Source organism: Methyloterricola oryzae (assembly GCF_000934725.1).
GTDB classification, from domain to species: Bacteria; Pseudomonadota; Gammaproteobacteria; order Methylococcales; family Methylococcaceae; genus Methyloterricola; species Methyloterricola oryzae.
In genome coordinates this window covers 113,849-171,519 of record NZ_JYNS01000002.1, presented here as the reverse complement: position 1 = coordinate 171,519, position 57,671 = coordinate 113,849, and the positions used below count along the sequence as shown (strand labels likewise).

General features: G+C 63.0%; 47 protein-coding genes (2 of these 47 running past the window's edge). 25 read left to right on the top strand and 22 right to left on the bottom strand.

The features are described from left to right. The 13 genes from EK23_RS04625 to EK23_RS04565 all read right to left on the bottom strand — a co-directional run. A protein-coding gene (locus tag EK23_RS04625) for a MotA/TolQ/ExbB proton channel family protein (protein WP_045224139.1) crosses the window boundary here: on the bottom strand, positions 1-586 show its 5' portion. 95 nt of this gene lie to the left of the window's left edge; only the first 586 of its 681 coding nucleotides appear in the window; it begins with the start codon at positions 584-586; its stop codon lies beyond the left edge, outside the window. 53 nt (positions 587-639) lie between these two features. Continuing rightward, complete coding sequence (locus EK23_RS04620; RefSeq protein WP_158002440.1) at positions 640-1,389, bottom strand: energy transducer TonB; 750 nt, start codon at positions 1,387-1,389, stop codon at positions 640-642. Then, entirely contained in the window at positions 1,386-1,694 is a 309-nt protein-coding gene (locus EK23_RS04615) for a hypothetical protein (RefSeq protein WP_045224137.1), read from the bottom strand. Before EK23_RS04615 ends, EK23_RS04620 begins: the two co-directional genes overlap by 4 nt. 81 nt (positions 1,695-1,775) lie before the next feature. Then, positions 1,776-3,023 carry a PepSY-associated TM helix domain-containing protein gene (locus tag EK23_RS04610; protein WP_045224136.1) on the bottom strand — a complete coding sequence of 416 codons (1,248 nt, stop codon included), beginning with the start codon at positions 3,021-3,023 and terminating at the stop codon, positions 1,776-1,778. Positions 3,024-3,025: 2 nt separating this feature from the next. After that, the gene (locus EK23_RS04605) at positions 3,026-5,452 is read right to left on the bottom strand and encodes a TonB-dependent siderophore receptor (RefSeq protein ID WP_082053937.1); all 2,427 of its coding nucleotides are present in this window, start codon (positions 5,450-5,452) and stop codon (positions 3,026-3,028) included. Between the two features lie 170 nt (positions 5,453-5,622). After that, complete coding sequence (locus tag EK23_RS04600) at positions 5,623-6,597, bottom strand: FecR family protein (RefSeq protein WP_045224135.1); 975 nt, start codon at positions 6,595-6,597, stop codon at positions 5,623-5,625. A gap of 11 nt (positions 6,598-6,608) precedes the next feature. After that, positions 6,609-7,118 carry an RNA polymerase sigma factor gene (locus EK23_RS04595; protein WP_045224134.1) on the bottom strand — a complete coding sequence of 170 codons (510 nt, stop codon included), beginning with the start codon at positions 7,116-7,118 and terminating at the stop codon, positions 6,609-6,611. Between the two features lie 224 nt (positions 7,119-7,342). Continuing rightward, entirely contained in the window at positions 7,343-8,629 is a 1,287-nt protein-coding gene (locus EK23_RS04590; RefSeq protein ID WP_045224133.1) for a PepSY-associated TM helix domain-containing protein, read from the bottom strand. 606 nt (positions 8,630-9,235) lie between these two features. Then, positions 9,236-10,207: a FecR family protein gene (locus tag EK23_RS04585; RefSeq protein ID WP_158002439.1), complete on the bottom strand. Its 972-nt coding sequence runs from the start codon at positions 10,205-10,207 to the stop codon at positions 9,236-9,238. Between the two features lie 94 nt (positions 10,208-10,301). Continuing rightward, a complete protein-coding gene (locus EK23_RS04580) occupies positions 10,302-10,817 on the bottom strand; it encodes an RNA polymerase sigma factor (RefSeq protein WP_045224417.1) in 516 nt (171 codons plus the stop codon). A gap of 224 nt (positions 10,818-11,041) precedes the next feature. Next, on the bottom strand, positions 11,042-13,516 hold the full coding sequence (locus EK23_RS04575) for a TonB-dependent siderophore receptor (protein WP_045224131.1): 2,475 nt from the start codon (positions 13,514-13,516) through the stop codon (positions 11,042-11,044). Positions 13,517-13,685: 169 nt separating this feature from the next. Beyond that, the gene (locus EK23_RS04570; RefSeq protein WP_045224130.1) at positions 13,686-14,642 is read right to left on the bottom strand and encodes a FecR family protein; all 957 of its coding nucleotides are present in this window, start codon (positions 14,640-14,642) and stop codon (positions 13,686-13,688) included. 71 nt (positions 14,643-14,713) lie between these two features. Then, complete coding sequence (locus EK23_RS04565) at positions 14,714-15,223, bottom strand: RNA polymerase sigma factor (RefSeq protein ID WP_082053934.1); 510 nt, start codon at positions 15,221-15,223, stop codon at positions 14,714-14,716. A gap of 1,085 nt (positions 15,224-16,308) precedes the next feature. Between EK23_RS04565 and EK23_RS04560 the strand changes: the two genes are divergently transcribed. After that, positions 16,309-17,055 (top strand): energy transducer TonB, encoded by a 747-nt coding sequence (locus tag EK23_RS04560; RefSeq protein WP_052807924.1) that lies wholly within the window; start codon positions 16,309-16,311, stop codon positions 17,053-17,055. A 55-nt stretch (positions 17,056-17,110) separates the two neighbouring features. Here the strand turns inward: EK23_RS04560 and EK23_RS04555 are convergent, their stop codons facing one another. Then, positions 17,111-18,061 carry a sterol desaturase family protein gene (locus tag EK23_RS04555; protein WP_052807923.1) on the bottom strand — a complete coding sequence of 317 codons (951 nt, stop codon included), beginning with the start codon at positions 18,059-18,061 and terminating at the stop codon, positions 17,111-17,113. Between the two features lie 262 nt (positions 18,062-18,323). Here EK23_RS04555 and msrQ point away from each other — a divergent pair, with 262 nt between their 5' ends. Further along, the gene (gene msrQ, locus EK23_RS04550; RefSeq protein ID WP_045224129.1) at positions 18,324-18,959 is read left to right on the top strand and encodes a protein-methionine-sulfoxide reductase heme-binding subunit MsrQ; all 636 of its coding nucleotides are present in this window, start codon (positions 18,324-18,326) and stop codon (positions 18,957-18,959) included. A gap of 39 nt (positions 18,960-18,998) precedes the next feature. On the opposite strand, the gene EK23_RS04545 is transcribed toward msrQ, so the two are convergent. Beyond that, positions 18,999-19,364: a DnaJ family domain-containing protein gene (locus EK23_RS04545; RefSeq protein WP_045224128.1), complete on the bottom strand. Its 366-nt coding sequence runs from the start codon at positions 19,362-19,364 to the stop codon at positions 18,999-19,001. A 15-nt stretch (positions 19,365-19,379) separates the two neighbouring features. Beyond that, positions 19,380-20,393, bottom strand: a complete 1,014-nt coding sequence (locus tag EK23_RS04540) for a tryptophan--tRNA ligase (RefSeq protein WP_045224127.1) — start codon at positions 20,391-20,393, stop codon at positions 19,380-19,382. Between the two features lie 196 nt (positions 20,394-20,589). Here EK23_RS04540 and EK23_RS04535 point away from each other — a divergent pair, with 196 nt between their 5' ends. The 4 genes from EK23_RS04535 to EK23_RS04520 all read left to right on the top strand — a co-directional run bounded on the left by EK23_RS04535 (position 20,590) and on the right by EK23_RS04520 (position 25,498). Next, positions 20,590-21,315: a dienelactone hydrolase family protein gene (locus EK23_RS04535; RefSeq protein ID WP_045224126.1), complete on the top strand. Its 726-nt coding sequence runs from the start codon at positions 20,590-20,592 to the stop codon at positions 21,313-21,315. Positions 21,316-21,346: 31 nt separating this feature from the next. Then, positions 21,347-22,312, top strand: coding sequence for an acetyl-CoA carboxylase carboxyl transferase subunit alpha (gene accA / locus EK23_RS04530; RefSeq protein WP_045224125.1), 966 nt, complete (start codon positions 21,347-21,349; stop codon positions 22,310-22,312). A gap of 32 nt (positions 22,313-22,344) precedes the next feature. Continuing rightward, positions 22,345-23,682 (top strand): tRNA lysidine(34) synthetase TilS, encoded by a 1,338-nt coding sequence (tilS, locus tag EK23_RS04525; protein ID WP_045224124.1) that lies wholly within the window; start codon positions 22,345-22,347, stop codon positions 23,680-23,682. A gap of 121 nt (positions 23,683-23,803) precedes the next feature. Further along, positions 23,804-25,498: a hypothetical protein gene (locus tag EK23_RS04520; RefSeq protein ID WP_045224123.1), complete on the top strand. Its 1,695-nt coding sequence runs from the start codon at positions 23,804-23,806 to the stop codon at positions 25,496-25,498. Between the two features lie 26 nt (positions 25,499-25,524). Here EK23_RS04520 and epmB read toward each other — a convergent pair whose 3' ends face one another. Then, positions 25,525-26,508: an EF-P beta-lysylation protein EpmB gene (epmB, locus tag EK23_RS04515; RefSeq protein WP_045224122.1), complete on the bottom strand. Its 984-nt coding sequence runs from the start codon at positions 26,506-26,508 to the stop codon at positions 25,525-25,527. An 87-nt stretch (positions 26,509-26,595) separates the two neighbouring features. Here epmB and efp point away from each other — a divergent pair, with 87 nt between their 5' ends. Together efp and epmA are read left to right on the top strand one after the other, a co-directional pair. Continuing rightward, entirely contained in the window at positions 26,596-27,165 is a 570-nt protein-coding gene (efp, locus tag EK23_RS04510) for an elongation factor P (protein WP_045224121.1), read from the top strand. After that, entirely contained in the window at positions 27,152-28,159 is a 1,008-nt protein-coding gene (gene epmA, locus EK23_RS04505) for an EF-P lysine aminoacylase EpmA (protein WP_045224120.1), read from the top strand. The genes efp and epmA overlap by 14 nt, the downstream gene beginning before the upstream one ends. Before the next feature lie 56 nt (positions 28,160-28,215). On the opposite strand, the gene EK23_RS04500 is transcribed toward epmA, so the two are convergent. Beyond that, the gene (locus tag EK23_RS04500; protein ID WP_052807922.1) at positions 28,216-28,401 is read right to left on the bottom strand and encodes a hypothetical protein; all 186 of its coding nucleotides are present in this window, start codon (positions 28,399-28,401) and stop codon (positions 28,216-28,218) included. A 134-nt stretch (positions 28,402-28,535) separates the two neighbouring features. After that, complete coding sequence (locus tag EK23_RS04495; protein WP_268748164.1) at positions 28,536-29,237, bottom strand: TorF family putative porin; 702 nt, start codon at positions 29,235-29,237, stop codon at positions 28,536-28,538. Positions 29,238-29,569: 332 nt separating this feature from the next. Here EK23_RS04495 and metH point away from each other — a divergent pair, with 332 nt between their 5' ends. The 3 genes from metH (at position 29,570) to EK23_RS04480 (ending at position 34,984) form a co-directional block, all read left to right on the top strand. Continuing rightward, positions 29,570-33,271, top strand: a complete 3,702-nt coding sequence (gene metH / locus EK23_RS04490; RefSeq protein WP_045224117.1) for a methionine synthase — start codon at positions 29,570-29,572, stop codon at positions 33,269-33,271. After that, positions 33,268-33,510, top strand: coding sequence for a glutaredoxin family protein (locus EK23_RS04485; RefSeq protein ID WP_200892090.1), 243 nt, complete (start codon positions 33,268-33,270; stop codon positions 33,508-33,510). The genes metH and EK23_RS04485 overlap by 4 nt, the downstream gene beginning before the upstream one ends. 85 nt (positions 33,511-33,595) lie before the next feature. Further along, positions 33,596-34,984: a class II fumarate hydratase gene (locus EK23_RS04480; protein ID WP_045224413.1), complete on the top strand. Its 1,389-nt coding sequence runs from the start codon at positions 33,596-33,598 to the stop codon at positions 34,982-34,984. 112 nt (positions 34,985-35,096) lie between these two features. Here EK23_RS04480 and EK23_RS04475 read toward each other — a convergent pair whose 3' ends face one another. Beyond that, the gene (locus EK23_RS04475; RefSeq protein ID WP_045224115.1) at positions 35,097-35,429 is read right to left on the bottom strand and encodes a DMT family transporter; all 333 of its coding nucleotides are present in this window, start codon (positions 35,427-35,429) and stop codon (positions 35,097-35,099) included. A gap of 1 nt (position 35,430) precedes the next feature. Further along, on the bottom strand, positions 35,431-37,182 hold the full coding sequence (locus tag EK23_RS04470; protein ID WP_052807921.1) for an ArnT family glycosyltransferase: 1,752 nt from the start codon (positions 37,180-37,182) through the stop codon (positions 35,431-35,433). 281 nt (positions 37,183-37,463) lie between these two features. Here EK23_RS04470 and EK23_RS04465 point away from each other — a divergent pair, with 281 nt between their 5' ends. The 6 genes from EK23_RS04465 to EK23_RS04440 all read left to right on the top strand — a co-directional run bounded on the left by EK23_RS04465 (position 37,464) and on the right by EK23_RS04440 (position 43,997). Beyond that, the gene (locus EK23_RS04465) at positions 37,464-38,909 is read left to right on the top strand and encodes a TolC family protein (RefSeq protein WP_052807920.1); all 1,446 of its coding nucleotides are present in this window, start codon (positions 37,464-37,466) and stop codon (positions 38,907-38,909) included. A gap of 5 nt (positions 38,910-38,914) precedes the next feature. Then, a complete protein-coding gene (locus EK23_RS04460) occupies positions 38,915-40,060 on the top strand; it encodes an efflux RND transporter periplasmic adaptor subunit (protein ID WP_045224410.1) in 1,146 nt (381 codons plus the stop codon). Beyond that, on the top strand, positions 40,060-40,773 hold the full coding sequence (locus EK23_RS04455) for an ABC transporter ATP-binding protein (protein ID WP_045224114.1): 714 nt from the start codon (positions 40,060-40,062) through the stop codon (positions 40,771-40,773). Before EK23_RS04460 ends, EK23_RS04455 begins: the two co-directional genes overlap by 1 nt. Continuing rightward, on the top strand, positions 40,770-41,993 hold the full coding sequence (locus tag EK23_RS04450) for an ABC transporter permease (protein ID WP_200892089.1): 1,224 nt from the start codon (positions 40,770-40,772) through the stop codon (positions 41,991-41,993). Before EK23_RS04455 ends, EK23_RS04450 begins: the two co-directional genes overlap by 4 nt. 33 nt (positions 41,994-42,026) lie before the next feature. Then, the gene (locus tag EK23_RS04445; RefSeq protein ID WP_045224113.1) at positions 42,027-43,625 is read left to right on the top strand and encodes an FAD-binding oxidoreductase; all 1,599 of its coding nucleotides are present in this window, start codon (positions 42,027-42,029) and stop codon (positions 43,623-43,625) included. 153 nt (positions 43,626-43,778) lie between these two features. Then, complete coding sequence (locus EK23_RS04440; protein WP_145998551.1) at positions 43,779-43,997, top strand: hypothetical protein; 219 nt, start codon at positions 43,779-43,781, stop codon at positions 43,995-43,997. A gap of 18 nt (positions 43,998-44,015) precedes the next feature. Here EK23_RS04440 and EK23_RS04435 read toward each other — a convergent pair whose 3' ends face one another. Further along, positions 44,016-45,080, bottom strand: a complete 1,065-nt coding sequence (locus EK23_RS04435) for a Fe(II)-2OG oxygenase family protein (RefSeq protein WP_145998550.1) — start codon at positions 45,078-45,080, stop codon at positions 44,016-44,018. 765 nt (positions 45,081-45,845) lie between these two features. Here EK23_RS04435 and EK23_RS04430 point away from each other — a divergent pair. The 8 genes from EK23_RS04430 to EK23_RS04395 all read left to right on the top strand — a co-directional run. Further along, on the top strand, positions 45,846-47,138 hold the full coding sequence (locus tag EK23_RS04430; protein ID WP_200892088.1) for a CmpA/NrtA family ABC transporter substrate-binding protein: 1,293 nt from the start codon (positions 45,846-45,848) through the stop codon (positions 47,136-47,138). 75 nt (positions 47,139-47,213) lie between these two features. Then, entirely contained in the window at positions 47,214-48,494 is a 1,281-nt protein-coding gene (locus EK23_RS04425) for an MFS transporter (protein WP_045224109.1), read from the top strand. Positions 48,495-48,591: 97 nt separating this feature from the next. Further along, on the top strand, positions 48,592-50,367 hold the full coding sequence (locus EK23_RS04420; RefSeq protein WP_045224108.1) for a bifunctional protein-serine/threonine kinase/phosphatase: 1,776 nt from the start codon (positions 48,592-48,594) through the stop codon (positions 50,365-50,367). After that, on the top strand, positions 50,364-52,796 hold the full coding sequence (gene nirB, locus EK23_RS04415) for a nitrite reductase large subunit NirB (protein WP_045224107.1): 2,433 nt from the start codon (positions 50,364-50,366) through the stop codon (positions 52,794-52,796). Before EK23_RS04420 ends, nirB begins: the two co-directional genes overlap by 4 nt. 78 nt (positions 52,797-52,874) lie before the next feature. Next, positions 52,875-53,213: a nitrite reductase small subunit NirD gene (nirD, locus tag EK23_RS04410; RefSeq protein ID WP_045224106.1), complete on the top strand. Its 339-nt coding sequence runs from the start codon at positions 52,875-52,877 to the stop codon at positions 53,211-53,213. A gap of 28 nt (positions 53,214-53,241) precedes the next feature. After that, positions 53,242-55,923: a nitrate reductase gene (locus EK23_RS04405; protein WP_235281907.1), complete on the top strand. Its 2,682-nt coding sequence runs from the start codon at positions 53,242-53,244 to the stop codon at positions 55,921-55,923. After that, positions 55,920-56,498, top strand: a complete 579-nt coding sequence (locus tag EK23_RS04400; protein WP_045224104.1) for an ANTAR domain-containing response regulator — start codon at positions 55,920-55,922, stop codon at positions 56,496-56,498. The genes EK23_RS04405 and EK23_RS04400 overlap by 4 nt, the downstream gene beginning before the upstream one ends. Before the next feature lie 75 nt (positions 56,499-56,573). Continuing rightward, positions 56,574-57,671: the 5' portion of an alginate export family protein gene (locus EK23_RS04395; RefSeq protein WP_052807919.1), read on the top strand. The gene runs 510 nt beyond the window's last position; only the first 1,098 of its 1,608 coding nucleotides appear in the window; the start codon lies at positions 56,574-56,576; the stop codon falls past the right edge of the window.

Sequence of the window (57,671 nt, the reverse complement as noted above, 5' to 3'; positions counted from 1 at the left end):
GGCTGGACGCGATCTTGCGGCTCTGGCGCAGGAAGAAGTTGTAGGCGATCACCGCCGGGATGGCCACGGCGATACCCAAGGCCGTAGCGATCAGCGCCTCGCCGATGGGACCGGCCACCACCTCCAGGCTGGCAGAGCCCTTCAGGCTGATGTCCTTCAGGGCGTGCATGATGCCCCAGACCGTGCCGAACAGCCCGACGAAAGGCGCTGTGCTGCCGATGCTGGCCAGCCAGCCGAGGCCCGATTCCATGTGCGCCCGCTCCTTCAGCACCTGCTGCCGCAGTGTGCGCTCCAGCAGGTCGTGCCAGCAATCGTGCTTATCCTGGCTGAACAGGCTCACATGGGCCCGCGCCAGGGTTCTCCGGCCTGCCTCGTAAACCCGCGCGGCCTGCGATTTGATCGCAGCCTCCTCAGGCAGGCCCTGCAGATGGCCGTCCGGCGCGACATTGCGGATGAACAGGTGATTGCGCAGCCGGTTGAGTACCAGCTCCCCGGCTTTGATGAGAATCACGCTCCAGGTGAGCAGGGAGAAGCCTCCCAGAACCCAGAGAGTGCCATTGACGATGGTGGTTTCCGATAGGTCCACGAGGGGCCTCCTTCTATCTTGATGATGTTATGCAGGATCCGGAACGGGTTGCATCATTCCAGGTTGAATTCGATGGGCACCGTCACCCAACTTGCGACCGGCGTGCTGCCTCGCATGGCGGATACGAAGCGCCACTCCCTCACGGCGTCCATGGCCGACTCATCCAGTACCTCGTGGCCGCTGCTGCGGGCCACCGCCAACTGCCCGCAATGCCCTTCCGGCGTCACATAGACCTTCAGCAGCACCAGACCTTCCCAGTGGCGTTGACGGGCGATGCCCGGGTAGACCGGACGCGGGTTGTGCAAGTAGTTGGCGTCGGAACTGGCCGGCGTGTACGGTTCGTTACGCGGCGCCGCCGGTTTGTCCTGCTTGGGCAGCGGCGGCGCGGGCGGGGCCGGCGGGGCTGCTTCCTGAACCTCTTCCTTGGGCTCGGCCGGCTTGACCACCTTCTGCTTGACCTCGGATTTAGGTTTAAGCTTGGGCTTCCTCTCAGGCTTGACCTCGGGCTTTTTCATCTCCTTCGGCGGAATAGGCGGTGGCGGCACATCGGGCTGGGTCACCGGCGGGGCCGGGGGCGCCGCCAAGGTGATATCGATCATGGGCAGCGGCGCGGCCTGCGTAAATGGGAGCGGCGCCGGCCGGTTGATGAACCACCATAGCAGCGCAGCGTGCAACACGACTGCCAGCACCGCCGCCAGCGCCACCCCAGCGGAACGGTTCCAGGTCAGCTGGAACTGCGCCACCGGTAGCGGCCCCGGCGTGCCGTCCGGCTGCGGCCAAGGTGGCAGGAAACAAAAGCTCAAAAGCCCTCCCATTGTTCATCTTCCAGGTTGCGGCCCTGGGCGCGCAAACGACGTTCGGCTTCCAGGGACAAGCCGGGACGCGGTGACCGCTTGGCGGCACGGTGCGTCGCGTCAAATTCGTCGCTCGCCTCGTTCACCGCAGCCACCTGGCGCTTCAAGCCCTCCAGGCAATCGCGGGTTTCGATCAGCAGGCTCTCCAGATACTCGAAATGCACCTGAAAATAACGCGTCGATGGGAAGTGATCGCCCATGCGCACGAGGGTGTTTTCCAGTTCCGATCGTCCCTTGGCCTGCTTCATCTTCATCACGGTCTTCCTCTCTCGTGTGGCATTCAATAGCTAAGACGTTTGAGTGAGTGAAATCCCTCACCCCGACGCGAAACTTTTTCACGGCATCGCGCCGGCGGCCTGCCGCGTTTGCCGGCGTTCGATTCCAGCCCGCGCCGCCCGCTTTTTCTGCCGCCAGCGGATGATCCCCGTGACAAACAGCACCGGACATGCCAGGCCGGAGGCGAACACCAGAAGCCGGCCCGTCATGCCAAAGGCCTGTCCTGAGTGCAGCGGCCACTGCCACTGGATGAACACATCGCCGCCGCTGCCGTGGGCGGGGTCCGTCACCTGGAGCACAGCGCCGGTGTACTGGTCGATGGACACGCAACGGGTATCCAGGACATAGCGCGCCAGTTCGTCGCCCCCCTGCCCGCAGATCTGGTAGACGCCTTCCGGCGATGAAGGCAAATTGAGAAAACGCAGCCGTCCCAAGGGATAGCTCGCACGGGCGTTCTCCACGGCGCGGCCAAGCCCGATGGGTGTGGAACCTGTTAGAACCGTGGAATGGAACTCGTCTAACGGGTTCACCTTGGAAACGCGCTCCACCAGCCAGACGACCTGCTCGGGCAAGTTCATGTAGACACCCGAAACCAGCACTGCCAGCAGCACCAGGGTTGAGTAGAACCCGAAGGTCTTGTGCAGATCGAAGTTGAAGCGCTCGGCGCTGGCGCGGCGCTTGATGGTCAGCGCATTCAGCCACTGGCCGGTTAAGGGCCACCACAGGATCAGCCCGCTCAGCACCGACACCACCAGCAGCACGCCGATGCCGCCCACCAGAACGACGCCACCCTCCTTCCACAACAGGGCGTAGTGCAGTTTGAAGATGAAGCCCATCAGGCAATTGTCGAAATAGCTGGTCCCACTGTAGAAGACCCGAGTGCCCGTCACCCTTGCCGTATAAGGGTTGACGGACACATTGAGGGTATCCGACTCACCCACGGTTGCGCCCGGCTTGTCGAAGAAGAAAGTGAAGACGTCCTCGGGGCCTTCCGGGTAATAGACGAAGCCAGGTTCAGCGCCAGGGGGAGCGCCAGTCCGGGCCGCCGCCACGATCTCGTCGAGCGGGCGATAGGATGCCGATTCGGCGGGCGCGCTCACCCGGAACTGCCCTGGACTCAGCCAGGCATCCAACTCCTGCCAGAACACCAGCACGCTGCCGGTCAGCCCGATCAGGGCCAGCACCGCTCCCGCCGTCAGTCCGAGCCACAAGTGCACCTGCAGCCACACCCGGCGGCGGGCCTTGAGGCGCGCAAGCCTTGCGGCGCCAAAGTCTTCCGGGGAATGGCGATGAGCGATGCTAACCACGCCTAATACTCCACCCGGACCGAACCCAGGAAGGTCAATGGCGCTCCTGCGTTGATGCCCAAACGGTAGCTGGAGCGGTCGTAGTAGGTTTGATCGAGCAGGTTGTAGGCATTCAACTGCGTCGTGATCTTGGCGCCCGCATGAACGAAGCTGTATCCAATGCTGGCGTCCCAGCGCACATAGCCAGGCAGTTGGAATGAATTCTCGGGATCGCCCTGGCGCTGCCCCCGCGCATAGACGCCGGTACCGAAACTCAGCCCTTTCAGGTCGCCTTCGCTGAACTCGTACTTGGTCCAGACGTTGCCTGAATTTTTCGCCACGCCCATCAGTCCGTTGCCCTCGAAATCGCCCTTGACGTAGTCCGCGTCGGTATAGGCGTAGCTCGCCGTCACGCCCCAGTTTTCGGTAATCCGGCCGCTCACGTCCAGTTCGAAACCACGACTCCTGGCCTGACCGCTTGCCCTGGAATATTGAGGATTCTGCGGGTCCACTGCCAACAGATTGTCCTTGTAGATCTGGTAAAAGGCCAAGGTCGCCGTCACACGCTTGTCCGGTGATTCCAGCTTGGCGCCCATCTCCGCCTGCTTGCCGGTCTGCGGGCTGAAGGGCTGGCCTGAAATGGAGAACCCGGAGTTTGCCGAGCCGTAAGACTGCACGTAGTTGCCGTAGAGGGAGAGCCAGGGCGTCGCCTGGTACAACAGCCCGAAGCGGGGATTGAAGGCATTGCTTGAAAGGGACTCCAGGTTGATGGCCGCAAACGATCCGTTGTCCGATCCGCCCGTGCTTTGCGAAGCCCAGTCCTGTCGCCCACCGAGCAGCACATGCAACTTCTCCCACAGGGTGATCTGGTCCTGGAAGTAAACCCCGTACCAGTTCTCGTAGTTTTCGTAGGCAAAGTCCAGCGCGGGCGGCAGCAGGCGGGTCAGATCGGTGCCGCTGTATTGCGGATCGTAGATATTGATCTCGTTGATCCCGCCATAGATGCCGTTGGTGTAACCGGGGCCGTCGTGCTCGTCCAGACGGTAGAAGTCGAAGCCCACCAGGGTCTCGTGTCGCATGAAGTCGCCGGTGAAGAACTTGCCGACCAGATCCAGATTGGCGGCATAGGAGTTGCGACGCAGCGCCGTGTCCCAGACACCCCGCTTCAATACGCCGGTGGCTTCGTTCAGTTCTCCGAACCACAGGGACGTCTGATGGTAGCTGGTGGAGGTGTACTGGAAGCGGTTGGTGATGCGCCAGTCTTCGTTGAAGCGATAGGTCCAATCGAGGGCGGTCAGCACCTTGTCCTGGGTATTGGGGTGCAGTTTGCTGGTGTAGTTTCCGTCCTGCAGGAAGCGGTTGATGGGAATGTCCGCCGGCCGATTGCCGACCGCCACCAGACCACCCTCGTCGTCGGTGAACTGGTAATGTTGGTATTCCACATCCAGGTTCACCTCGAACTGGTCCGTGGGCCGCCAGGTCACAGTCGGCGCAACGAAAACATTTTCCTGACTGACGAAGTCGCGGAAGGAATTGTTGCTGCGATAGGCGATGTTCATCCGCCCGAGCAAGGTCTTGTCCGACGTCAAGGGACCCGTGGCATCCACCGTGGTGCGATAGAAGTCATAGGAGCCGAACTGCTGCTGCACGGAGAAGTACGGGTCCTTGAACCCCCGCTTGGGCACCAGGTTGATCATGCCGCCCGGCTGGATTCGCCCGTACAACACGGAGGCAGGGCCTTTCAGCACCTCGACGGCCGAAAGGTTCGCCGTCTCCATGTTGCTCAAATAGGCCTGGCGTAGTCCATTGCGATAGGTATTGCCCTCGGAGTCGAAGCCACGGATGATCGCCCCGTCGTAAAAGGCATCGGTGACCTGCACGCCGCTGATGTTCTTCAGGGCATCGTTGAGGGTCACCACCTGCTGGTCATCCATCACCGTGCGCGAGACCGCCTGGATGGAAACCGGCGTCTCCATGATAGGCGTATCGGTCTTGGTCGCCGTCTTGGAATTCGGGACCGCGTAATTGTCGTTATACGGATCATTGGGGTCGTAGTCGGCCTTGCCGGTCACGGTGACCTTGGGCAGGGCGTTGGAAGGCGCCGATGCCGCCTCTTTGACTGCAAACACCGTGCCGCCTACCGGCTCGGCATGCAGATCGTTGGCCGCCAACAGCCGATTGAGCGCCTCGTCCACCGTATAGCTGCCCTGAAGTGCCGCAGCCCGCCGGTCCTTGACCGTCGTGTCGGCGTAGACGAGCTTGGCGCCCGAAGTCAGCGCGACCGAGTTGAGGCTCGCCGACAAGGGCTGTGAGGGCAGATCGAAGGTGTAACGGGCCGCTTCCCCGGCCGAAGCCTCGACGGCCAGGGCCGCCAGGCTTAGCATCAATGGCCTGCCCAGTTCTCCGACCGACATGCGCTTCGTGGTTGGCTCCGGATGGCCAGCTTCCATGGTGTGTTCCCCTTTCGTGGTTATCAGTGCAAAGCGTCTGGCGCGAACGCGCTCACTGACAAATAACGAGCGGGGAACTTGCAAGTGGACATTTTTCTATCGGAGCGATTTCGGCCTTGCGGCACGGGCCCCGGCAGCGCAAGGGCACGTCCGGCGGAAACCCTCGCCCATCATCGCGAGCGGGCCTCAGCCTGTTGCACGATAATTCTGTCGCCCGATTTGATCGCCTTGAGCGGCAGGATGGTCTCCAGGGCCTTAAGGAAGGGTTGCAGATCGCCGGCGTCGAAATTGCCACTGAGGGTTTGGCGGGAAATCTCACCATCGGCGAAATCAAACTTCACCGGATGATGGCGCTCCATTTCCGCAACGACTTCGCTCAAGGGTGTCTGCCGGAACACCAGCCGGCCTTCCAGCCAGGCCCGGTCGCGCTCGGCGTCCGCTGGCTGGCGCGGCCCCAGCCCCGCATCCTTGCGATAAGCCCTGGAACTGCCCGCCGCAACGGTTTGCTTGCGAACGGTCCGGCCGTCGTCCAGACTCACCTCGCCCTTCAGGACATCCACCGATACCGCGTCGAGCCGCAGGCGCACATCGAAGAGGGTGCCGATGTCGCGTATGCTCAGCGCCCCCGCCTTTACCGTAAAAGGCCGCCACGCCTGGTGGACCACCTCGAACAAGGCTTCACCGCTCGCCAGCATGACGTCCCGGCGCAGCAACGACTGCGTGACGGTGAGGCGTGTCATGGCATTCATGGCGATGCGGCTTCCGTCGGCGAGCGTCACGGTTCGCGTTTCCCCAAGGCCCGTGCTGTACAAGACTGGCTGCGCCTGCTGCTCTTCAAAGTAGAGGCCACCACTGGCCAGGAAGCCCAGCACCAGAAGGAAGGTCGTGACCCGGCCGGATCGGGAGGGCGGCCGCGCGGCCCGTGCCTCGTTCAATCCGGGAACCCGCAGTTGCTTGATCTCATCCAGTGAACCCCAGATACGCTCCGTATTGGCATAGGCTGAGCGGTGCGCATCGCTGCGTTCCAGCCAGCGGCGAAAGTCCGCGTATTCCTCGGCGGAACAATGTTCGGATTGCAAGCGCACGAACCACTCAACGGCGGTTTTCAGGAGCTTTTCTTCTTGACGCTGTTTACTTGCTTCCATAGACATGCCGCCTAAGCTCGGCGCCCGAGTTCCAAGCGCCGGTGGCAATGCAGCATCGCCTTGACCAGATGCCGCTGCACCGTCTTCTCGGAAATGCCAAGACGCCGGGCAATTTCCGAATAGCTCATCTCGTCGATCTTGCGCAGCAGGAACACGGCGCGCACGCGCTTCGACATCGAGGCGATGGCATCCAGCAGAAGATCGCATTGTTCCCGCAACAAAGTCAGATCGGCCGGCTCCGGCTGCGGGCTGACGATGTTCTCGTTCAGCGGTTCGGACGCGAAGGCGCGCTGGCTGCTGCGCAGGTAATCGATCGCCAGGCGTTCGGCGATCCGGAACAGGTAGCCCGCCAGGTTGTCGTCGTGCGCCACGCCGGACTTGCGCAAAAGTCGAAGGTAGGCTTCCTGGCTCAGGTCCTGGGCGGCGTCAGGGCACCGCACACGATTGAACAGGAACCCGACCACCGCCTCGCGGTGATCGCGGAACAAATGAAGGATCACATCGTGGGAAATGACGGACATGCTCTAGGCCGCTAGTGTCGTTTTCAGCCCTGCAGCAACATTGGTGCCCGAATTGAGTGGATAATTTTAGAGGCTAAAGTTTTAGTTTTATTTCATATCGTTAGTAGTACAGCCCAAAACTTCTGCCCGGTACGGCAGTGGCTCTGTAATAAAGGCAGGCCAAAAGCGCGGCATTTCACACACCTGTTCTACTCAACGCCACCGACCACACGCGCCAGTCGATCTCAGTCAGAGCCTTCTTCCATCACCACGACGGCCGGCCGCTCAGCCCGTACCTTGGAATCATCAGGCAAGCTGGATTTTTCGACCCTGCGCCGTCCGCGTCGGGAACGGCGCTTCTGCAGCCAAATAACCACGCCGGTGACCGACAGACCCGTCAACACCACGCCGAAGAGGCAGACGAAAATGCGGTAGGGCAAGCCGAACACATTGGCCATGTGCAAGGCCGCCAGCCAACTCGTCACCGTGTTGCCGGCATACTGGCCGGTGGGCAACAGCAGCAATTTCTGTTCGCCCGAGTTGGCATCGAAATACACATCCGTATGGCCGCCGTGATCCTGGACCTCGAGGCTGCTCCGCACGCCGTAAACATAAACGCCGTGCTCGGCGTCCAGGCGCAGGCTGGTGACGCGCTCCACGGTGAATTCCCCTGCCCTTGCGGCTTCATCCATGAGGCGGGCGCCCACCGTTTGCGCCTGCCGCCAGTCCAGAGCCGGGTGCTTCAATGGATCCTCCCGCTTGGTCAGCTCGGTCCAGGGCTCGTGGTACTCCAGTACCAACCGGGTCGCCTGGGTGTAGACCGTGTCCCACAGGTCCATGTAGACACTGGACCAGGCGAAGATCAGGAGCATGGCCCACAGCCAAAGCCCTCCCGCCCGGTGCAGATCGAAGTTGATCCGGGTGGCAGATCCGTGCCATTTGATTTGCCAGCTCGGCTGCCAGCGCTGCCAGAACGTGCGATGACGTGTCGGTTGGTTTGATTTTGCGGTCGCTGGCAGGGTGAGATAAAAACCGACAAAGCTGTCCAGGGTCCAGATCAGGGCCACGATGCCCAGGATCCAGATGCCGGGCTCATCCAGCGCCAGCGAGTAATGCAGCTTGTAAATGAAGGGCATGAGGTTGACCAAGCCTTGCGAAATGGCGCCCCAACTGCGCCGGCCTAGTTCCGCGCCAGTCCAGGGATCCAGCATCATCTGGTCGTAATCCAGATCGTATGGTTTACCAGTAGCCGGATCCTCCCGCGGCTCCAGGGCCACGTTCACCACATCATGCTGCCCCATCCACAGCGCAGTCACCTGTGCCTCGGGCGCGAGGGCAGCGGCGCGCTCCGCGAGACTGGCCGGGGCCAGCCGCGGGGCGTCACTTGATGCGGCATAAAACTGCGGCGTGACGATGTGCTCCAGTTCGGAGAGAAAAGCCAGAAGACTGCCGGTGAGTCCCACCAGTACCAGAAAGAGCGCCATGGCCAGCCCGGCGTAGCGGTGCAGCAGTACCCAGAAATGACGTGTCATCGGTAAATTCCATCGGTTCGCGGGCGCCGGCATAATCCAGCCCGGTTTCAAACGAGGACGGAGGCAGCCAGATACCGACGCCCACCAGGCATCCCCGGCAGATCAGCCGCCCTCATTCCATAAGACGTTTGAGAAGGCAAAATCCCTCATGCGCCCACAGGCCCGGCCCCCAGCGATCTAGCTCCGGCATATGACTGATTTCCATGCGCCAGATGCCGCACAGGCACGAACCTGAAGAAGTCCGCCCCCGCGTAACCGCCATCATCAAGAGGCTGGCGCGGATCATGCCGCGGCCAAAAAACACAAGCTCCGGGAAGCGAAGACCTAAGCGCCCTTACCCGGGCTTTTCACAAACCGGTATTGCCGCCGGGTGCTTAAAAGAACTCCCGGCCTGCTTGGCCAACTGTTGCAATGCACCGGCCAGGGACTACGCGGGAATGTGAAATTCGTGGTGGCTTTCGGCGGCGTTGGAAATGAGGGGGGACGCGCTCCGTAGGGCGGCAGCCACCAGTTTGAAGGGATGTCTCATGAACAGGCTCCATCTTGATCGTTCATGAGGGTAGACGTGCGGCCTATCTAGAACCGCCAACAGAGGAACTGAGCTTTTCAGCGTTTCGTGTCATTCTCCAGCACGATGCTATCTTGCGATAAGCGATGCGCGTGCAGATTCAAGGTCTTGGCAATGGTATCGACCGTGCTATTGAGATCATCGGTTCGGAAAATGCCGCTGACATGCAGGCTGCCCATCCCCTCGTCCGCCAGGCGCACACGCGTGTCGTGGTAGCGGCTGATCTCTTGTAGAACCTCGCTCAAGGGACGGTCACGGAAAACGATCTGGCCTTGCCGCCAGGCGGTGGGCTGGTCCTCGTCGCCTTCTTTTTCCAGCGCAAGAAATTCGCCGCGCCGACCGTAGGCCAGGCGTTGGCCTGCCACCAAGACACGGCTGCCATGGGCTTCCACCCGCACGCTGCCGTCGTCCACGGTGACCTCCACGCGCTCGGGACGCGCGTAGACATTGAACGCGGTTCCAAGATCGCGCACTTCGCCATTGCCCGCCTTCACCACAAAGGGCCGCTGCTCATCGTGGATGACCTTGAAATAGGCCTCGCCCCGCAGCAGTTCCACCGACCGCCGCCAGCGATTGATGCGGACCTTGGCGATGGTGTTGGTGTTCAGTTCCAGGGTGGAACCGTCGCCCAGGATCACGCTCTCGTGCCCTCCCCTCGCCGTCTGATAGGTGGCTCCAACCCCATACCAACCGGCCGGCGTCAGGGCGGTCAATCCGATGGCAGCCAGCACTGACGCGGCGAGGGCCAACTCCGCGATGCGACCTGCTGCGCGACGTGGCGGCCGGTAACTCAAGGCTTCGTCCCTGGCCCTGAAACTGCGCAACCTGAAAGCATCCATCCAGCGCCAATGGGCTTCGACTTCCGTATAGGCGCGGCGGTTGGCCTCATCGGCATTCAGCCATCGCTCGAAAGCAGTTCGCTCGGACTCAGGACATTCCTTTGAATTCAGGCGCACCAGCCAGTTCACGGCGGCATCGCGCAGTTTGTCGGAAGATTCGGGATGTTTCACGGACAGCTCGGACATTTCGGGAGGGTCATAGTGTACCCGCATACGGGTGAGACGTTTGCCGAGCCCTCAGCCGCCAAGGGCGGCCACACAGCATTCAGGGATCCAGCGGTCCCAAGGCGCGCGCGAGGAACTGCATGGCTTGCATCACATGGCATTCCGAACTGCGCACCGAGATACCGAGACGCGCGGCAATTTCACGATGCGAGAGACCCTCGATGCGGAACAGGACAAAGGCATGGCGGCGCACTTCGGGCAGTTGCTCCAGCAATTCGCAGAAATGCTCGAGGGCTTCCTGGGCCTCCCAGCGGTTTTCCGGTGAGGCCGTTTCTCCCGCCACGGATTCCGGTCCCAGGTCGGGTTCGAGGTAACGTTCCTGCGTCGCCCGCCGCCGGTGCTGATCTACCAGCAGGTTCGCCGCCGTCTGGAACAGAAATGCCCGGGGATTGCTGACCGTCTCCCGCTCTTGGTACTCCGATAGACTGAGACAGGATTCCTGGACGATATCGGCCACGTCCGCTTCGTTATGCCAACGCCCGCGCAGGAATGCGCTGATCTCTCCCGCATGCTGCCGGAACAGCGAGTGCAGGAAGCTTTTGCGGCGGTCGGACATGCGGTCGGTTCTGCGTTTTTGGGGGAGGGCGACCTGTTTGAAGCCAATGATGGGTCTCCTGACAGGCAGACAAGCTTGCAGCAAGACTTGCGCCAGGATGACCAGTTCAAACCATCAATAACTTAGCGTGCGCCCGACGCCCAAGGTGTGTGATATGACACAGCCGACGTCGTGGCTCATCGGAAAGAGGCTCCCGCAACTGGTGCGGGAGCCGGAAGCTAAGCTCAGAACTCGACGCGGACCGACCCAAGGAACGTGCGCGGTGGCGCCACCCCGATCATTTGTCCGGTGTTGGTGCCCCGGTAGTAGGTATGGTCCAGCAGATTGTCGGCATTCAGTTGCAGGGTGAGGCGGGAGCCGGCCACCTTCATGGAATAGGCGGCCATCAGGTTGAACGTGACATAGCCGGGCAATTGGAAGGTGTTTTCGTTGGTGCCTTGGGCCTGGCTCGCGGCCCTGATGCCGCCACCGAAACGCAAGCCCTGCAGATCCCCTGTCTGAAACTCGTAGGTGCTCCACAGGCTGCCGAAATTGCGCGGCGCATTGAACATGCGGTTGCCCGTGTTGCCGGGACCTCCATCGAAACCCACATCCTTGTTGATGTTGGCATAGGCCAGGTTGGTGTAGGCGCCGATCACGCTCCACCCCGGCAGGATCTGCCCCGCCACTTCGATCTCATAGCCGCGGCTCTCCTGCTCGCCAACGGTACGCTGCAGATTCGGGATGACCGGATCAGGCACCGGCACATTGGTTTTGGTCAGATCGAAGTAAGCGAAACTGGCGGTGAGCCTGCCATCGAAGAACTCGGTCTTGGTGCCCAGTTCCCACTGATTGGCCAATTGCGGCGGCAGCAACGTCTGACCGGGAAAATTGAACAGGCTGTTGGAAGGACCAAAGTTTTCGCTGTAGCTGCCATAGAGGGACAACCACTGGACCGGCCTCCAAAGCAAGCCGCCGCGGGGGCTGACGTGATCGTCGTCGGAATAGACGCCGTTAGCATTGTTCCGGCTGGAAGCATTGTCATAACGAACTCCCACATTGCCATAAATGTTGAATGGCAGCTTGATTTGATCCTGGAAGTACAAACCATACCATTCCTGAGAGTAGTCTGATGTGGGGACCTGGGGTATGAATGGCAGTGAACTCTGGTAAACCGGGCGGAAGACATTGAACGTGCCCCCGATGGGATAGGCCGCACAGCATCCGGTGGCATCCTGGTTATCAAACATGAAGTAATCGAAACCCCAGAACATTTGATGACTGACGGGACCGGTGTCGAACTTGCCCGTAAGGTTCAGGGTGGTGTAGTACTGCTGCTGGTGGGTCACGGCATTGTTGAAGCCACGACTGCCGCCATTGGAGAAGTCGCTATTCAAATTCACCAAATTCCCGTCCAGCGTTGCCGGGGTGAAAAAGAAGGTGAAATCTGAATATTGATCAAGGAATTCTGTTCCGAACCGGTGGGTGAGCTTCCAGTCGTCGTTGAATGTGTGGGACCAATTGAATCCGAAATAGGTGCGATCGCCCTTGTTCTTGTTGTTGAGCGGCTCCCCAGTCTGGCGGTTGATGGGTACCGGCGCGGGGCGGTTGCCGATGGGCGGAATTCCCGAGTCGTTTGTGTCATCGAAATGCTGGTACTGGATGTCCACATTGAACTGAGTCTGCGGTGACAAATTCCAGGTCAAGCTCGGAGCCAGAAACACCGTATCGGTTTTCACAAAGTCCCTGAAAGAGTTGGCGCCCTCATACGACAGGTTGACCCTATACAGCAAGCTGTCGTCCTTTGTTATCGGGCCCGTTGCATCCGCTGTGGTTCGGTATAAATCGAAGGAACCGAACTGCTGTTGCAATGAATAATAGGGCGTTGCCAGCGGCCGCTTGGTCACCATGTTGATGACACCCCCGGGCTCGTTGCGCCCGAACAGGATCGAACCCGGGCCTTTAAGCACCTCAATGCGTTCGATATTGGCGGTTTGCTGCTTGGTCGAACCGCCTCCTAGCACGGACGGCAACAGAAACCCATCACGGTAGAGGTTGGTGTTCTGGAAACCGCGCATGATGAAGACGTCGCTGCTCCCGCCATTGGTCCAACTGCTCTGCACGCCGGCAACGTTCTGGATGGCATCCTCCACCCGGATCACCTGCTGATCCCGCAACACCTGCTGGGTCAGCACCGCCACTGAGTATGGCGTTTCCATCACCGGCGTATCCATCTTGGTAGCGGTCGTGGCGTCGGATCGCGTATAGGAGGTGTTATAAGGGCTGTCCAGAGGTATCTCCGGCTTAGCAGTCACGGTCACCTTTTGCAGCGTCGCCGCGCCGGACACCTCCCCGGTGGGCGCGGGCTTTGCTGGAGTAGGCCGACGCTCGAGCGTAATGGCGCCATTGTCGGTAACAACCGCCTTGAGGGGCGCTCCGCCCAGCAGCAGTTCCGCGGCCTCACCGACCGTGTAGCGCCCCTTCACGGGCTGGCTGCGCAGATCGGCCGACATCTCGGTGCGGTAGAGCACCTGGCGCCCGCTCTGCTTGCCGAAGGCGACCAGCGCCTGGTTCAGCGGCTGGACCGGAATGTCGAAGGCGATCTTGCTTTCGGCGAGCGCCTGCTCGCAATAGAGGGGGCCCAAAACCTGGGCGCAAACCGCGGCGGCCACGGCGCCGCGCCGAAATGTCGAACGAGAATTCTGGGAATGGCGAGACATGGCGTTCCTTTTTGTTGTTCTGGGACTAGGGGCGGCGCGCGGAGAGCCGTTGTCCTTAAAGACGGACAGGTCCTGAAAAACCACATCTGTTGGAAATGAACGACAAATTGAGGAAGGTTGCCGGGCGAGCCCAAGCGGGAACAGGACGCAGGCGGAAGCCTGCCGATGCTTAGCGCAAAACCACCCAGTACGAGGTAAGACGCGACTGCTGCGCGGGCAATGCGGCGGCGATGGTATCAACCGCACCATTCAGCGCGTCGAGACGGAACAGGCCGCTGACCTGACGCTTGCGCAATTGTTCGTTCATGAGCAGGATGCGCCCAGGCCGGTAGCGGTTGATCTGGGCCACCGCGTCCTCCAGCGGCGTACCATCGAAGACCAGATACCCATCCCTCCAGGTGGAAAGCAGGTCGGGCCTGGAAGCAGGCAGCATACGTAGTCCGCCGTTCCCGTAGACCAGCGCCTGCCCGGGCTTCAGCAGTTCCTCGCGGCGGCCATCCCGCACCCGAACCAGTCCTTCCACCAGTTCCACATGCGTGTATTCGTCGTCGCGGCGCACGCCGAACTCCGTGCCCACGGCCGTCACGCTCCCTTGCCCCGCACTCACCACGAAGGGTCGCGCGCTGTCCTTGGCGACGATGAAAAAGGCCTCGCCCTGGAGAAGTTCGACCCCGCGTGTACGGCTGTCAAAATGCAGGGCGAACGCACTGTCGGTGTTGAGGATGACCCGGGAACCGTCGGCCAGGCTGATGGTTTGTTGCTCGCCTTTGCCGGTGACAAAATCCGCGCGCCAGTAGCTTGGGGGGAAGAACCAGACGCTCAGCAAGATGAGCATCATGCAGCAGGTAGCCATTAAGCCGCGCGCCGGAAAGAACTTCCGACGCGGAAATCCTCGAACAGCGGTTAGCTCCTGCGGCAGCGGCGCGGAACCGGGGATGCTGCGGCCCCGCAGCGGCTCGATGCCTCGCCAGAGGGATTCTGCCCGTCGCCAAGCTTCCGCGTGGGCAGCGCTTTGCTCTCGCCATGCCAGCAGGCGCAAGCGCTCCGCCGCATCGGAATCGCCTGAATGCAAGCGAACCACGGCGGCACAGGCCGCCTCCAGTAAATGTTTGGAATCCTCGGACATGGGCCAGATCGTCGCAGGAATTCAACCTATGTCAATGAAGACGCGGCAGAACGCGAAAACCACATGCGTCCTCAGGCATCGTCGAGACGGCGCAGGCAATGCAGCATGGCCCGGCGCAGGTTTTCTTCCACGGTGCGAACCGAAATGCCCAGGGTTTCGGCAATGTCCTTCTGCCTGCGGCCCTCGAAGCGGTTGAGGTAGAAAATGCGCTGGCACTGGGGCGAAAGCTCTTCCAGGGCCGCGATCACGCGGTCCAACTGCTCGTCCGCCAAGGCGACGATTTCCGCTGTCCGGAAATCCTCGGCCTCCAGCGGCGTTTCGGGAGACTCGGGCACGATAATCTCGCGCACGGCGGCTGCCCGGTAGTGATCATTGAGCAGGTTAAGAGCCGTTCGGAACAGGTAGGCTCTCAGATTGCCCACCCGCCCCAGATCCTCGGCGCGGCAGAGGCGCAGAAAGGCTTCCTGGGACAAGTCCGATGCGGTGTCGCGGCAGCGCAGGCGCGTCGTCAGCATGGACTCCAGTTCCCCGCGACATTGGAGGAACAGCTGCCAGAGAACATCTTGCTGCACTGATGACATGAATTCGACGGATGAGAGGGAAGTCGCCTGGTCTGTCCCTGACCTGCAACGATCCTGTCCGGGGGAAAGAGGCAAACCTCTTGCCCCCGCCATGCCGCACCCCTTCCTTCCCTGAAGACTGGCATCCAGCCAATTCCATCGGTGCACATTCCATTAGGCAGAAGTCGTGCCATAAGAGGCATCACTCCGCAGATCCAGTCTTTGCGAGCCCAAACGAAGCTTGCGAACCCCCATAAGGGACCCGCGGGAAAGCGCAGTGAGGCATATGCCTGACTCGTATGCGTCATTTCGCTCACCTCGAAACCGTGCGCCCGGCCATCCGGGCACGCCGGCGATTTTTCTGTGCCCTAGGAGACCACACACGTACTGGATTCGACCGCCACGCTCGCTCGCGTGGCGCACGAACTGCCTGCGCAGCCAAAAGTCTGCGAGGGCATCACCTGACGAGCGCGGATGCCAGGATTACCCTAAACAATAACGGCAAAGAAGGTAATCGCCGGCCCAAAGCGGCGAAACACATCGAGATCTGTTGGGTCAAGCACGCATGCCAACAGGCCGAACTGAAGGGCTTGAGCATGGGGACCTAGGTCTTCCTCTCATCCTCCAGCAAGGCGATGCGGCCAATACCGTTACCCTCCCGGGCTACGTGCGCTGGGACGCTCATGCTGCCTATACCCTAGGTGCACGGAGCCAGAGACTTGAACCCTACGGCGCCGTTTCCTCAGGACCGGGCGGATTGACTGTTGAGACAATCTCAGTCCGCCATCTGAAGCACTGTGTGATTTCACACTCCCAAGCCGGCCGCCGCAAAGCCCGGAAATTGGCGCGGCCGCGCCACGGCTGGAGTGCATGAGAATGGCATGCGGTCTGCTTGCTTTTGACTCGCATGACCTCAATTGGGCTGGCGGCCGCGCGGGGGTGCAAAATCCGATCGCGCGCGGCCGCCAGCCATTTTTTCCCGGATTGACGATGGCGGAATGCGGACCTTGGGTGCACGCTCGTATTGCGGAGTCAGGCCTCCCTGACAACGCCTTTCCCCTGCCTCTTACTCGCCATGCCGCCGACACTTGCGGAATCCCCGCATCATGATGCCCTATCTCCTCGCCAGCCGCGTGCAATCCTTGCGCGTTCTTGAGTCAGGAATTGCCCCCCGTGAACAGCACTGGCAGCGTGCGGCCCGCGCGCTTGCGGCCTTCGCCCTGGTCGCGGCAGGACACGGATTGCTCCTGCAATGGTATTGGTCCGGACCCACAGAGCAACCGCTTAAGCACGGGATTCCGCTGCCTAGCATCGATATCGTGCTGGCGGCACCCGTCATTCAGACAACCAGGCCGACGGTGGAAACGCCGGTCCCGGCTTCCCGGAACCCGCAGCCAAAACCCGATGCAGTGCTGGTGAAAAAGCCCAGAGTCAAACCGAAACCAAAGCCGAAACGATTTCGGGAAAGCGCAACGGCTCCGCCAAAGCTCCAGGATGCGCCGATTAGCGCCCCTATAGCAGCGCCGGAACCCGTCCAGGAACGCGTCGCCCCGCCCCCACCCGAGCCGTTCGTCCCGGCCGCCGTCAACGCGGATTATCTCAACCATCCGAATCCGGACTATCCCCGCATCGCCAGGTCACGCCACTGGGAAGGTGAAGTGTTGCTGAAGGTTCTGGTCCGCGAGGACGGTGCCAGCGGCGCGGTCGAAGTGGAGCGCTCCAGTGGTCACGACGCGCTGGACGAGGCCGCCGCCGAGGCCGTACGCGGCTGGCATTTCGTGCCGGCGAAACGGGGCGACATGACCGTGGCCAGTTGGGTCACCATTCCCATCAGTTTCCGCCTAAGCCCGTGAATCCCCCAGAGTCAAGGATCGGCGACCGAAGCGTTGGCCTGGGGGCCGTATGCCTTCACCCGCCTCCCGCCTGCGCTATCTCCCGCTCCGCCTCCAGCCAATCCAGGTAATCGCTGCCCGGGGCAAATCCACGCTTTTCGGCCCGGTAATACGCCGCCTCGGCAATCATGGCTCGCACCGTTTGCTGACTGGGTGTGTAGTGCCAGGTGAAGCCGAACTTCATGAGTTCGACGATACCTTGCTCTTTCACGAACTTCAGGCCGAGCTTTTCCGGTTCCTGATGCGCAAAGGTACCGAACCAACGGTCCCACCCGGAGAACACCGCGCCGAAGTTGCGATCGTGCTCGTCCCGCCGTGTCGAATGATGGATTCGGTGCATCGAGGGTGTCACGATGAACCGGCCGAGCCAGCTTTCACCGGCAAACCGGGTATTGCTGTGGTGAAAGAGCACGAACAAGGTCATGATCGCCTCGTTGGCGAGCACGACAGCCGAATCGACGCCGAGCACGACAATGAAGAGTGCTTTGAGCAGCGTGGTCAGAAGTAACTCGCCGAGGTGCAGACGCAAGCCCGTGGACACGTTCATGCAGCGGTCGCTGTGGTGGACCTTGTGCAGCATCCACAGCACCTCGAAGTGATGGCATGCCCGATGCCAGAGATACAGTGCCAGGTCCAGCAACACGAAGGCTAGCACGCACTTCAGTGGCGAATCGTCCAGCGTTCCCAACAAGCCCCAGGCGGCGAAGCGGTCGGCGATCAGAAAGAGGGACGATACCGACACCAGGGACAGCAAGGTGTCATTGAGCAGAAACAGGCCGGTGTTGGTGAGGTAGGAACGACGGATCACCCGGTTTCCTTCCTGCCGCAGGCCAAATTTGGCTTCGATGGCAAACAGGCAGGCGAAGGCCAGAAGGAGTGACGTGAGCCTGACCTCATCGGTCGACCAAGCGGGCAACTCCAGATCGAACGCAGGAAACGCGAACAAAGCGTGTATCTTGTTGAACATGGGCAACTCCTACTCCGCTCGAGATCAAGGGTCTAATTGAGTCTGAGTGTACAATGCTTACATTAACGCACAATGACGCCAACAATCTTAAGACTGTTTCCTTAAAGGAAACTTAAGAACCGGCAGGCCAGATGGCTGCCATCGCGGTGGAAATCGGTCGTCCGGAGGCTCGGGGAACGCGGGCATGGTAAGCTTTGCAGTTGCCGCGCGATACATTCGGAGCGTCATTGCCTGGGACACCCAACGGCCCTATCCTGGATCCATGTCACAGCCCCCCCGTACCAGCGACCGGATTGCCCATGCGGCCCTCCTGGCAGCCTGTCTCACACCGCTGATCGGGCTCATCGCCGGTGCGTGCACGCGATCTCTGGGTGCGGACCCTGTCGCGGACATTCAACATAGCACCGGTATCTGGTCCCTGCGGCTCCTGCTTTTCACCCTCGCTTTGACACCCCTGGCCCATTATTGCGGATGGCACGAGCTGGGCCGCTACCGCCGCAGCCTCGGCCTTTGCGCCTTCCTTTACGGCTGTCTGCATGGGCTGGCGTATCTGGTGTTCGATCAGTTTTTTGCTTGGGGTGCGGTGACAGAGGACCTGCTGCGGCGACCAGCCCTGACCGCCGGACTGGGCACCCTGCTAGTGCTGACACCTCTGGCCGCCACTTCCTTCCGGGGTACGGTCAGGCTCCTGGGGCTGCAGCGCTGGCGTAAACTGCACCGCTTGGCTTACCTCGCGGCGGGCCTGGCCGTATTCCACTATCTCTGGCTGGTCAAGCAGGACATACGTGACCCGGCCCTCTACGCGCTCCTGCTGGCGCTGCTGATCATCCTGCGCTTGCAACCGCGCGCGTCCCAGCGCAAAAGCTTGACCGCAGCCCGCGGCGAAACCGTCAGGTGAAGTGGGCGTCGATCGGGACGCCGGGGCCAGGGCGATGCATCAGCCCAGGCTCTTGAGTTTTTCGGAGATGCGTTGGAAATAATGGTCAGCCAGCGCCAGGTTGCCGCCGCGCTGCGCGCCCAGCCGTTCCATCAGCAAGCGCAGGCGCTTGCGTTCAGGTTCGCCATGGATACCCTGGGTATCGATCAGACTCAGGAGATCATCGATATCGCGCAGGAGCTGGACTTCTTCGGGAATGTAGCCTGAATTCTTGAGGATGCGAAAAGCCAGGCGCATGTCGGCCGGGACGAAATGCAGATCCTCCTCCGGCGGTATCGGTTTACCCTTGCCCGGAAGATCGTCCAGTTCGCCGCGTTCCAACGCCTCGGCAATCTTCTGCTCGGCAAGTCGCTCCAAAAACAGCACGGGCAAAGCTTCAGATCAACGCGCCAAGCTGCGGATGCCGACGCTCGCACGAATCTTTTGCATGAACGGCACACTGTATTCCCGAGCCCGCTGCGCGCCCTCCTGCAAGGCTTCCTCGATCTTTTCCGGCGCCTCCAGCAGCGCCTCGTAACGCTCGCGAGCCGCCATCAGATGGTTGTTCAGGTACTCGAACAGGAATTGCTTCATTTCGCCCCAGCCGATGCCTTCCTCGTAACGGCGGCGCACCGCCGCGACTTCCTCCTTAGTGGCGAAGGCCTTGTAAATACTGTAGAGCGTGCAGCTATCCGGATCCTTGGGCTGGCCGGGCTCCAGGGAGTTGGTCTTGATCTTCATGACCAGCTTACGCAGTTGCTTTTCCGGCACGAACAAGGGAATCGTATTGTCGTAGCTCTTGCTCATCTTGCGGCCGTCCAGCCCGCAGAGAATCGCGGCTTCCTCGCTGACCTCCGCCTCCGGGATGACAAAGTGCTCGCCGTAGATGTGATTGAAGCGCCCGCCGATGTCCCGGGCCATCTCGATGTGCTGCACCTGGTCCTTGCCGACGGGCACGCGATGGGCATTGAACAACAGAATGTCCGCCGCCATCAGGATGGGATAGTTGAAAAGCCCCATGGTGACGCCCTTGTCCGGGTCCTGTTCGCCACTGTCCTCGTTGGCCTGCACCGCCGCCTTGTAGGCATGGGCCCGGTTCATGAGCCCCTTGGCGGTGGCGCAACTGAGCATCCAGGCCAGCTCGGTGATCTCCGGAACGTCGGACTGGCGGTAGAAAACGGCGTTGCGGATGTCCAGGCCCAGCGCCAGCCAGGTGGCGGCGATTTCCAGGGTCGACTGACGCACCCGCTCGGGGTCCTGACATTTGATCAGCGCGTGGTAGTCGGCCAGAAAATAAAAAGGCCGCACATTGCGGTCGTGGCTGGCCGCGATGGCCGGACGAATGGCGCCGACGTAATTGCCAAGGTGGGGCGTACCGGTGGTGGTGATACCGGTGAGGACTGTGGTCTGGGTCATGCGGGGAGCCTGTGAATATGCGAAAGGGTTCAATTGCCGCGGACAAAGGCGCCGCCAGCGCCGCCAAAAAGTGCTAAATATGGCACAAGCTTCGCGGCCCCGTCACCTGCTACGCAGTTTCCAGCCTTGAGCGTGCAAGGCAACTTGCCGAGAATAGGTGCCGACTCAAGCCCTAGCCATACTACCGAGGAGAAAAATGAGCGCCGATATCCAAACCCGCAGCGTCGAATATGCGCACGGCAGCACGCGCCTGCTGGGCTTTCTGGCCTGGGACGACAGCCTCCCGAAGCCCTTGCCCGCCGTGCTCGTCTCCCATGCCTGGGGCGGTCGCGACGAGTTCGCCTGCGGCAAGGCGCAAGCTTTGGCCAGGCTGGGTTATGCCGGTTTTGCCCTGGACATGTACGGGGATGCCCGCGTCGGCAGCGGACCGGAGGAAAACAGCCGGCTTATGGCACCCTTCATGAAGGACCGGGCCCTGCTACAGGCCCGCCAGCTTGCGGCCCTTCAAGCCGTCCGGGCTCTGTCCGAAGTGGACGGCACGCGTGTCGCCGCCATCGGCTTCTGCTTCGGCGGCCTGTGCGTACTCGACCTGGCCAGGACCGGCGCCGATATCCGCGGGGTGGTGAGCTTTCACGGCTTGCTCAACCCTCCGGAGAATATCGCGGGACGCCCCATCCTCGCTAAGGTTCTGGCCCTGCATGGCCACGATGATCCCATGGCACCACCGGAGCAGGTGCTGGCGCTGCAACGCGAACTCACCACCGCCGGCGCCGATTGGCAGGTGCAGGTATACGGCCACACCCTGCACGCCTTTACCAATCCGCGCGCCAACGATCCCGGCTTCGGCACAGTTTACAAGGAAATCGCCGACCGACGGTCCTGGCAAAGCATGCAGAATTTCCTCTCGGAGGTGTTAAAATAAACCACCCCAACCCCACATAGAATAACGATAAATGGACCTCAAATTCCTTGACTTCGAACAGTCCATCGCCGAACTGGAAGCCAAGATCGAAGAGCTGAAGCACGTCGGTTTCGACAACGAGATCAACATCTCCGAGGAAATCGCCCGGCTGGAGGAGAAGAGCCGAAAGCTCACCGAATCGATCTTCTCGAAGCTGAGCGCGTGGCAGATATCGCAATTGTCCAGGCATCCGCAGCGCCCCTACACGCTGGACTACCTGGACATGATCTTCGATGACTTCCATGAACTGCATGGCGACCGCGGCTTCGCCGACGATCCCGCCATCGTCGGCGGCGTGGCGCGCCTGGATGAATTTCCGGTGATGGTGATCGGCCATCAGAAAGGCAGGGATACCAAGGAAAAGATCTACCGCAATTTCGGTATGCCGCGCCCGGAGGGCTACCGCAAGGCCTTGCGCCTGATGCGCCTGGCTGAGCGCTTCCGCCTGCCGCTGATCTGCCTGATCGATACCCCGGGCGCCTATCCGGGCATCGGCGCGGAGGAGCGTGGCCAGAGCGAGGCAATCGCCCGCAATCTGTTCGAGATGTCCAAGTTGCGCATCCCCATCGTGTGCGCGGTTATTGGCGAAGGCGGCTCCGGCGGCGCGCTGGCCATCGGTGTGGGTGACCGCCTGTTAATGCTGGAATACAGCACTTATTCCGTCATCTCCCCGGAAGGCTGCGCCTCCATCCTGTGGAAGAGCGCCGACAAGGCCGAGCTTGCCGCAGAGGCCATGGGCATCACCTCGGACCGCTTGCTGGAGTTGAAGCTTATCGACGAGATCGTCGATGAGCCCTTGGGGGGCGCTCACCGTGACCGCGCGGTGACAGCCCACAACCTGAAAGCGGCGCTGAAGAAGCACCTGCATGAACTGCAGCCGCAAACCGTCGAAACGCTGCTGCGTGAACGCTACGAACGCCTCATGAGCTATGGCGTGTTCGAGGAAGCTGAAGTCTGATCTGAACCCGCCGACTGGCCGCTGAGGCCCTGATGCAGCCGAACGTGCAAAGCCTGCACGCGGCGCTCGGGGCCTGCCCGCCCCCGCCGCGCTACTGGGTCGCCTACAGCGGCGGTCTAGATTCCCATGTTCTGCTGCACCTCTGCGCGCGCCTGCGTGCGGACGCGCTGGGCTTTCCCCCCGTCCACGCCGTGCATGTGCACCACGGCTTGCAGCGCCAGGCTGATGACTGGGCGGTCCATTGCGATCGCGTCTGCCGCGAACTCTCGATCCCCTTGCTGATCCTGCATGTCGATGCGCGGGCCGCGCCTGGGGAGAGCCCGGAGGAGGCGGCGAGAAACGCCCGTTACCAGGCCATAGGCCAGCACATGGCGGCGGGTGATATCCTGCTGACAGCCCAGCACGGCGACGATCAGGCCGAGACCCTGCTCCTGCAACTGCTGCGTGGCGCTGGTCTCGCAGGGCTGGCCGGCATGCCGGTCCGCTCACCGTTTCCGCCCGGTGCCTTGTTGCGCCCCCTGCTCCATCACTCTCGCCCGGAACTTCTGGACTACGCCCGCGCGCAGGGATTGAACTGGATCGAAGATCCAAGCAATGCCGACCTGAGCTTCGATCGCAACTTCATCCGCGGTCAGATCCTGCCCTTGCTGCAGAAGCGCTGGCCCGGCGCCAGCCGCGCCCTCGCCCGCAGCGCCGGGCATTGCGCCGAGGCCTTGCAGCAATTGAACGCACTCTCGGATGACCTCTTCCACGCGACACTGGGATCGGACGGCCTTAGCCTGAAGGTGCCGAACCTTGCCGTGCTCACCAGGGCCGACCAACGCCTGGTGCTCAGGCGCTGGCTGCGCGCCTCAGGATTCCGCATGCCCTCAGCCGCCGTGCTGGAGCGCATCCTCGAGGAAGTGCTGCCAGCCGGCGCCGACAAGATGCCGGTCGTGGCCTGGCGCGAAGGTGAAGTGCGGCGCTACCGCAATCATCTCCACCTGCTGCCCCCGCAGGGCTTTTTCGATTCCACAGCCGTGCTTCCCTGGACGGCCGGCGATAGCCTGAAACTGCCCGGGGGCGCCGGCGAATTACGGATCACCCCGGCGCGGCCGGGCCTGGGACTGGACGCGCGACGCTGGGCATTGGGTCCTGTGGAGGTGCGCTTCCGCCGCGGCGGCGAACGTTGCCGGCTGTCAGGACGCGGAACAGCCAGCCATGCACTGAAAAAGCTGTTTCAGGAGACGGCGGTGCCACCCTGGTTGCGTGACCGGGCTCCCCTGGTTTACGTCGCGGGTGAACTGGCGGCGGTAGCCGACTGGTGGGTCACCACAGAGGCTGAAGGCACCGATTTTTCGTTGACATGGCGGCGCGGCAACAACCCCTAGCCGTCGCTGCCACATCCATCTGCCACTTACCGTTTTTCCTTATCTCAAGTTGACAGCCCGCTGGCGATCTGGTGCACTTCCATCAAAGAGCGCAACACTTTAAGACAAAAGGTATTGGCGGGTGAATCGGGGATCGGACGAAGCGGAACTGCTGGCGGCATTTTCGCAAATCGTATTGAAGCAGTTTCGGGAGATGCTGAAGGACACGGCCCAGCATGGCGAAGAAGACATGTTTGCGCTGGCCGAAACCAGCGAGGACCTGTTCTTCCGCACCCACGTCTGCGACGTCCTGAACGAATTGCGCCAGGAAACGCTGGCCATTCAGCTATCGTTTGCCACCGATTTGCGCCGGCGCTTCCAGTCCGCCCTGAGCGGCGAACCCGCCGGACCGGCCTCGGATAGCGGTGCGGACGCCTTGCCGCCGGAACTGGTCGCCTGCGGGAGCATGCAGTCCTGCCAGGATCGCTGGCTACCGGAGGCCGAGAAACTGGGTGTCTTGGCCTTGCAGCGACTGACTGGAAGCGTCGCTGGCGCAGGCCTGCGACTCCCCCTCACCCCGATGGACGTCGCCTCCGCCTATTTCAGGGCGCTGGATTCGATTCGCCTGCCCGTTCACACTCAGATCAAGGCCTGCCTGGCGGAACTGCTGGCAAAGCGTCTGGACGGATCCTTGGGGGACGTGTACTCCCGGTTCGCCGACTACCTGGAATCCGGCGACCACGTGGAATGGGTCGAGGACGACGAACCGCTCCTGGAGCGTGCCACGTCCGCCTCGGAAGCCAGCGCGCCGCTGCGCGATTCCGGTCACGTCGCCGGTACGTCGCCGGAGCCTGAAGCGGAAGCCCCCGGACCGATCAGCTACACGCCTAAAATCAGCGGGCCGCCCCGCATGGGTCCCCTGGAAGCCTTGGTGGCGCGCGAAACCGGCACCCTGCCCGCCGAACCCGCGCCAGCGAGCGAGCCGAACGAACCGGCCGTGGCGGAGGCAGCGCCCGTGACGCAAGCCGAGGCTGTTCCCCTAAATAAAGGTCTCGCCTTCGCCGCGGCCGCCTGCCTGTTGGTAGTCGCACTGCTCCTAGGCCGTCACTACGGTACGCCGCACAAAGACTCGCCAGCCCGCGGGCAGGTCCTTTCGGCCCAGCCAGCCGCGACGGCTTCGCCCCCGGCAGATGCGGCGCCTGACGCGGCCACCATGGATCTGAAGGCCGCCTCTCCTGCGGGCGCTGACATAGAGCCATCAGTTTCTGCCCCGGTGTCCACTGCGCCACCGGTCACGGTGGCCCTGGACAGCACGGACCTGGACGATCCCGCTACCCCCGCCCCCAAGCCTGCCAGCACACCCAGCGCCGAACCAGAAGCAACGCCTGCGCCCAAACCGACCGCCAAACCGACCACATCTCCAAAGGGGGTGGTGACCACCCCCGAGCCGAAACCGCAGCGGCCGAAAAAGGCCGATGAGGCCGCGCGCAGCAAACCCTCACCTTCGCCCAGCGCTACGCCCCTCCCGCGCGCCGCCAGCGCTGCCGTCATGCGCAAGCTCAAGCTCCGCGGGTACGACTGGGTGCGAGGCCGCGATGATGGTTCGACCTTCATGAAGCTCAGCCTGTTCAACGGCAGTTCGTCGCCTATTCAACGAATCAAGTTGACGTGCACCGCCTATTCCGACAGCCTGGCCCGCCTGCAGTCGGTCGGAAAGTCCGTTACTGCCAGCATCGAACCCGGCGCCACAGGCACCGTGCGCCACATCAACCTGGGCCGTTTGCACAAGAAAACCGCGCGCATCAGCTGCGCCGTCGAAAATGTCGAAATACGCTGAGGGCCCTGCCCGCCCCGTCCGGCTGCTTAGATCACGGGAAGCTTGAACGGGGCCCCCGCGGCCTCCCGCACCAGCTTGGGCACAAGATAACCGGGCAGCACTCGCCTAAGCTGTTCATGCAGGTCTTGGGCGGCCGCATCACTCACCTCAAAATGGGCCGTACCGCGAGCCTTGTCCAGCAGGTGCAGGTAATAGGGCATCACGCCGCGCTCGAACAGGATTTCGCTCAGTTCCGCCAAGGTCTCCGCGTCATCGTTCACACCCCGCAGCAGAACGGACTGGTTGAGCAGGGTCACGCCAGCCTCCTTTAGTTGTGCAAGCGCACGGCCCACGGAGCGGTCGATTTCGCGCCCATGATTGGCGTGGATCACCATGACCGTCTGGAAGCGCGTATCTGCCAGCAGCGCCGCCAATGCCTCCGTGATTCGCGCCGGCAAGACAACCGGCAAGCGGCTATGCAGGCGCAGCCGGCGGAGATGGCTTATGGTCTCCAGCTTATGCACCAACTCCGCCAGGCGATCGTCCGAGAGGGCCAGCGGATCGCCCCCACTCAGGATCACCTCCCGGATGCTCGCATCGCCATTTAAGTAATCCAGCGCCGCGGCCTCCCGCTGCCGGCTCAACTGTTCGGCACCATAGGGGAACTCGCGGCGGAAGCAATAGCGGCAGTGGATGGCGCAGGCGCCTGTCACCACGAGCAGCGCCCGTCCCTGGTATTTGTGCAGCAATCCCGGGGCCGCCACGGCCGCTAGGTCGCCCACCGGGTCGCCGCAGAATCCCGGAGCATCCAGGTCCTCGTCCGGCAAGGGCAATACCTGGCGCAGCAGGGGATCCGCGGGGTCGCCCTTGACCATGCGTTCCGCAAAACTGCGCGTAACCCGCAGCGGAAATGCCGTGGCCGCCGGCGGATGATGCGCCTGCTTTAGATCCTGCAGATCGAGAAATTCCAGGAGTTCGTCCGGTCGGGTAAAGGCGGCCGCCAGTTCGGCCTGCCAGGTGAGTTGCAGCATGATGGGAGGGCAAAGTTTCTAATGACCAAGCTTCCCATTATAATGGCGCGCATTTTTTGAGTTAATCCAGTTACAACCGAGGACAGAATGGCAGTTTTCAGTACCAATGAATTCAAGGGCGGGCTCAAGGTCATGCTGGACGGCGACCCCTGCTCCATCATCGAGAACGAGTTCGTCAAGCCGGGCAAGGGCCAGGCCTTCAACCGCGTCAAGCTGCGCAACCTCAAGACCGGCCGCGTCATCGAACGCACGTTCAAGTCCGGCGACACCATCGAGGGCGCCGATGTGGTGGACATGGAGATGCAGTATCTCTACAACGACGGCACCGAATGGCACTTCATGCAGCCCGAGAGCTTCGAGCAGTATGTGGCCGACGCCAACGCGGTGGCCGACGCCAAGAAGTGGCTGAAGGAGCAGGATGTCTGCATCGTGACCCTGTACAACGGCCAGCCTCTGTCGGTACAGCCGCCCAACTTCGTCATCCTCAAAATCGTGGAGACCGACCCGGGCGTGCGCGGCGACACCTCCGGCGGCGGCGGCAAACCGGCCACCCTGGAAACCGGCGCGGTGGTGCGCGTGCCCTTGTTCGTGCAGACCGACGAAGTGATCAAGGTGGACACCCGGACCGGCGAATACCTCTCGCGTGTCAAGGAGTGAGACAACCGCGGACTGGCAACCTGCCTGCGCGCGTTCGGCCCTCATCGCCAGGGCCGAACTGAACGCGCGAATCCGACGCTTCTTCGCCGAGCGTGGCGTGCTGGAAGTGGAAACACCACAGCTATCCAGGCGCACCGGCACCGATCCCAATCTCCAGCCCTTTCTGACCCATTTCCATAGGCCCGGCGAGGCAAGCGCTGAAGGACAGCCGCTGTACCTGCAGACTTCACCAGAATTTGCCATGAAGCGCCTGCTCGCGGCGGGCTCAGGATCCATCTACCAGATCTGCAAAGCCTACCGCAACGAGGAGTGCGGGCGTCAGCACAACCCCGAGTTCACGATTCTGGAATGGTACCGGGTCGGCTTTGGCCTGACGGAATTGATGGATGAGGTGGAAGACCTGCTGACAGACTTGGCCAGGCCCACATTGAAACTGGGCGCCAGTGAACGACTGCCCTACCGGGCTATCTTCGCCGAGCACGTCGGCGCCGATCCCTTGAGCGCCAGCCTCGAGGAACTCGCCGTCTGTGCCGAAACCCATGGGATCGAGGATGCGCGGCGCCTGTGCGGGAGCGAGCGGAGCTGCTGGCTTGATCTATTGTTCAGCCTGCTGGTGCAGCCTCGGCTGGGAGAGGAGCGGATCAGTTTCGTCTACGACTACCCCGCGCTGTTGCCGTCGCTGGCGCGACACAAGCCCGGTGAACCGGATGTGGTGGAGCGGGTTGAGGTCTTCTTGGCGGGCGTGGAACTGGGCAACGGCTTCCACGAACTGTCCGACCCACTGGAACAGGAACGCCGCTTCGATGCCGATCTGGCCATCCGCCGCGCTCAAGGCCCAAACGAGCCGGAAAAGGACGAGCGCCTGCTCGGCGCCCTGCGTGCCGGCCTGCCCGATTGTTGCGGCATCGCCCTGGGCCTGGACCGCATCCTCATGCTGATCACGGGTGCCGAGAGCCTCGACGCCGTGCTCGCGTTTCCTCTGGAGAGGGCTTGACGCCCCATTGCCTTGCCGGCGACAAACCCGATTCCGGGTACCGTCAATCGAATCGCTTAGATGGAGCCGGTGGACTCGATGTCGATCTGTGCAGCATCGTTAAAGACGTCCGCTTGCGGCTCGGCCGACACCAGGCGCATCAAGGGCGCCACGAGCGCGATCTCATGCTGGCGTGTGGGACAGGCATACCAGGAATCGGCGGCGAAGTCGAAGGCGTAGGCATCCTGGCCATCCTGCTCCATGGCCACGAGTTCCCTGCCGCGCCCGCGCCAGACGCACGCCGGCGGTTTGGACTGGGCCAGGAATGCCTTCCTGATCCAGTGGAGACAGCCTAGTATTGTTCAGAGTTGAAGTGGGCGAAACGCTGCTGGGAAATTCAGAAGCCAGCGGTTATGGAGAACAGAAACTGTGAATTGATATACGGAAGCTCAATGGCTCCCGGGTCGGGTTTGGTGCGGGTCGAGTGATAATCGACGTAGCGAAAGTCCATGCCCGCGAACTTATAGAAATACCAGGTAAACCCCGCATTCCAGTAAAGCGTGTCGTATTCCAGCAAGTGATAGGCCTGGTTGTATCCCACGCCCGCTGAAGCGCTCAAAGTGGCTGTCAAGGGATAGCGCCCGGTCAGTTCATAGTTCAGGCTCTGCTCGTTGCGGTTATAAGCATCGTCCGCATAGGAAAACGTGCCGGAAACCAGGTCCCTGAACTTGACGGAGAAGCTGTATTCGTTGTAATCCGAATAGCGCCCCTGCACTTTGTCGTTGAAGATATAGCGCGAAACCGCTGTATCGAAACGCCAATCTTCGTTCAGCTTGTATAGATAGCCCACGTACGGGTAAAACTCCACGTCCGAGCGGTCGGAATAACGCTTGTCATCCATATCCACCCAGGACACCCAGGTGCCCACATACAGCCCTGATCCATGCTCATAATCCACATTGGCACGGAACACCGGATTATTATCACTTTTTGAGTAAGCGCGGTAATAATAGTTGGTGGCAAAGGTCAGCAACGCGCTGAACTTGTCGTACTCACCCGCCCGTGCCTGCAAGCAAAGACAAAGCATCGCCGACGCCACGACTAAACTTCGCAAAGACTTACCGGTCACTTGTGTCCTTATCTTTATATGTTCCGGTCGAATGGTACGCAATTTACCCGTGCCAGGTCGTAAGCACAAGTCGCATTCGCCGTCCTATCCACCCCGTTTAACGGGAATAATAGCGTGAATACTGAAAATGCGAGAGTGTCGCAATTAAGCGACGCAAAATTGATAGTCCACGCCCTGCGCGCGCCAGGCTCATTCAAGCATCGCTGCGGCCAACCCCACGCAACCTGCGCGGTTTCAAGCGGCAGCGTAAACCTCTAAAATACGCCTATCACCAAGGATCGTCTTACCAAATAAAGCCGCCCATGACCAATCATCACCGCCAGCGCTCCGAACTGCTCACACAGCGACTTTCACAGCGCATCCTCTTCCTCGACGGCGCCATGGGCACCATGATACAGCGCTACAAGCTGCAGGAAGCCGATTACCGCGGAACCCGTTTTGCCGCTTGGCACCGCGACCTGAAGGGCAACAATGACCTCTTGTCCATCACCCAGCCCCATGTCATCGAGGCCATACACAAAGCCTACCTCGATGCGGGCGCGGACATTCTCGAAACCAATACCTTCAACGCCACCCGCATCGCTATGGCGGACTATGGCATGGAGGATCTCGCCTACGAAATCAACGTGGAGTCCGCACGCCTGGCGCGTCGCGCGGCCGACGAATTCGAGGCGAAGACGCCCGACAAGCCCCGCTTCGTGGCCGGTGTCCTGGGACCGACCAACCGCACGGCGTCCATATCCCCGGACGTCAACGATCCGGGCTTTCGCAACGTCAGCTTCGCCGAACTGGTGGACGCCTATTACGAATCCGCGCGCGGACTGGTGGAAGGCGGCGCCGACATCCTGCTGATCGAGACCATCTTCGACACCCTCAACGCCAAGGCGGCGGTGTTCGCGGTGGAGAAATTCTTCGAGGACCAGGGGTTCAAGCTGCCGGTGATGATTTCCGGCACCATCACCGATGCTTCCGGCCGCACCCTCTCCGGCCAAACCACCGAGGCCTTCTGGAACTCCCTGAAGCATGTCCAGCCCATCTCCTTTGGGCTGAACTGCGCCCTGGGCGCCAAGCAATTGCGCCAGTATGTGGAGGAACTCTCCCGCATCGCCGACACACGTGTCTCGGCCCACCCCAACGCCGGCCTGCCCAACGAGTTCGGCGAATACGACGAGTCCCCGGAGGCCATGGCCAAGGAAATCGCCGACTGGGCCGAGAACGGCTTCCTCAACATCATCGGCGGCTGCTGCGGCACCAGCCCGGCCCACATCAAGGCCATCCACGACGCCGTGCAGCATTTTCCGCCCAGGCAGATCCCCGACATCGAACCCCAGTGCCGCCTGGCCGGACTCGAACCCTTGAACATCGGGCCCCAGTCCCTGTTCGTCAACGTCGGCGAGCGCAGCAACGTCACCGGCTCCGCCCTGTTCCGCCGCCTGATCCGCGAGGAACGCTACGAGCAGGCCCTGGACGTGGCGCGCCAGCAGGTGGAGAACGGCGCGCAGATCATCGACATCAACATGGACGAGGGCATGCTGGACTCCAAGTCGGCCATGGTGCGCTTCCTGAATCTGATCGCCGCCGAACCGGATATTGCCCGCGTACCGGTGATGCTGGACTCGTCCAAATGGGAGATCCTCGAGGCTGGCCTCCAGTGCATCCAGGGCAAGGGCATCGTCAACTCCATTTCCATGAAGGAAGGCGAGGACACCTTCCTGCACCATGCGCGCCTGGCGCGCCGCTACGGCGCCGCGGTCATCGTCATGGCCTTCGACGAGCAGGGGCAGGCGGACACGGAAGAACGCAAGCTGGAAATCTGCACCCGCGCCTATCAACTGCTGACCGGCATGGGATTTCCGGCGGAAGATATCATCTTCGACCCGAACATCTTCGCCGTCGCCACCGGCATCGAGGAACACAACAACTACGGCGTCGACTTCATCGAGGCCACCCGCCGCATCAAGGCCACCCTGCCCCACGCCCTGGTTTCGGGGGGCGTGTCCAACGTGTCCTTCTCCTTCCGCGGCAATGACCCGGTGCGCGAAGCCATTCACGCCGTCTTCCTCTACCACGCCATCCAGGCGGGCATGAGCATGGGCATCGTCAACGCCGGACAGCTCGCCATCTACGACGAACTCCCGGCGGAGCTGCGCAACGCCGTCGAGGACGTGATCCTCAACCGCCGCCCGGACGCAACCGAGCGTCTGCTGGCGCTAGCCGACAGCTATCGCGGTGAGGGCGGTGCGGTGGAGCGCAAGGAGGACCTGGCCTGGCGCGATTGGCCAGTGACCAAGCGGCTGGAGCACGCCCTGGTGAAGGGCATCGACGAGTACATCGAGATCGACACCGAAGAGGCGCGCCAATCCGTCGCCCGCCCCCTCCATGTGATCGAGGGGCCGCTCATGGACGGCATGAACGTGGTAGGCGATCTGTTCGGCGCCGGCAAGATGTTCCTGCCCCAGGTGGTGAAATCGGCCCGCGTCATGAAGAAGGCCGTCGCCTATCTCATGCCCTACATGGAGGAAGAAAAGAACAGCCTGGGCGAGGTAAAGTCCGCGGGCAAGATCCTCATGGCCACGGTCAAGGGCGATGTGCACGACATCGGCAAGAACATCGTCGGCGTGGTGCTGCAGTGCAATGGCTTCGACGTGGTGGACCTGGGCGTCATGGTCGCGGCGGAGAAGATCCTGCAAACAGCCCGCGAGGAAAAGGTCGACATGATCGGGCTGAGCGGACTGATCACGCCCTCTTTGGACGAAATGGTCCACGTGGCCAAGGAGATGGAACGACAGGGCTTCACCATTCCCCTGCTCATCGGTGGCGCGACCACTTCGCGGGCGCACACCGCCGTGAAGATCGAGCCGCATTATTCCGCAGGCAGCACCGTCTACGTCACCGATGCCTCGCGTAGCGTGGGCGTCGCCAGCAGCCTGCTCAGCGAGGAACTGCGCGACGATTACGCCGCCAAGATCAGAAATGAGTACGCAGACGTGCGCCAGCGCCATGTGGGCCGCAAGGCGCAGACGCCCATGCATCCTCTGGCCGACGCGCGGGCCAATGCCTTCCATGGCGACTGGCACGACTACGCCCCTCCCAAGCCCGGCTTCCTCGGCATCCAGGTGCTGGACCGCTACCCGCTGGCCAAGATCGCCGAATGCATCGACTGGTCGCCCTTCTTCCAGACCTGGGAACTGGCCGGCAGCTACCCCAAGATCTTGGATGACTCCGTGGTGGGCGAGCACGCCCGCAACTTGTTCGCCGACGCCCAGGCCATGCTCAAGCTTATCGTCGACGAGGAATGGCTGAATGCGCGGGCGGTTTTCGGTTTCTTCCCGGCCAACGCGCAGGGCGACGATATCGTGCTCTACACCGATGAAGGCCGCAGCGAGGTGCTCACCACCCTGCACCACCTGCGTCAGCAGCACATCAAGCCGCCGGGCCAGCCCAACTATTGCCTCAGCGACTATGTGGCTCCCGTGGGCACCCCGGACTACATCGGCGCCTTCGCGGTGAGCGCGGGTGAAGGCATCGAGCGCAAGTTGCAGGCCTTTGCCGAACACCACGACGACTACAGCGCCATCATGCTCAAGGCGCTGGCCGACCGCCTGGCCGAGGCCTTCGCCGAGCATTTGCATGCCCGCGTGCGCCGGGAATTCTGGGCTTACGCGCCGGACGAGCATTTCAGCAATGAACAACTGATCGCCGAGGAATACCGCGGCATCCGGCCCGCGCCCGGCTATCCGGCCTGCCCGGACCACACCGAGAAGACCAGCCTGTTCCAATTGCTGGACCCGGAGCACAACGCCGGCATCAGCCTGACCGAGAGTTATGCCATGTACCCCGCCTCCGCCGTCAGCGGCTGGTATCTCGCCCATCCGGCGGCGCGCTATTTCAACGTGGGTAAGTTCAACCGTGACCAGGTGGAAGACTACGCGGCGCGCAAGGGCATGAGCCTCAAGGAAGCGGAGCGCTGGCTGGGCCCGAACCTGGCCTACGAGCCGGAGTGAGTCAAAGCCCGGTGTCGCGCCTGGTCCTGTTTTCCACGGAAGGCTGCCACCTCTGCGAAGAAGCGCTGGCGTTGCTGATTCCGTTGTGCGGCGATGACCCTCCGCAGATCATAGAAATCGCCGAAGACGACAGCCTGCTTGAACGCTACGGCAGCCGGATACCCGTCCTGCGCGAAAGGGAATCCGGCCGCGAACTCGACTGGCCCTTCGGCGCGGACGAGCTCCAGGCTTTCCTGTAGGAGCGGCGGCTCGCCGCGAACGCGTCGGCCATCGTGCCCCGAGGCGTCCTCTTTTACCCTCTCAAAACCCATTCGAAACATGACCATGACAGATTCCGCGTTCCGCATCGAAAAAGACAGCATGGGCGAACTCAAGGTCCCGGCCACCGCCCTCTACGCCGCCCAAACTCAGCGCGCCGTGGAAAACTTCCCGGTCAGCGGCATTCCCCTGCCCTTCGCCTTCATCCAGGCGGTGGCGCTGATCAAGCAGGGCGCGGCGAAGGTCAATGTGGAACTGGGGCTGCTGGACAAAGCCATTGGAGCCGCCATCGGACAGGCGGCGGAACAGATCCTGGCGGGCAAGCACGCGGAACAGTTCCCCCTGGACATCTTCCAGACCGGATCCGGCACCAGCACCAACATGAACGTGAACGAGGTGATCGCCACCCTCGCCAGCCAGGCGCTGGGCCAAGCGGTCAGCGCCAACGACCATGTCAACATGGGGCAGAGCAGCAATGACACCATCCCCAGCGCCATCCACGTCAGCGCCGCCCTGGCCTGCAATAGCGCCCTGATCCCGGCGCTGGAGCACCTCCAGGCGACCATTGGGGCCAAGGCCCGCTCCCTGGATTCCGTGGTGAAGACCGGCCGCACCCATCTCATGGATGCCATGCCCATCCGCCTGAGCCAGGAACTGGACGGCTGGGCCCTGCAAGTGGGCAACGGCGTGGAGCGGGTGCGCTCCGCCCTGCACCGAATCTACCGATTGGCGCAAGGTGGCACTGCGGTGGGCACCGGCATCAACGCCCATCCCGAGTTCGCCGGCAGGATCGCCGAGGCGCTGGCCGATGCCACCGGCCTGCCCTTCGCCCCCAACGCGTCCTTCTTCGAGAGCCTGAGCAGCCAGGATGCGGCGGTGGAGTTGTCGGGTCAGTTGAAGACCCTGGCCTGCAGCCTGATGAAGATCGCCAACGACCTGCGCTGGATGAATTCAGGTCCCCTCGCGGGCCTGGGCGAAATCGAACTGCCGGCCCTGCAGCCCGGTTCCAGCATCATGCCGGGCAAGGTCAACCCGGTGATTCCCGAGGCCGTCTGCATGGTTTGCGCCCAGGTGATCGGCAATGATGCCGCCATCACCATTGCCGGACAGTCCGGCTCCTTTCAGCTCAACGTGATGCTGCCCCTGGTCGCCCACAATCTGCTGCAAAGCATCCAGTTGCTGGCCAATGTCAGCCGCCTGCTGGCCGACAAGGCCATCGCCGATTTCACCGTGCGCAAGGACAACCTCAACCGGGCCCTGGCCCTGAATCCCATCCTGGTTACGGCCCTCAACCCCATCATCGGCTATGCCAAGGCGGCCGACATCGCCAAGACGGCCTACAAGACCCAGCGTCCCATCCTTGAGGTGGCGGAGGAGATGACCGGCATGGCGCGGGTGGAATTGGAGCGCCTGCTGGACCCGGCGCAGCTTACGGCGGGGGGCATCCAGGGCTGAGACGGCGGCATCCATCCACAAATGCCGTGGAAAGCCCTGTGGAAAAGGCTGTGCAAAGAGACAAAAGTTGATAAGAGTCAGGGTGTTGGCATAACTGGCCGAAAACTGGCCATCACTGCGCCAGCTTCAGTGTGATGACGCCGGCGATGATCAAGCCGGCGCCAAGATAACGCCCAAGACTGGCCGCATCGCCAAAAAACCAGATGCCTACAAGAAACGTCCCGGCGGCGCCGATGCCGGTCCACACCGCGTACGCGGTGCCCATGGGGATCTCGCGTTGCGCGAGCCACAGGAAAAATCCGCTTAGGGCCATGGCCACGACGGCGGCGACGATTCCCGGTAGTCGCCAGCCAGGCATCTGCGACAGCTTGAAGCCCAGAGGCCAGCCGATTTCCAGAAGCCCTGCCAGCACGAGACACGACCAATTGAACCAGGCGCCGCTCATGTCAGTGCCCAACCGGCGCCGGGGGCGGCCTGAACAAGGCGCCCCAGTACCGGTCGCCGAGTTGGACCACGCCGATGCCACGCTGCTTGGCGATAGCCTCCAGTTCCACGCGTCCCGACGCATTCGCCAACAGGTAGATGGGATGGCCGCTGCGCTTCAGCCAAGGACGCAGTTGGCCGAGAGGCACCACCCGGGCGGGGTCCAATGGCCCTGATCCCAGCCGGTAAAGCACATAGTTGCTGGTGAACTCCCGGGCATCGTCCGTGACGACAATTATCTCCCGCTGCAGATAGAAGGGCAGACCCGGCGGCAAACAGTGCAGGCAGGCCACTTCCACGTCGGCTGACAGGGGCAACATGGCCTGGGCCATGGCACGAAATGAACGTCCCTCCGTGATCAGGCGCAACAAGTCCGCATTGACGGTCACCGGCAACAGAGGCAGGGCGGCAAAGGCGGCAACTACCCATCGCCCCCGGGCAGATAGGGCAGCGCCGATCGCCAGAAGGGCCAGCAAGGCGAGGGAGATTCCCAGATGCCGCAGCGAAGGCGCGTAAGGCGCCCACTGTGCTGGAGTCCACTTGGCCAGCCACTGCCCGCCACCGAACTGACTCAGCAGGAAAATCGCCCCGACGCCGATCACCAGAATCAGGGCGAAGGCCGCCCGCCGCAGTGTCGCGCCGGTATCGTTGGCGACCATCGCAATAAAGCGAGCGAGCAAAAGCCCCAAGGCGACCACGGCCGACAGGATGTAACCAGGCAACTTGGACTGAGAAAGTGAAAAGAACAATACCACCACGGCCACCCAGACCATCAGCAGGCGTTCCGCGGAAGTCGATTCCGTCCGACGTTTCAAAACCCTCCAGACACCCTCCGGCAGCAGCAGACTCCAAGGGAAGACTCCCACCGCGATAACCACGCCGTAAAAGTAAAAAGGCTGGGTGCGCTTGAATTCGGCGGTGCCAAAGCGCGCGAGGGATTCCTTGATGAGTCCGTAATAGGCGAAGTCGGGATGCTGCCACACCAGGCTAAAGAACCAAGGGCCAACCACTCCGAGGAAGACCAGCCAGTGCGACGGAGCGAATAATCGCCATAGGGCCGCCCGTCGACGCTCCAGGGCAAAAAAGATCGAAAGGACCAGCAGTGGAATGACAAACCCCACTGGCCCCTTCACCAGGGTCGCCAGCGAGCCCATGACCGCCGCCAGCAAATGCCAGCGGGCGCGCGCCGATTCCAATCCCGGTCCCGTTTCGGCTCGATAGCCTGCAAAAATGGCGGCACATACGAACAGGGCCAGCATCATGTCGAAAATGACCAGGCGCGCAAAGGCCATGTACAACGGCGTCGTAGCCAGAATCACAACCGCCAGATCCGCAGTCCGCCTGTCGAACTCGCGACGCGCGAAGCCATGGGTAGCCGCCAACAGCGCCAGCGCGCACAACGCGGATGGAAGCCGCGCGGCCAGCTCGTTGACTCCCAGGACGGTAAAGACAAGGGCCACGCTCTTGAAAAAGAACGCCGGCTTGTCCAGGTAAACCAGACCGTCATAGGTCGGCACCAGCCAGGCGCCGTCTTCGAACATTTCCCGCGCGACTTCGGCGTTCCTCCCTTCGTCAGGTGCAATCAGCGCAAAATCGCCCAGATACAGGAACAGGCTGATCGCGGCCACCAGCCAGGGCAGGCTGTTCCCCCCAAGGGCCTTGAGTCGATCTACGTGGCTCTTGGAATCCATCACGAACGGAAAAGCCGGAGACATACGCAAGTTGCGCAGTTGGAGGAAGTTCGGTCGCGTAACATGAGCCCAGTGCCCCGTTCGGACAGACATAAAGCGGCGATGAACCTGAAGCCAACCATGCGGTCTATTTGTAGCGAGTACTGGCTTTATCATACCATTGTTCCTTGGCCTGCCGCCCGTGGTCTCTATGGGTGCCGGGCGCCGTTTCCGCGATAATTCGTGACCCGCTTATCCTCAAACTTCCCGACCTGATGTCATCGACAACCGGACCGGCTGTCTGCCTGCTGATTTTGACTGCCCAAATGCCGGCAACGTCCGCCCATGCCGGCCTGCCGCAGGCGCTGGAAGATCCGTTTGGCGTCCACGACCTGACCAGCGCCGGGCCAGCGGACTCGCCACACCCGGGAAGCGCACCGGCGGCGGATTGTGCCGGTGCCCCGCCGGCCACCGGATGGACCCTGCTGCAACTCATCGATCACGCCTTGTGCCACAATCCCAAAACGCGGCAGGCCTGGGCAGCAGCCCGGGTACAGGCGGCACAAGTCGGTGTGAACCAGGCGGCCTATCTGCCCACGCTGAACGCCAGCGGCACCATGATTCGAACCCAGAGTTCCTTCGTCAACAGTTCGGGAGCATCGTCCGCAGTCAACGGGGGCAATTTCCAGTTCCCAGAGCAGACCCGCATCAACCCCAGCGTTAGCCTGAATTACCTGCTATTCGATTTCGGCGGTCGCCGGGGCCGGCTGGAGAATGCCCGCAATGCCCTGGACGCCGCCAACTGGAACCACGATGCGGTCTTGCAGGGCGTCATCTTCTCCGCCGTGCAGGGCTATTTCCAGTATTTTGCCGCCCAGTCCGCGGTAGACGCCAACCGGGCCTCGGAACGCGCCAGCGCCGAGGCCCTGAAGGCGGCGCAGGTGCGTCATGACGTGGGCGCCGGTACCATCGCCGACGTGCTACAGGCCCAGACCGCCTTTTCCCAGGCCCATCTGAATGTGGTGAAGTCGGAGGGTGAAGCCGCCGTGGCCCTGGGCACCATGGCCAACGCCGCGGGACTGGACCCCAAGCCCGGGTTCAAGGTGGTCGGTCCGACCTTCTCCGAGCCGGACGCGCAGGGCGAGGCCGCGGTGGAGGCTCTGATCCAGGAGGCCCGCGGGCTGCGACCGGATCTGGCCGCAGCCGAAGCCCAGGTCCGCGCCGCCGAGGCCAATGTGGCGGTCGCTCGTTCGACGGGGCGGCCGACCCTGTCCTTTGTGGGCAGCTATACCTACAACTACGCCAGCGTCCTGCGGGATGTGGAAAACTGGCAGGTCGGCCTGCAGTTGAATGTTCCCCTGTTCACCGGATTCTCCAACACCTATCAGGTCAAGGCGGCGGAAGAACAGGTGGCGGCCCAGCAGGCCAGCCGCGACCAGTTGGCCCAGACCGTGGCGCTGGATGTCTGGCAGTCCTATTACACCCTGAACACCGCCAAGGAAGCCTTGGGCACCACCTCGGATCTGCTGACGAGCGCGCTGCAGTCCGAACAGGTGGCCCTGGGGCGCTACAAGGCCGGGGTGGGCAACATACTGGACTTGCTTACCACCCAGGCCAGCCTGGCCAGTGCCCGCGTGCAGAAAATCCAGGCCCAGTTCACCTGGGCCATTTCCCGCGCCAAGCTGGCCCAGGCCATAGGCGCGCTGGACCTCGGGGGCCTGGCCAGCACCCTGCCGGACGCCCTGGACTCCCACCGCAAAACGGGCAAGTGACCGACATGGCAAAGCAATCCGCCACCCGCAAAACCCTCGTCGCCGCAGCCTTGCTGCTGGTCCTGGCCGGGTGTTACCTGGCCTACCGTCACTTCAATCCGCCGGTACCACCGGAGCAGTTCCGCGTGGCCAGGATCGAGCGCGGCGACATCGTCAAGACCGTGTCCGCCAACGGCACCCTGGTTCCCGTGGTGCTGGTCAACGTGGGCACCCAGGTATCCGGCACCATCGCCAGGATCAATGCCGACTACAATGATCGCGTCCGCCAGGGCCAGGTTCTCGCCGAACTGGACCCGGCCCTGATCAAGGCCCAGCTGGCGCAGAGCCAGGCGGCAGTGGCCAATGCCATGGCCTCCCTCAAACTGGCTGAAGCCAACGAGCAGCGCAGCCGGGCCCTCTACAAGCAGGACTACGTGCCCAAGGCCGATCTGGACCAGGCCGTGCAGGCGGTGGAATCGGCCCGCGCGCAACTGGCCCAATCCCAGGCCCAGGTCAGCCGCGACCGGACCAACCTGGGCTATTCGGTGATCACCTCGCCCGTCTCGGGCGTCGTCGTGTCCCGCAACGTGGATGTAGGCCAGACCGTAGCGGCGAGCTTTCAGACCCCGACTCTGTTCAGCATCGCCCAGGACCTCAAGAAGATGCAGATCGACACCACGGTGGCGGAAGCGGACGTGGGTTCCATCCGGGTCGGGCAGGCCGTGCGATTCACCGTGGATGCCTTCCCTGACCGCGGTTTCCAGGGCAGCGTCAGGCAAATCCGCCTCAATGCCCAGGTGCTGCAGAACGTGGTCACCTACAACGTGGTGATCGACGTGGCCAACCCTGACGAAGCCTTGCTCCCCGGCATGACAGCCTTCGTCAACATCGCCGTGGCAGAGCGCCACGACGTGCCGCGCCTGCCCTTGGCTGCCCTGCGCTTCAAGCCCGAGGGCAGCGAGAAAGCGCCAGGCGGCAAGACCGTCTACCTGGACCGCGACGGCCAGGCGGTGCCGACGCCCGTGCAACTGGGCCTGGCGGATGGGCGCTTCGCGGAGATCCTGGGTGGCACGCCCCGGGAGGGCGACCCGGTGATCCTGGAAGACCTCAGCCAGGCCAAGACCGACTCACGCGCCCAACCGCCGTCCAGCTTCCGCCTGCGGGCCTTTTGATGACCCTGGTCCGCGTCGAGAACCTGGCGAAGTCCTATGAAACGCCCGGCGGCATCGCCGTGCCGGTGCTGGATCAGGTCAGCTTCCGCATCGAGCCGGGGGAGTTCGTGGCCATCATGGGACACTCCGGTTCTGGCAAGTCCACCCTGATGAATATACTGGGCTGCCTGGACACCCCCAGTTCCGGTCATTATTTCCTGGCCGGCCGCGACACCGCTGAGCTGGATGGCAATGAACTGGCCGAGTTGCGCAACCGGCTCATCGGCTTCGTATTCCAGGGCTTCAACCTGCTGCCGCGCATCAGCGTGCTGGACAATGTGGCCCTTCCCCTGATCTACGCCGGAGTGGGCGCCAAACAGCGCCGCCAGCGCGCCCTGGACATGTTGGGACCGGTAGGCCTGGCCGGACTGGCGGAACGGCGCCCCAGCCAGCTTTCCGGCGGGCAGCAGCAGCGCGTGGCCATTGCCCGCGCCCTGGTGACAGGGCCACGACTGATCCTGGCCGACGAGCCTACGGGCAACCTGGATACCCATACCAGTGAAGAGATCATGGGCATTTTCCACAGGCTGAATGCGAACAACGGCATCACCATCGTACTGGTTACACACGAGTCCGACATCGCCCATTATGCGCGGCGTCTGATCCGCATCGTCGATGGCCGCATGGCCGCCGACGGCCCTGTCGCTCAGATACTCGGGGCAGTCACCGCATGATGCTGGGAGCCCTTCTGGGTGAAGGCTGGGGCGCCATGCGCGCCAACCGCCTGCGCACCCTTTTGACCATGCTCGGCATGGTGATTGGCGTCGGAGCCGTCATATTGATGCTGGCCATTGGCCAGGGCGCCCAGTTGACCGTCAATGAATCCATCGCCTCCATGGGCAGCAATCTGTTCATTGTACTGTCCGGCTCCTCCACCTCCGGCGGCGCGCGCCTGGGTTCGGGCTCCGTGCCCACCCTGCGCCTGGCCGACGCCCAGGCCATTGCCGATCTGCCGGACGTGGAAGCGGTCACCCCGATCCTGCCCAACACCGCGCAGGTGGTCTACGGCTCCGGCAACTGGAACACCACCGTGGCCGGCGCCACCCCCGCCTACCTCAAGGTACGCGACTGGCCCGTGAGCAACGGCCAGCCTTTCAGCGACAGCGACGTGCGCTCGGTTACCCGGGTCGCCCTCCTCGGCCAGACCGTGGTGAGCAACCTGTTCGGCGACGAAGACCCGGTCGGCAAGACGGTCCGCATAAAGAACAGCCCCTTCCTGGTGGTGGGCGTCCTGGACCCCAAGGGCCAGAGCCTGGACGGACGGGACCAGGACGATACCGTGCTGGTGCCGGTCACCACGGCGCAGCGCCAGTTGTTCGGCAACCAGTTTCCGGGCATGGTGCGCTTCATCATGGTGAAGGCCAAGTCGGCCGAGGCGATGAACCGCCTGGAACGCAGCCTCACGGACTTGCTGCGCACGCGCCATCGCATCCGCGAGGAACAGGACGACGATTTCAGCGTGCGCAACCTCACCGCCATGGCACAGGCCGCCGCCGCCACTACCAAAGTCATGTCGGGCATGCTGGGCGCCATCGCCTCGGTCTCGCTGCTGGTGGGCGGGATCGGCATCATGAACATCATGCTGGTCTCGGTCACCGAGCGCACGCGCGAAATCGGCATCCGCGTGGCCATCGGCGCGCGCCGCCGCGACATCCTCTTGCAATTCCTGTTCGAGGCGGTCCTGATTTCCGTCTCGGGCAGCCTCATCGGCGTGCTACTCGGCATCGGCTGCGCCTGGGCCGTGAGCCATTTCGCCGAGATGGTTGTGGTGGTGACCATGGGCTCGGTACTGCTGGCCTTCGGCGTCGCCGCCGCCGTTGGCGTGTTTTTCGGGTTTTATCCCGCCCGCCGCGCCGCCGACCTCAAACCTATCGAAGCCTTGCGCTATCAGTGATTCGCAGCACCATCCCGCATCCGGAGACCTTCCTTGAGATCTGAACCTTCGACTGGCTCGCGCCTGTTCGAGCACCTGCTCACCCACTACCGCGGCATCTTCGCCACCTTGTTCCTGCTTCCCCTGTCCCTGGCCTACAACGGCTGGACCTGGGCCAGACGCCGGCTGGAGCGCGTCTTGAGCGATGCGCCGCAACGTCACGAAGAGCGGGTCGCCACAGTGATCGCTCAAATCCGGGAATGGAAAGCCCAGGGCGCGCAGGAGAAGCTCTGCACCGCCCGTTCCGGCTGGCAGACCATGAGCGAGATGGTGCCGCGCTATAAGCTGACCCACCGCAATATACGCGTCGACCTGCACCAGATCCTGCACCTGGACGAAACACGCGGCTGCGTGGCGGTGGAGCCACTGGTGACCATGGGCGAATTGTCACGGTATTTGCTGCGCCGCGGCTGGACCCTGGCGGTGGTGCCGGAACTGGACGATCTCACCGTAGGCGGCCTGATCATGGGCTTCGGGGTGGAAAGCAGCAGCCACAAGCACGGCCTGTTCCAGCACATCTGCCTATCCTTGGACGTAGTCACCGCCGACGGCGAGTTGCTGCATTGCAGTCCGCAGGAGAACTCCGAGCTGTTCTACCTGCTGCCCTGGAGCCACGGCACCCTGGGCTTTTTGGTAGCCGCCGAGTTGAAGCTCGTCCGCGCGCAAGCCTATGTGCGTATCGAATACCAACCCGTACGGGGCCTGGAGCCCATGGTCGCAGCCTTCGAACAGGCCAGCCGCGACACCGAAAGCAACGATTTCGTCGAAGGCCTGGTCTACAGCCGGGACAGCGCGGTCATCATGCGCGGCCGACTGGCCGCCGCGCCGGATGGGGATGGCCCGGTGAATCCCATAGGTCGCTGGTACCAGCCCTGGTTCTACCGGCAGGTCCGAAACTATCTGGAGCAAGACCGTGTTGGTGTCGAGTACCTGCCCTTACGCCATTACTTTCATCGCCACACCCGCAGCTATTTCTGGATGATGGAAGAGATCATCCCCTTCGGCAATCATCCGCTGTTCCGCTATCTCCTCGGCTGGGCGCTGCCGCCCAAGATCGGCCTGCTCAAGTACACGGAAACCGAGACAACCCGGCGGCTGAGCGAGAAATACCAGGTCTTGCAAGACATGCTGATGCCCATGCGGCATCTCAAGGCTTCCATTGAGTACTTTGACCGGCATTTCGGGGTATACCCGCTGTGGCTGTCCCCCATGGCCATACCGGACAACCCGGAGCATCTGGGCCTGGTGCATCCCCACCGCCGCGAGGATGGCAGCCTTGACGAACTGTTCGTGGATGTCGGCGCCTACGGCATGGTGCGCAAGCCCGAATTCGACAGCGTCGACGCCCTGCCCAGGCTGGAGCAGTTCGTGCTGGATCACGGCGGCTACCAGGCCTTGTACGCCAAGACCTGTCTGGACCGGGAGGGCTTTCGGCGCATGTTCGACCATTCCGCCTACGATCGCCTGAGGGCAAGTCTGCCCCACTGCCGTGAGGCCTTCGGCGAGATATACGACAAGGTATCGGCGCAGGCTCGCGTTGCGCCGGTGGAAATGCGCAAGCTGCAGAAGGCGCCGCGCACGGACCGGGCCTGAGCTAAGTGTCCCCTGAGCGGCCGGTTGACGGCGCATCGGGCAAAAATTCAAGCATGTCCTATAGTTAAGCTTGATCGGGAATTTGATTTCCGAGTCACGAGGGAGCGCCCACCAGCATAGATGCGGGACGCACCGGATGCCCACGGAGATTTCATGACACAGCTTGCAATGAACGCGAACACCGAAAGCGCCGCGCAGGCCACGCTGCGCAAGCGAACCGGCTTCAATGCGACGCCTCTTGGCAGCGCTGCGCTGAAAGCCGCAACCGAGGGCTGGACCCTCATCCTGCAGACACCGGATGCCGGGACATGCCGGCACGGTGAGACCGCAGCCCCCAAGCCTTCGCCCGCGGCCGGCAGCCCCCTCGGCTGATTGCCATCCGATCTGACCTCAGCCGCCTCGGGCGCCACGGGCTGCCATCACCCACCTCCTCAACACTGGGCCAATTGGCACTTCGCTGCTGCCGCCAACCGGCGCGATAGGGCCATGGACGGCCTTGCGATTGTTGATCACCAACACGTCCCCTGGAAGCATTTTCACCTGCCGGGTCGCTGAGACCAAGGCAGCCTGGTAGGCTCGCAGGGCTGCTTCCGCTTCCGGACTGACGGCCATGATGCCGGAGCCGCCGAGGCGCGTATGCAGGCTCCCGGCCTCGTCCCAGAGCAAGGGATGGGGGCAGGACCAGATCCGCCGCATGCCCGCCGCATCGGCCCCGCAGTTTTCGGCCATGCGAAAAAGCGGCTGACGCAATAGCACCGCTTCCTCCTCGGCCAGCGTGTCCACGGCTTCCTTCGCAGTGGCCACGTCAATGCTCAGGGTCCGGCGTTGGTCCTGAGCGGCGCGCAGGTAAAGCAGAAAGGAGGGCGGAATCGCGCGATGCGCAGCCGCGGTCCTCAAACCTTTCGGCCCACTCGTATCCGGATAGATATCACCGTTAAGGATCAAATTCTCCGCCGCTGCGCTGTTTTGGCGCCCATCCGCTGCATCCGGAACACCCAGTACGCACGCCAACGCACCGAGCACCGCCTCCGCGACGACCCTTTCGGCAAGCGGCTTTAGAGATTTCGGACCTGGATTTGACGGATTGGTGTCCAGTGGCAGCCCGCGCAGCAGGAGCGTCCCGGGTGCACCGGGATCGCTGCGGAACAGGGTCAAGGCCATGGCAATACTGTCGGGCAGATAGCCGGCTAGATGCCGGCAATAGCCCAAGAAGGCCTGAGGCTCCGCAACCGGCGATGGAGCACCCACCGCCTGTTTATACAGGACGGCCCTGTGTCTAGCAGCCAGTGCCACCTCCCAAACCCTGCCCAGGCTGACGGGCTCACCCAGCGGGGACTGGCCGTACCGGACCCTCTTCTCAGTTCCCCCCGCCCAGGGATCGGCCCAGCCCCAGGACCCGCCACTGAAACCTAACCTGGCGAAACTGCTCAAATAATTCCATGCCGAAACCTTCATTGGTTGCCCCCTAGCCCACAACAGCCCGAGGACTGTCATCGTAAGGGCACCAGCAGGTGTGTCTATGCGAAAAATTACCGCTGAAGGGGTGAAGAATTCCGCGCAGTTAGGGAACTGACGCATCATCTTGAGGAATGGGAAGCGCACGGATCGCGCCGGACGCTGGGAAGGCGGCACTTGGCCGCCTTCATGAGGTCCCTGCGTACTGTCCCTGCACGTTCGCGCTCGATTGGGTTTTTGGCGGCTTCCGCACCGCCTCAGCTCTCCTAGTTTACTGCCTGGGCGACTCGTAACGCTCGATGAGCGAGGTGGGAACACCTTGAAAGAGTCGCCGGGTGGAGCTCTCGGGCTTCGTTAAAGAACCACAACTCCTATCAAGCAATTTCAAAGCCAACCATTAGTCTGTTGAATTTTATGAGCTTTCCGACAGGGCCACTGATCTTGGGCCGTCACTGGAAAATTTTCCGACACGACCTCCCGTTTTCTCCCGAACGCTGCCAGCTGCGCACATATTGGGCAATCCGGCCCTGCAATGGTGCGGATTCATCGGCGTATCCCGTCCAAGATATAAGTAAGCCATTGATTTATAGATACCCATAAATGCCATTGAGGCTGGCACAACTACTGCTTTATTCAATTTGAAAGGCAGTTTCGCCAACGGCGGCGAAGCTGTCACGGACAAAGGCGTCCGCGAGGCATTGTCAGTTTTTTTGACAGTCGGCTCGCAGGCGTCTTTTTTTTTGCCCACTCTCCAGGAGCAGACTCTTGAACAGCTCAACAGATACTGTGCCCAAGCCACTGGCCTGGCGGGCTGCGCCGGAGCACCCGCACCTGAACCTTGGCTTCATTCCTTTGAGCGACTGCGCACCGCTCGTGGTTGCGCAGCAAATGGGCTTCTTTGGCGCCTGCGGCCTCGAGGTCACGCTGACGCGCGAGCCCTCCTGGGCCAACATCCGGGACAAGGTCTGCTTCGGCTCCCTGGACGGTGGTCAAATGCTGGCGGGAATGCCCATCGCGGCCAGTCTGGGCGCAGATGCTTTCCAGATGCCCATGGTTACCGCGTTCTCCATGAGCCTGAACGGAAATGCCATCACCGTCGCAGAGCCCTTGTACCAACGGCTCAAGGAGATTGAGCCCGCCTTGTGCCGGCGCGGCCCCCAGGACGCCAGCCCCCTGAAGACCCTGATCGAACAGGACAAGGCAAGGGGCAAGCCACCCATGCGCTTCGCCATGGTGTTTCCCTGCTCGAGCCACAACTACCTGCTGCGCTACTGGCTTGCCGCGGCCGGCATAGACCCCGACCACGACGTGGAGCTCTGCGTCATCCCGCCGCCACAGATGGTCTCCCAGTTACGGGAAGGATGGATAGATGGATTCTGCGTAGGAGAGCCATGGAATTCCGTGGCCGTGGAGGAAGGCGTCGGCAGCGTCCTGATCTGCAGCTACGACATCTGGAACAACCACCCCGAGAAAGTGCTGGGGGTGACCCGGGATTTTGCCGAGCGCTACCCCGACACCCACCTGGCCCTGGTAGTCGCCCTCATACAGGCCGCGCGCTGGCTGGACGACCCGGCACATCGGGCGGAGGCGGCCACGCTGCTGGCGCGGCCGGAATATCTCAACCTGCCCGAGCAGCTCTTGCAGGCCGGCTTGTGCGGGCAGTTCCGCCATCGCCGGGATACCGAAATCAGGCCAATGCCGGACTTCCATGTCTTCCATCGCTATGCGGCCAACTTTCCCTGGGTCTCGCACGCCCAATGGCTCATCACGCAGATGCTGCGCTGGGGGCAGATCCAGCCGCCCTTGGACGTTCCAGCCCTGGCGGCGGAAATCTATCGGCCGGACATCTACCGCCGTGCCGCGGCCGTCCTCGGGCTCCCTTGCCCGCCCGAAAACGGCAAGCCGGAAGGCATACACGAGCAAAGCTGGCTGCTCGCCACCCACAACGACAGCTTCGACCTGGGGCCGGACCGTTTTCTGGACGGCGCGGTCTTCGACCCCTCCGGCGCCAGGCCAGACAACCCGCCCACCTCCAGACCGGGTTGTCACGAACACTAGGCAGCCCCGCGGAACGGGATACTTAACACCTCGACCCGTGGCATTGAGCACTTCAACCCACCAACAGGACCGAACATGAACTTCCGCGAATTCAAACAAGCCGGCCACTGGCCCACCCTGCTCTCCGCGTTTCTCTATTTCGACGTCTCCTTCATGGTGTGGGTCATGCTGGGCCCCCTGTCCCTGTACATCACCCAGGAACTGGGGATGCCGGTTGAAGAAAAGTTCACCGTCGTCGCCATTCCGATCCTCTGCGGCGCCCTGTTGCGCATCCCCCTGGGCATGTTGGCCGACCACTTCGGGCCCAAGCTCACCGGCATCCTGGCGCAGTTGGGGGTCATGCTGGGCATGGGCTACGTGTTCCTGTTCGGCCTGCATTCCAAACTGGAACTGGAACTGCTCGGATTCGTCCTTGGCGTGGCCGGGGCCAGTTTCTCCGTGGCCCTGCCCCAGGCCAGCCGCTGGTATCCCCCCAAATATCAAGGCATCGTCATGGGCATCGCCGGCGCCGGCAACATGGGCGTGGTGCTGGACTCCATGATCGTGCCCTGGCTCGCGGAGAAATTCGGCTGGCAATCGGTGTTCGGATTCCTGCTGGTGCCCTTGCTGCTGGTATTCGCGTTCTATGCGGCGATGGTGAAGGACGCTCCGGAAAAGCGGGCGCCGGTCAGCCTGCGCAATTACGGCAAGCTGTTGAAGGACGTGGACAGCTGGTGGTTCATGTTCTTCTACTCCATCACCTTCGGCGGCTTCGTCGGGCTGGGTAACGCCCTGCCCCTGTATTTCAGCAACTGGTACCACGTGTCTGGCATCGCGGCCGGCCTGATGGTCGCCATCGTGGTCTTCGCCGGTTCCATGTTCCGCCCTCTGGGCGGCTATCTGGCGGACCGCATCGGCGGCGTGCGCGCCCTGCAGATTCTGTTCGTGGTGGTCGCCCTGGCCTATGCGAGCATCGCCTTCCTGCCGGAAGGTCCTGCGCCGGCCCTGGGACAGGTCGCCGACGCCAAGGTGGCCGGCTGGAGCCTCGCCACCATGCCGGGCATCGCCTGGGCCGCGACGGCCATCTTCTTTATGGGCGCCATGGCGCTGGGCATGGGCAATGGCGCCGTTTTCCAGCTCGTGCCGTTGCGCTTTCGCGGCGAAATCGGCGTCATGACCGGGCTGGTCGGCGCCGCCGGGGGCGTGGGCGGCTTCTTCCTCGCCAAGTCACTCGGCATCTCCTGGGAATTGAAGCACAGCTTCGGGCCGGGCTTTTCCCTGTTCGCGGCCCTTCCGCTGCTGGGCCTGTTCGGCCTGATCATGGTCAAGCGGCGCTGGCGCACCACCTGGGGCGCGCTCTCCGGAGCCAAGGTCTGAAGGCGTCATCATGCGATCGAAAGCCCGCATCCTGCCCTTTCCGCTACGCGGTGACCCGAGGCCATCCGCCCCGCGCGGCCGCGAACGAGGCCGCTCGATGAGCGAACCCCGCCTGCAAGCCCTGGTGGGGATCGCCAGCCTGACGGGCCGGCGCGAGGACAACCAGGACTTTGCCGCCTGCCAGCCGGCGGAGCCGGGTACCTCGGGGGTAGGCGAGATCATGGCCGCCGTGGCCGATGGCGTCAGCGGCGCCCGCGGCGGGCGGGTGGCGGCCGAGACGAGCGTGCGCGCCTTCCTGGACGGTTATGGGGACTATCCAAGATCCCTGGGCGCCGCGCAGGCCGCCTTCAGGTGCCTGGACGCCATCAATCAGTGGATTCATGCCCTCGGCAAGCGCGATGCGGAACTCGCCGGAATGGCGACCACCTTCAGCGCCTTGATCCTCTGCCATCGCCAGGCACATGTGCTGCATGTGGGCGATTCGCGGATCTACCGCCTGCGCGGCGAAATCCTGGAGCGGCTGACCGAGGATCATACCCTCAACAATCCAAATCTCGACCACGTCCTCTACCGAGCGGTGGGTATCGAGGAACGCCTGCGCAGCGACAGTGCCGTCCACGCCCTGGAGGCCCACGACCGCTTCCTGCTGTGCACGGACGGCTTGCATGCGATCTTGCGCGACAGCGAGATCAAGAGCCTGCTGCTGCAGCGCCAATCGCCGGAGAGCACCGCCGCCGAACTGGCCGATCTGGCCTTCAAGCGCGGCAGCCAGGACAACATTACCGCCCTGGTGGTGGATGTGGTCAGCCTGCCGCCGCCGGACCGTTCCCTGCTGGAGCAGTCCGTCCGCGCCCTGCCCGTGCTGGATCTGCCCAAGGCCGGCCAGAGCGTTGATGGATTCGAACTGGAGCGGGTGCTTTCCCAGGGACGCTACAGCAGCTTGCTCCTGGCCAGAGACCCGCAAAATGAACGTCGGGTGGTGCTCAAGTTTCCCCACCCCCAGGTGGCCAGTGTCCGCGAGTACCACGACGCCTTCCTGCGCGAGGCCTGGATCGGCGCCCGCGTGAAAAGCCCCTGGGTGGCCGAGATCGTGGATATGCCGGAGGGACGGCAGTCGCGGCTTTACACGGTGCTGCCCTACTACCCCGGCAAGACCCTGGAGCAACGGATCAGGGCCGCCGGGGCAATCGGCCTGCACGAAGGCGTGGCGCTCGCGGTACTGTTGTGCAAGGCGATTCATGCCTTGCACCGGCTGCGCATCGTGCACCGGGACATCAAGCCCGACAACGTCATGATCCTGGAGGATGGCGGCCTGAAGCTGCTCGATCTGGGCGTCGCGCGCATGCCCGCCTGGGACGAGGCGGTGGATGCGCCGATTCCGGGGACCGCCAGTTACATGGCGCCGGAGCAATTCCACGGCGAGCGCGGCAATGTGAGCACCGATATTTTTGCGGCCGGCGTGAGCCTGTATCGAATGTTCGCCCGGGGCGCCTACCCTTACGGCGAGACCGAGCCCTTCAGCACGCCGCGCTACAAAGCGGCCCCGAGACCCCTGGCCCGTCACCGCCCGGATCTTCCCGCCTGGCTGGGCGTGGTGCTGGCGCGCGCCCTGGCCGTCGATCCGGCGGAACGCTATGACGACATCATGGAACTGGCCTACGAACTGGAAAACGGCCTCGCCCAGGGCGCTCCGGTGATGCCGCGCAAGCGTCCCCTGTATGAACGCAATCCCCTGTTGTTCTGGAAGGCCACCGCGCTGATGCTCCTGCTTGCCTTGCTGGCCGCCTTTGGCCGCCTCGCCGGCGCGAATCCGCCCCCGCCTTCCCACTCCGAATTTCACGATCCGACAGTCACAAGAGGTTCCCAACGATGAAAGAAAAATTGGTCTTGGTGGGCAACGGCATGGCCGGCGTGCGAACCCTCGAGGAGTTGTTGAAGATTGCGCCGGACAAGTACGACATCACCGTCTTCGGCGCGGAACCTCACGGTAACTACAACCGCATCCTGCTCTCGCCGGTGCTGGCCGGGGAAAAGACCTTGAACGATATCGTCATCAACGACGAGGCCTGGTACCGGGATCACGGCATCACCCTGCACACCGGCAAGACGGTGCACCGCATCGACCGCAAGCGCCGCACGGTTCATGGCGATGACGGTACCGTCGCCGAGTACAGCCGGCTGCTGCTGGCCACCGGCTCCACGCCCTTCATCCTGCCGGTGCCCGGACGAGACCTGGATGGTGTGGTCGGTTTTCGCGACATCCAGGATGTGCACCGCATGCTGCAGGCATCCCGCCAGCACAAGCACGCCGTGGTCATCGGCGGCGGCCTGCTGGGTCTGGAGGCCGCCAACGGACTGCTGAAGCAGGGCATGTCGGTCACCGTGGTGCACGTGCTGGACACCCTCATGGAGCGTCAGCTGGATAAGCCGGCGGCGGCCCTGTTGCAACGCTCTCTGGAAGAGACCGGCCTCAACTTCATGCTGGAAGCCCAGACCGAGGCCCTGTTGGGCACCGAGCGCGTCACCGGCGTGCGCTTCAAGAACGGCACCGAAATACCCGCCGACCTGGTGGTCATGGCCGTGGGAATACGCCCCAACATCGAACTGGCCAAATCCGCCCGGCTCCACTGCGAGCGCGGCATCATCGTCAACGACACCCTGCAGACCTACGATCCGCGGATTTATGCGGTGGGCGAATGCGTGCAGCACCGCGGCAATCTGTTCGGCCTGGTGGCGCCCTTGTTCGAGCAGGCCAAGGTGTGCGCCAACCACCTGGCGGAATACGGCATCGGCCGCTACCAAGGCTCGGTCACCTCGACCAAGCTCAAGGTCACGGGCATCGACCTGTTCTCCGCCGGGGACTTCCAGGGCGGAGCGGGCTGCGACGACCTGGTGTTCCAGGACCCGGCGCGCGGTGTCTACAAGAAGCTGGTGGTGAAGGACAACCGCGTCAAGGGCGCGGTGCTGTATGGGGACACGGTGGACGGCTCCTGGTACTTCCAGCTCATGCGCGAGGGCACCGACATCAGCGACTTCCGCGAGACCGTGCTGTTCGGGCGCGCTCACATGGCCGATGCCGGGCGCGAAGGGAGCAGTGTCATGTCCATGACCGACGATGCGGAAATCTGCGGCTGCAACGGTGTCTGCAAGAAAACCATCGTCGATGCCATCGTCGGCCAGAAGCTGTTCACCCTGGACGAAGTGCGCTCCCACACCAAGGCTTCCGCGTCCTGCGGTTCCTGCACCGGCCTGGTGGAGCAGATCCTGGCGGCCACGGTGGGCAACTACGACCAGACGCCCAAGGAGAAACCCCTGTGCAAGTGCACCGAGCACTCCCACGATACCGTGCGCGCAGCCATCCGTGATCAGCGGCTGAAGAGCATGGAGGATGTGTTCAGGGCCCTGGAATGGAAGAGCCCGGACGGCTGCCAAAGCTGCCGCCCGGCCCTCAACTACTACCTGCTGTGCGCCTGGCCTGACCAGTACCAGGATGACCCGCAATCGCGCTTCATCAACGAGCGCGTCCATGCCAACATTCAGAAGGACGGCACCTACTCGGTGGTGCCGCGCATGTGGGGCGGCCTGACCACGCCCAAGGAACTGCGCGCCATCGCCGATGTGGCCGACAAATTCAGCATACCCACGGTCAAGGTCACCGGTGGCCAGCGCATCGACCTGCTGGGCGTCAAAAAGGAGGACCTGCCCAAGGTGTGGGCCGATCTCAATGCCGCCGGCATGGTCTCCGGACACGCCTATGGCAAGTCCCTGCGCACGGTGAAAACCTGCGTGGGTTCGGAGTGGTGCCGCTTCGGCACCCAGGATTCCACAGGCTTGGGGGTGCAGTTGGAAAAAATGACCTGGGGCTCCTGGACTCCGCACAAGTTCAAGATGGCGGTGTCCGGCTGTCCGCGCAACTGCGCCGAGGCCACCATCAAGGACTTTGGCGTCATCTGTGTCGATTCCGGCTATGAGATCCATGTGGGCGGCAACGGCGGCATCAAGATCCGCGGCACCGACCTACTCTGCAAGGCCGGCACGGAAGCGGAAGTGAAAGAATACTGCGGCGCATTCATGCAGCTCTACCGCGAGGAGGGCCGTTACCTGGAGCGCACCGCGCCCTGGATCGAACGCGTGGGGCTGTCCTATGTCAGATCGCGCGTGGTTGAGGACGAGGAAGGCCGCAAGGCGCTGTACAACCGTTTTCTCGCATCGCAGCAGACGGCCCAGTTCGACCCCTGGGAACAGCATGCCCAGGAACCCAAGCGGCTTGAATTCGAGCCGCTGAAAGTGGGCACATTGTAAACGCTGTTATCTGCGCCCAACGCACGCCCGACACATAACCAGAGACCAACAGCCGGCCTGACCGGCAACGAGAGCGACATGAACGAATGGCTGGCAATCGGCAGTTTGGAAGACATCCCGCGGCAAGGTTCCCGCGTCCTCGAAACCGCCTTCGGCGACATCGCCCTGTTCCGCACCCACGGTGACGAGGTATTCGCGTTGCGCGACCGCTGCCCGCACAAGGGCGGCCCCTTATCGCAGGGCATCGTCCACGGGCGCCGTGTTGCCTGCCCGCTGCACAACTGGGTGATCGATCTGGCCTCCGGCGAGGCGGTGGCGCCTGACAAAGGCTGCGCGCAGCGCTTTGCCGTCAAGGTCGAAAACGGCGCGGTGTACCTGGCACGCGCGTTTGAATCGCAAGCCTCCGTGGCTGCCTGAAGCACCCCATAGTTCCGAGTTCGAGCGAATGCCAGCAACGATGACCTCCAGCGTGACCACCCGGACCACCTGCCCTTACTGCGGCGTCGGCTGTGGCGTGCTGGCCACGCGGACCGGCGAGGGTTCCATCAAGATCAAGGGTGATCCCCAGCATCCGGCCAACTTCGGGCGGCTGTGTTCCAAGGGGGCGGCCCTGGCCGACACCGTCGGGCTGGAGGGCCGGCTGCTCCATCCGGAAATCCGGGGCGTCCGATCGTCCTGGGACCAGGCCCTGGAGGAAGTGGCCCTGCGCTTCCGCGAGGCGGTGGAGCAAAGCGGTCCGGACTCGGTGGCCTTCTACGTGTCGGGGCAGTTGCTGACGGAGGATTACTACGTCGCCAACAAGCTGATGAAGGGGTTCATCGGCTCCGCCAACATCGACACCAATTCCAGGCTGTGCATGTCGTCGTCCGTGGCCGGACACAAGCGCGCCTTCGGCGAGGACATCGTGCCGGGCTGCTACGACGATCTGGAACTGGCCGACCTCATCGTGCTGGTGGGCTCCAATACGGCCTGGTGCCACCCGGTGCTGTACCAGCGGATCGTGCACGCCAAGAAGCAGCGTCCCACGCTCAGGATCGTCAACATCGACCCCCGGCGCACCGCCACCTCCGATCTGGCGGACCTGCATTTGAGCCTGAGGCCCGGCACCGACGTCACCCTGTTCAATGGCCTGCTGGACTATCTGCGGCGCCATGACCGGCTGGACCTGGCCTTCCTGGACGCGCAGGTGGAAGGTTTCGGCGAGGCCCTGGCCATGGCCCGCCAGTCTTCCCCCTCGTTGCCGGCGGTGGCCGCTGCCTGCGGGCTGGCGGAAGCGGACCTGGCCACCTTCTACCGCTGGTTCGCGGAGACGGACAAGACCGTCACGGCCTGGTCCCAAGGCGTCAACCAGTCATCCAGCGGCACCGACAAGGTCAACGCCGTCATTAACGTGCACCTGGCCACCGGCCGTATCGGCAAGCCCGGCGCGGGACCTTTGTCACTCACCGGCCAGCCCAACGCCATGGGCGGACGTGAGGTGGGCGGACTGGCCAACCAGCTGGCGGCCCACATGGATCTCGAAGACCCGCAGCACCGGCAGGCGGTGCAGGCCTTCTGGCAGGCGCCCGTCCTGGCCGCAAAACCTGGCCTGAAGGCCGTTGAACTGTTCCAGGCCGTCGCGACGGGAAAGATCAAGGCGCTGTGGATCATGGCGACCAACCCGGTGGTCAGCCTGCCGGATGCCCGGGCGGTCCGCCGGGCGCTGGCCACCTGTCCCTTCGTGGTGGTATCGGACTGCGAGGATGGGACGGACCTGAAGTCCTTTGCCCACGTGCGCCTGCCGGCCCTCGCCTGGGGCGAGAAAGACGGCACCGTCACCAATTCCGAGCGGCGTATCTCGCGTCAGCGGGCCTTCCTTGCGCCCCCAGGGGAAGCGCGCGCCGACTGGTGGGCCATGACGGAAGTGGCCCGCCGCATGGGCTTTGCCGAGGCCTTCACCTACACCCATCCGGGCGAGATCTTCGCCGAGCACGCCAGCCTGTCCGGATGGCGGAACGGCGGAACGCGCCTGTTCGATATCTCCGGCCTCGCCCCGTTGGACGTCTCCCGGTACGAGGCCCTGGAGCCGGTGCAATGGCCGGTGCACGCGGCATGCACCGAGGGGACGCCGCGCCTGTTGGCATCCACGCCGCTTCCCCGGGGCAAGGCGCGCATGCTGCCCCTGGACCCCAGGCCACCGGCCAATGGGATAGATGATGCCTATCCCCTGGTCCTGAACAGCGGGCGGATTCGTGACCAGTGGCACACCATGACCCGGACGGCGCGCAGCCCGCGCCTGAATCAGCATATCAGCGAGCCCTACGCGGAATTGCATCCCGAGGACGCGGCGCGGCAAGGCCTGCGTTCCGGCATGCTGGTGCGCCTGAGCAGCCCCTGGGGCGAGGCCCTCGCAAGGGCGCGAATCAGCGACGACCAGCGCCCCGGCTCCGTGTTCATGCCCATGCACTGGTCCGAGCAGTTCGCCCGCCAGGGACTGGTCAACGCCCTGGTCAATCCGGTCACCGATCCCCTGTCCGGGGAGCCCGAATCCAAGCACACCCCGGTGCGCCTGGCAGCCTGCGACCTGACCTGGCATGCCTTCCTGATCACACGCAGGCCCAAGGTGATCCCCGCTTGTGATTATTGCGCCACCATCCGCGGCGATGGCTATTGGCACTACGAACTGGCCGGGCAGGATGCCCCCGCGAATTGGCAGGCCTGGGCCCAGGATCTGCTGGACGAGCCGGATGGCGAGTGGATCGACTACATGGACCGCTCCGCGGGCCGCTATCGCTGCGCCCTGTTGCGCCAGGGGCGGCTGGAGGCCTGCCTGTTCGTGAGCCGCAGCGAGGACCTGCCGCCTCGCGACTGGCTGACGGGCCTGATCGCGCAGTCCGCTTTGACGCCGGCCTCGCGCATGAGCCTTCTGTCCGGACGCCCCGCCAACAGCAGCGACGATCCCGGCCGCACCATCTGCGCTTGCTTCGGCGTGGGCCTCAATACCCTGACCCGCGCCATCGCCAGCCAGGGGCTGCGGAGCCCGGAGCAGATCGGACAGGCGCTGCGCGCGGGCACCAATTGCGGCTCCTGTGTGCCGGAGCTTAAGCGCATCCTGGCCGACCTCGCCGTCCCGGAGGTTCAGGCATGAGCCTGCGCGTGATGTTGGTGGACAAGGACCCGGCGCGCGGCGCCCTGCTCGCCGAGGCGCTGGCGCAGGCCGGACACACGGTGATCGCCCAGATCCGCGACGACAGCCACCTGGCCGCCGAGGTGTCGAAGCACCAACCCGATGTGATCGTCATCGACATGGAGGCGCCGGGGCGCGACACCCTGGAGCAGATGCGCGAGATCGGCCGCGACCAGCCCAAGCCCATCATCCTGTTTTCCGACCAGCGCGACCCCGACTACATCCGCCAGGCGGTGCAGGCCGGTGTCAGCGCCTACGTGGTGGACGGCCTCAGCCGCGAGCGCATCATGCCCATCGTGGAGGTGGCGGTGGCCCGCTTCCGCGAGTTCCAGGCCCTGAAACGGGAGCTGGACGACACGAAAAACCAGTTGGCCGACCGCAAAGTCATCGACAAGGCCAAAGGCCTGCTCATGCAGAAAAAGGGCATGAGCGAAAACGAGGCCTACCAGTTCCTGCGAAAGACGGCCATGAGCCGCAATGCCCGCTTGGGCGAGGTGGCACGCATGCTGGTATCGCTGGAGGATCTATTGACCTGATTGAACTTCGGACCGATGCCGCGAACCCGGGAGCGGCGGACGTCCGGTATTTTGACCCTAACCTGAGGAAACACCATGAAGTTTTCGCATCGCCTGCGGCGAGCCCTGCGGCTGCGCCGCATCCCGGGACCTTCCAATCCATGCCAAGGCCTCGCCGCCCGTGCTTCAACCTGGCGCGCGCTGCCTGGAGGACGCCGGGGCACACCCCCCCGGCACCTGGCTTGGGCCGCATCCCTGGCCTGCGCCTCCGGAGCCTTCGCATCCGAACCAGCCAAGCAGTCGCCGGGCGCCAGTCCCGTGCGTCTGGAAACCGCGGGCCCCTTCAACTCCAAGCTGCGCCTGGAAGTCTACGAGCGTGTCCGCGGCGAGATGACCGACTGGTTCGGCGATCCGGTCGTTCAGGGTAGTGTGCTCCCAAAGGAATCCAGCTATGCCTTCATGGCCAACAAGTTCCAACTCGGCCTGCGTTTCAGCAGCGAGCCGGTCGAGGCCTTCGTCCAGTTCCAGGACACGGTGCTGGCCGGCCTGCCCGACAACGGCGTGGGCCTGGGCGCGGTCTATTACGCCAATACCCACCACACCACAGCCAATGGGGCCACCCTTCGCCAGGGCTGGGCAAAGCTGAAAATGAACGACTTCTTCCTCAGCGGTGGACGCCAGCTTTATTCCGATGCAGCCCAGGGAGCGGCGCGAAACAAGACCTTGAAATGGATACAGGATTACCGCTGGGCGCAGCGCCTGATCGGCCCCTGGGACTATACGCACACCGGGCGCAGCTTCGACGGCGGCAGCCTGGGCTATGTGTCAGACGACTTCGAAGTCTCGGGCTTCGCCTTCATGCCGACCGCCGGCGGCTTCGACATCAACGGCATGAGCGAGATCAGCCAGATCACGGTGGCGGGGGCCACCGCCAACCTGCGCGATTCGGCACTGTTCGGCAACACCCTGGCGCGCCTGTCCTATTACTACTACTCCGACGACCGCAATCTGGTGGCCGCGGACAATCGACCCGAGGCCGTTCGCACCAGCACCAAAGCCGAGCCCATCGAGGTGCACACCCTTGCGCTCTCGGCAGCCCACACCCTTCCCCTGGGGCCTGGCGTGGTCGATGGCATGTTCTATGGCTTCGGCCAGGTGGGCGACTGGCAAGGCCTCAACCACGGCGCCTGGGCC

Bases quoted from the DNA above. Each gene is read 5' to 3' on its own strand.
- EK23_RS04615 (WP_045224137.1), bottom strand. From the start codon at position 1,694: ATGAAGATGAAGCAGGCCAAGGGACGATCGGAACTGGAAAACACCCTC.
- EK23_RS04605 (WP_082053937.1), bottom strand. From the start codon at position 5,452: ATGGAAGCTGGCCATCCGGAGCCAACCACGAAGCGCATGTCGGTCGGA.
- EK23_RS04600 (WP_045224135.1), bottom strand. From the start codon at position 6,597: ATGGAAGCAAGTAAACAGCGTCAAGAAGAAAAGCTCCTGAAAACCGCC.
- EK23_RS04595 (WP_045224134.1), bottom strand. From the start codon at position 7,118: ATGTCCGTCATTTCCCACGATGTGATCCTTCATTTGTTCCGCGATCAC.
- EK23_RS04590 (WP_045224133.1), bottom strand. From the start codon at position 8,629: ATGACACGTCATTTCTGGGTACTGCTGCACCGCTACGCCGGGCTGGCC.
- EK23_RS04580 (WP_045224417.1), bottom strand. From the start codon at position 10,817: ATGTCCGACCGCCGCAAAAGCTTCCTGCACTCGCTGTTCCGGCAGCAT.
- EK23_RS04575 (WP_045224131.1), bottom strand. From the start codon at position 13,516: ATGTCTCGCCATTCCCAGAATTCTCGTTCGACATTTCGGCGCGGCGCC.
- EK23_RS04570 (WP_045224130.1), bottom strand. From the start codon at position 14,642: ATGTCCGAGGATTCCAAACATTTACTGGAGGCGGCCTGTGCCGCCGTG.
- EK23_RS04565 (WP_082053934.1), bottom strand. From the start codon at position 15,223: ATGTCATCAGTGCAGCAAGATGTTCTCTGGCAGCTGTTCCTCCAATGT.
- EK23_RS04560 (WP_052807924.1), top strand. From the start codon at position 16,309: ATGATGCCCTATCTCCTCGCCAGCCGCGTGCAATCCTTGCGCGTTCTT.
- EK23_RS04555 (WP_052807923.1), bottom strand. From the start codon at position 18,061: ATGTTCAACAAGATACACGCTTTGTTCGCGTTTCCTGCGTTCGATCTG.
- msrQ (WP_045224129.1), top strand. From the start codon at position 18,324: ATGTCACAGCCCCCCCGTACCAGCGACCGGATTGCCCATGCGGCCCTC.
- EK23_RS04540 (WP_045224127.1), bottom strand. From the start codon at position 20,393: ATGACCCAGACCACAGTCCTCACCGGTATCACCACCACCGGTACGCCC.
- EK23_RS04535 (WP_045224126.1), top strand. From the start codon at position 20,590: ATGAGCGCCGATATCCAAACCCGCAGCGTCGAATATGCGCACGGCAGC.
- accA (WP_045224125.1), top strand. From the start codon at position 21,347: ATGGACCTCAAATTCCTTGACTTCGAACAGTCCATCGCCGAACTGGAA.
- tilS (WP_045224124.1), top strand. From the start codon at position 22,345: ATGCAGCCGAACGTGCAAAGCCTGCACGCGGCGCTCGGGGCCTGCCCG.
- epmB (WP_045224122.1), bottom strand. From the start codon at position 26,508: ATGCTGCAACTCACCTGGCAGGCCGAACTGGCGGCCGCCTTTACCCGA.
- efp (WP_045224121.1), top strand. From the start codon at position 26,596: ATGGCAGTTTTCAGTACCAATGAATTCAAGGGCGGGCTCAAGGTCATG.
- EK23_RS04500 (WP_052807922.1), bottom strand. From the start codon at position 28,401: ATGGAGCAGGATGGCCAGGATGCCTACGCCTTCGACTTCGCCGCCGAT.
- metH (WP_045224117.1), top strand. From the start codon at position 29,570: ATGACCAATCATCACCGCCAGCGCTCCGAACTGCTCACACAGCGACTT.
- EK23_RS04480 (WP_045224413.1), top strand. From the start codon at position 33,596: ATGACAGATTCCGCGTTCCGCATCGAAAAAGACAGCATGGGCGAACTC.
- EK23_RS04475 (WP_045224115.1), bottom strand. From the start codon at position 35,429: ATGAGCGGCGCCTGGTTCAATTGGTCGTGTCTCGTGCTGGCAGGGCTT.
- EK23_RS04470 (WP_052807921.1), bottom strand. From the start codon at position 37,182: ATGTCTCCGGCTTTTCCGTTCGTGATGGATTCCAAGAGCCACGTAGAT.
- EK23_RS04465 (WP_052807920.1), top strand. From the start codon at position 37,464: ATGCCGGCAACGTCCGCCCATGCCGGCCTGCCGCAGGCGCTGGAAGAT.
- EK23_RS04460 (WP_045224410.1), top strand. From the start codon at position 38,915: ATGGCAAAGCAATCCGCCACCCGCAAAACCCTCGTCGCCGCAGCCTTG.
- EK23_RS04455 (WP_045224114.1), top strand. From the start codon at position 40,060: ATGACCCTGGTCCGCGTCGAGAACCTGGCGAAGTCCTATGAAACGCCC.
- EK23_RS04450 (WP_200892089.1), top strand. From the start codon at position 40,770: ATGATGCTGGGAGCCCTTCTGGGTGAAGGCTGGGGCGCCATGCGCGCC.
- EK23_RS04440 (WP_145998551.1), top strand. From the start codon at position 43,779: ATGACACAGCTTGCAATGAACGCGAACACCGAAAGCGCCGCGCAGGCC.
- EK23_RS04435 (WP_145998550.1), bottom strand. From the start codon at position 45,080: ATGAAGGTTTCGGCATGGAATTATTTGAGCAGTTTCGCCAGGTTAGGT.
- EK23_RS04425 (WP_045224109.1), top strand. From the start codon at position 47,214: ATGAACTTCCGCGAATTCAAACAAGCCGGCCACTGGCCCACCCTGCTC.
- EK23_RS04420 (WP_045224108.1), top strand. From the start codon at position 48,592: ATGAGCGAACCCCGCCTGCAAGCCCTGGTGGGGATCGCCAGCCTGACG.
- nirB (WP_045224107.1), top strand. From the start codon at position 50,364: ATGAAAGAAAAATTGGTCTTGGTGGGCAACGGCATGGCCGGCGTGCGA.
- nirD (WP_045224106.1), top strand. From the start codon at position 52,875: ATGAACGAATGGCTGGCAATCGGCAGTTTGGAAGACATCCCGCGGCAA.
- EK23_RS04405 (WP_235281907.1), top strand. From the start codon at position 53,242: ATGCCAGCAACGATGACCTCCAGCGTGACCACCCGGACCACCTGCCCT.
- EK23_RS04400 (WP_045224104.1), top strand. From the start codon at position 55,920: ATGAGCCTGCGCGTGATGTTGGTGGACAAGGACCCGGCGCGCGGCGCC.